General features: G+C 71.3%; 53 protein-coding genes, 1 pseudogene and 1 riboswitch (1 of these 55 only partly in view). Of the genes and pseudogenes, 36 read left to right on the forward strand and 18 right to left on the reverse strand.

Going from position 1 to position 57051, the window contains the following annotated elements; all coding sequences use genetic code 11:
• Positions 1 to 73: 73 nt before the first annotated feature.
• Positions 74 to 697 (reverse strand): hypothetical protein, encoded by a 624-nt coding sequence (locus AC5P09_RS33010; RefSeq protein ID WP_493877391.1) that lies wholly within the window; start codon positions 695 to 697, stop codon positions 74 to 76.
• Positions 690 to 1469 carry an alpha/beta hydrolase gene (locus AC5P09_RS33015; protein WP_493877445.1) on the reverse strand — a complete coding sequence of 260 codons (780 nt, stop codon included), beginning with the start codon at positions 1467 to 1469 and terminating at the stop codon, positions 690 to 692. The genes AC5P09_RS33010 and AC5P09_RS33015 overlap by 8 nt, the downstream gene beginning before the upstream one ends.
• A 160-nt stretch (positions 1470 to 1629) precedes the next feature.
• Between AC5P09_RS33015 and AC5P09_RS33020 the strand changes: the two genes are divergently transcribed.
• From AC5P09_RS33020 to AC5P09_RS33040, 5 genes and pseudogenes are all read left to right on the forward strand, one after another.
• A complete protein-coding gene (locus tag AC5P09_RS33020; protein ID WP_493877446.1) occupies positions 1630 to 2436 on the forward strand; it encodes a lysophospholipid acyltransferase family protein in 807 nt (268 codons plus the stop codon).
• A 33-nt stretch (positions 2437 to 2469) separates the two neighbouring features.
• Entirely contained in the window at positions 2470 to 3696 is a 1227-nt protein-coding gene (gene macS / locus AC5P09_RS33025) for a MacS family sensor histidine kinase (protein WP_493877392.1), read from the forward strand.
• The gene (locus AC5P09_RS33030; protein WP_493877393.1) at positions 3693 to 4382 is read left to right on the forward strand and encodes a response regulator; all 690 of its coding nucleotides are present in this window, start codon (positions 3693 to 3695) and stop codon (positions 4380 to 4382) included. Before macS ends, AC5P09_RS33030 begins: the two co-directional genes overlap by 4 nt.
• 109 nt (positions 4383 to 4491) lie before the next feature.
• Positions 4492 to 5520 carry a 6-phosphofructokinase gene (locus AC5P09_RS33035; RefSeq protein WP_493877394.1) on the forward strand — a complete coding sequence of 343 codons (1029 nt, stop codon included), beginning with the start codon at positions 4492 to 4494 and terminating at the stop codon, positions 5518 to 5520.
• 46 nt (positions 5521 to 5566) lie between these two features.
• Positions 5567 to 5800, forward strand: a pseudogene (locus tag AC5P09_RS33040) (NAD(P)-dependent oxidoreductase); the annotation flags it as partial.
• 70 nt (positions 5801 to 5870) lie between these two features.
• Here the strand turns inward: AC5P09_RS33040 and AC5P09_RS33045 are convergent.
• Both AC5P09_RS33045 and AC5P09_RS33050 read right to left on the reverse strand, forming a co-directional pair.
• Positions 5871 to 7778: an anthranilate synthase family protein gene (locus AC5P09_RS33045; protein ID WP_493877395.1), complete on the reverse strand. Its 1908-nt coding sequence runs from the start codon at positions 7776 to 7778 to the stop codon at positions 5871 to 5873.
• A gap of 97 nt (positions 7779 to 7875) precedes the next feature.
• Positions 7876 to 7932, reverse strand: coding sequence for a trp operon leader peptide (locus AC5P09_RS33050; protein WP_073723848.1), 57 nt, complete (start codon positions 7930 to 7932; stop codon positions 7876 to 7878).
• A gap of 96 nt (positions 7933 to 8028) precedes the next feature.
• Here AC5P09_RS33050 and AC5P09_RS33055 point away from each other — a divergent pair, with 96 nt between their 5' ends.
• The gene (locus AC5P09_RS33055; protein ID WP_493877396.1) at positions 8029 to 9381 is read left to right on the forward strand and encodes a class II 3-deoxy-7-phosphoheptulonate synthase; all 1353 of its coding nucleotides are present in this window, start codon (positions 8029 to 8031) and stop codon (positions 9379 to 9381) included.
• A gap of 135 nt (positions 9382 to 9516) precedes the next feature.
• Positions 9517 to 9798, forward strand: a complete 282-nt coding sequence (locus AC5P09_RS33060) for a (2Fe-2S)-binding protein (protein ID WP_493877397.1) — start codon at positions 9517 to 9519, stop codon at positions 9796 to 9798.
• 31 nt (positions 9799 to 9829) lie between these two features.
• Here AC5P09_RS33060 and bfr read toward each other — a convergent pair whose 3' ends face one another.
• Entirely contained in the window at positions 9830 to 10309 is a 480-nt protein-coding gene (gene bfr / locus AC5P09_RS33065) for a bacterioferritin (protein WP_493877398.1), read from the reverse strand.
• A gap of 173 nt (positions 10310 to 10482) precedes the next feature.
• Between bfr and AC5P09_RS33070 the strand changes: the two genes are divergently transcribed.
• From AC5P09_RS33070 to AC5P09_RS33095, 6 genes are all read left to right on the forward strand, one after another.
• Complete coding sequence (locus AC5P09_RS33070) at positions 10483 to 11115, forward strand: sulfite oxidase-like oxidoreductase (RefSeq protein ID WP_493877399.1); 633 nt, start codon at positions 10483 to 10485, stop codon at positions 11113 to 11115.
• Between the two features lie 209 nt (positions 11116 to 11324).
• On the forward strand, positions 11325 to 12023 hold the full coding sequence (locus AC5P09_RS33075) for a Crp/Fnr family transcriptional regulator (protein ID WP_266440888.1): 699 nt from the start codon (positions 11325 to 11327) through the stop codon (positions 12021 to 12023).
• Positions 12024 to 12128: 105 nt separating this feature from the next.
• A complete protein-coding gene (locus AC5P09_RS33080; protein ID WP_493877400.1) occupies positions 12129 to 12866 on the forward strand; it encodes a nucleotidyl cyclase domain-containing protein in 738 nt (245 codons plus the stop codon).
• Positions 12863 to 15049 (forward strand): hypothetical protein, encoded by a 2187-nt coding sequence (locus tag AC5P09_RS33085; RefSeq protein ID WP_493877401.1) that lies wholly within the window; start codon positions 12863 to 12865, stop codon positions 15047 to 15049. Before AC5P09_RS33080 ends, AC5P09_RS33085 begins: the two co-directional genes overlap by 4 nt.
• Positions 15046 to 16128 carry a hypothetical protein gene (locus AC5P09_RS33090; RefSeq protein WP_493877402.1) on the forward strand — a complete coding sequence of 361 codons (1083 nt, stop codon included), beginning with the start codon at positions 15046 to 15048 and terminating at the stop codon, positions 16126 to 16128. The genes AC5P09_RS33085 and AC5P09_RS33090 overlap by 4 nt, the downstream gene beginning before the upstream one ends.
• Positions 16125 to 16619, forward strand: a complete 495-nt coding sequence (locus AC5P09_RS33095; RefSeq protein ID WP_493877403.1) for a Pycsar system effector family protein — start codon at positions 16125 to 16127, stop codon at positions 16617 to 16619. The genes AC5P09_RS33090 and AC5P09_RS33095 overlap by 4 nt, the downstream gene beginning before the upstream one ends.
• A 37-nt stretch (positions 16620 to 16656) precedes the next feature.
• On the opposite strand, the gene AC5P09_RS33100 is transcribed toward AC5P09_RS33095, so the two are convergent.
• From AC5P09_RS33100 to thiO, 5 genes are all read right to left on the reverse strand, one after another.
• Positions 16657 to 17511, reverse strand: coding sequence for a deoxyribonuclease IV (locus AC5P09_RS33100; protein WP_493877447.1), 855 nt, complete (start codon positions 17509 to 17511; stop codon positions 16657 to 16659).
• 70 nt (positions 17512 to 17581) lie between these two features.
• Positions 17582 to 19531: a Stk1 family PASTA domain-containing Ser/Thr kinase gene (gene pknB / locus AC5P09_RS33105; protein WP_493877404.1), complete on the reverse strand. Its 1950-nt coding sequence runs from the start codon at positions 19529 to 19531 to the stop codon at positions 17582 to 17584.
• Between the two features lie 118 nt (positions 19532 to 19649).
• A complete protein-coding gene (locus tag AC5P09_RS33110; protein ID WP_493877405.1) occupies positions 19650 to 20444 on the reverse strand; it encodes a thiazole synthase in 795 nt (264 codons plus the stop codon).
• A gap of 3 nt (positions 20445 to 20447) precedes the next feature.
• Positions 20448 to 20648 carry a sulfur carrier protein ThiS gene (thiS, locus tag AC5P09_RS33115; RefSeq protein ID WP_266440910.1) on the reverse strand — a complete coding sequence of 67 codons (201 nt, stop codon included), beginning with the start codon at positions 20646 to 20648 and terminating at the stop codon, positions 20448 to 20450.
• Complete coding sequence (gene thiO / locus AC5P09_RS33120; RefSeq protein ID WP_493877406.1) at positions 20645 to 21820, reverse strand: glycine oxidase ThiO; 1176 nt, start codon at positions 21818 to 21820, stop codon at positions 20645 to 20647. Before thiO ends, thiS begins: the two co-directional genes overlap by 4 nt.
• Positions 21818 to 21929, reverse strand: a riboswitch (TPP riboswitch). (Overlaps the previous gene by 3 nt.)
• Before the next feature lie 50 nt (positions 21930 to 21979).
• Here thiO and AC5P09_RS33125 point away from each other — a divergent pair.
• From AC5P09_RS33125 to AC5P09_RS33150, 6 genes are all read left to right on the forward strand, one after another.
• Entirely contained in the window at positions 21980 to 22330 is a 351-nt protein-coding gene (locus tag AC5P09_RS33125; RefSeq protein ID WP_493877407.1) for an avidin-fold protein, read from the forward strand.
• A 32-nt stretch (positions 22331 to 22362) separates the two neighbouring features.
• Positions 22363 to 23604 (forward strand): NAD(P)/FAD-dependent oxidoreductase, encoded by a 1242-nt coding sequence (locus tag AC5P09_RS33130; protein ID WP_493877408.1) that lies wholly within the window; start codon positions 22363 to 22365, stop codon positions 23602 to 23604.
• A gap of 64 nt (positions 23605 to 23668) precedes the next feature.
• Positions 23669 to 24040, forward strand: coding sequence for an Rv2175c family DNA-binding protein (locus tag AC5P09_RS33135; RefSeq protein ID WP_266440920.1), 372 nt, complete (start codon positions 23669 to 23671; stop codon positions 24038 to 24040).
• A 138-nt stretch (positions 24041 to 24178) separates the two neighbouring features.
• The gene (gene thiE, locus AC5P09_RS33140) at positions 24179 to 24829 is read left to right on the forward strand and encodes a thiamine phosphate synthase (RefSeq protein ID WP_493877409.1); all 651 of its coding nucleotides are present in this window, start codon (positions 24179 to 24181) and stop codon (positions 24827 to 24829) included.
• A gap of 106 nt (positions 24830 to 24935) precedes the next feature.
• Positions 24936 to 25859, forward strand: coding sequence for a methylenetetrahydrofolate reductase [NAD(P)H] (metF, locus tag AC5P09_RS33145; RefSeq protein WP_493877410.1), 924 nt, complete (start codon positions 24936 to 24938; stop codon positions 25857 to 25859).
• 56 nt (positions 25860 to 25915) lie between these two features.
• Complete coding sequence (locus AC5P09_RS33150; RefSeq protein ID WP_493877411.1) at positions 25916 to 26875, forward strand: SCO2102 family sporulation regulator; 960 nt, start codon at positions 25916 to 25918, stop codon at positions 26873 to 26875.
• A 43-nt stretch (positions 26876 to 26918) separates the two neighbouring features.
• On the opposite strand, the gene AC5P09_RS33155 is transcribed toward AC5P09_RS33150, so the two are convergent.
• The 4 genes from AC5P09_RS33155 to AC5P09_RS33170 all read right to left on the reverse strand — a co-directional run bounded on the left by AC5P09_RS33155 (position 26919) and on the right by AC5P09_RS33170 (position 32491).
• Positions 26919 to 28433, reverse strand: a complete 1515-nt coding sequence (locus tag AC5P09_RS33155) for a phytoene desaturase family protein (RefSeq protein WP_493877412.1) — start codon at positions 28431 to 28433, stop codon at positions 26919 to 26921.
• 545 nt (positions 28434 to 28978) lie between these two features.
• Positions 28979 to 29608, reverse strand: coding sequence for a TetR/AcrR family transcriptional regulator (locus AC5P09_RS33160; RefSeq protein WP_266440931.1), 630 nt, complete (start codon positions 29606 to 29608; stop codon positions 28979 to 28981).
• A gap of 71 nt (positions 29609 to 29679) precedes the next feature.
• Entirely contained in the window at positions 29680 to 31764 is a 2085-nt protein-coding gene (locus AC5P09_RS33165) for a YhgE/Pip family protein (RefSeq protein ID WP_493877413.1), read from the reverse strand.
• Positions 31736 to 32491: an ATP-binding cassette domain-containing protein gene (locus tag AC5P09_RS33170; protein ID WP_493877414.1), complete on the reverse strand. Its 756-nt coding sequence runs from the start codon at positions 32489 to 32491 to the stop codon at positions 31736 to 31738. The genes AC5P09_RS33165 and AC5P09_RS33170 overlap by 29 nt, the downstream gene beginning before the upstream one ends.
• A gap of 181 nt (positions 32492 to 32672) precedes the next feature.
• Between AC5P09_RS33170 and AC5P09_RS33175 the strand changes: the two genes are divergently transcribed.
• The 3 genes from AC5P09_RS33175 to AC5P09_RS33185 all read left to right on the forward strand — a co-directional run bounded on the left by AC5P09_RS33175 (position 32673) and on the right by AC5P09_RS33185 (position 34946).
• On the forward strand, positions 32673 to 33239 hold the full coding sequence (locus AC5P09_RS33175) for an SAV_6107 family HEPN domain-containing protein (protein WP_493877415.1): 567 nt from the start codon (positions 32673 to 32675) through the stop codon (positions 33237 to 33239).
• 269 nt (positions 33240 to 33508) lie between these two features.
• Positions 33509 to 34279, forward strand: coding sequence for a methyltransferase (locus AC5P09_RS33180; RefSeq protein ID WP_493877416.1), 771 nt, complete (start codon positions 33509 to 33511; stop codon positions 34277 to 34279).
• Between the two features lie 274 nt (positions 34280 to 34553).
• Positions 34554 to 34946 (forward strand): SCO2097 family morphological protein, encoded by a 393-nt coding sequence (locus AC5P09_RS33185; protein WP_266440945.1) that lies wholly within the window; start codon positions 34554 to 34556, stop codon positions 34944 to 34946.
• Positions 34947 to 35201: 255 nt separating this feature from the next.
• Here the strand turns inward: AC5P09_RS33185 and AC5P09_RS33190 are convergent, their stop codons facing one another.
• The 4 genes from AC5P09_RS33190 to AC5P09_RS33205 all read right to left on the reverse strand — a co-directional run bounded on the left by AC5P09_RS33190 (position 35202) and on the right by AC5P09_RS33205 (position 40790).
• Positions 35202 to 37598: a transglutaminase TgpA family protein gene (locus AC5P09_RS33190; RefSeq protein WP_493877417.1), complete on the reverse strand. Its 2397-nt coding sequence runs from the start codon at positions 37596 to 37598 to the stop codon at positions 35202 to 35204.
• Positions 37595 to 38959 carry a DUF58 domain-containing protein gene (locus AC5P09_RS33195; protein WP_493877418.1) on the reverse strand — a complete coding sequence of 455 codons (1365 nt, stop codon included), beginning with the start codon at positions 38957 to 38959 and terminating at the stop codon, positions 37595 to 37597. Before AC5P09_RS33195 ends, AC5P09_RS33190 begins: the two co-directional genes overlap by 4 nt.
• Positions 38959 to 39993: an AAA family ATPase gene (locus tag AC5P09_RS33200; protein ID WP_493877419.1), complete on the reverse strand. Its 1035-nt coding sequence runs from the start codon at positions 39991 to 39993 to the stop codon at positions 38959 to 38961. Before AC5P09_RS33200 ends, AC5P09_RS33195 begins: the two co-directional genes overlap by 1 nt.
• A 248-nt stretch (positions 39994 to 40241) precedes the next feature.
• Positions 40242 to 40790, reverse strand: coding sequence for a beta-class carbonic anhydrase (locus tag AC5P09_RS33205; protein WP_493877420.1), 549 nt, complete (start codon positions 40788 to 40790; stop codon positions 40242 to 40244).
• A 445-nt stretch (positions 40791 to 41235) separates the two neighbouring features.
• Between AC5P09_RS33205 and rsmH the strand changes: the two genes are divergently transcribed.
• From rsmH to AC5P09_RS33275, 14 genes are all read left to right on the forward strand, one after another.
• Positions 41236 to 42195, forward strand: a complete 960-nt coding sequence (gene rsmH, locus AC5P09_RS33210; protein ID WP_493877421.1) for a 16S rRNA (cytosine(1402)-N(4))-methyltransferase RsmH — start codon at positions 41236 to 41238, stop codon at positions 42193 to 42195.
• A 79-nt stretch (positions 42196 to 42274) separates the two neighbouring features.
• Positions 42275 to 42814: a cell division protein FtsL gene (gene ftsL, locus AC5P09_RS33215; protein WP_493877422.1), complete on the forward strand. Its 540-nt coding sequence runs from the start codon at positions 42275 to 42277 to the stop codon at positions 42812 to 42814.
• A gap of 5 nt (positions 42815 to 42819) precedes the next feature.
• On the forward strand, positions 42820 to 44787 hold the full coding sequence (locus tag AC5P09_RS33220; RefSeq protein WP_493877423.1) for a peptidoglycan D,D-transpeptidase FtsI family protein: 1968 nt from the start codon (positions 42820 to 42822) through the stop codon (positions 44785 to 44787).
• A gap of 173 nt (positions 44788 to 44960) precedes the next feature.
• Positions 44961 to 46481 (forward strand): UDP-N-acetylmuramoyl-L-alanyl-D-glutamate--2,6-diaminopimelate ligase, encoded by a 1521-nt coding sequence (locus AC5P09_RS33225; RefSeq protein WP_493877448.1) that lies wholly within the window; start codon positions 44961 to 44963, stop codon positions 46479 to 46481.
• A gap of 4 nt (positions 46482 to 46485) precedes the next feature.
• Entirely contained in the window at positions 46486 to 47916 is a 1431-nt protein-coding gene (locus AC5P09_RS33230; protein ID WP_493877424.1) for a UDP-N-acetylmuramoyl-tripeptide--D-alanyl-D-alanine ligase, read from the forward strand.
• Positions 47916 to 48986 carry a phospho-N-acetylmuramoyl-pentapeptide-transferase gene (mraY, locus tag AC5P09_RS33235; protein ID WP_493877449.1) on the forward strand — a complete coding sequence of 357 codons (1071 nt, stop codon included), beginning with the start codon at positions 47916 to 47918 and terminating at the stop codon, positions 48984 to 48986. The genes AC5P09_RS33230 and mraY overlap by 1 nt, the downstream gene beginning before the upstream one ends.
• The gene (gene murD / locus AC5P09_RS33240) at positions 48968 to 50386 is read left to right on the forward strand and encodes a UDP-N-acetylmuramoyl-L-alanine--D-glutamate ligase (RefSeq protein WP_493877425.1); all 1419 of its coding nucleotides are present in this window, start codon (positions 48968 to 48970) and stop codon (positions 50384 to 50386) included. The genes mraY and murD overlap by 19 nt, the downstream gene beginning before the upstream one ends.
• A 67-nt stretch (positions 50387 to 50453) precedes the next feature.
• Positions 50454 to 51806: a putative lipid II flippase FtsW gene (ftsW, locus tag AC5P09_RS33245; protein WP_493877426.1), complete on the forward strand. Its 1353-nt coding sequence runs from the start codon at positions 50454 to 50456 to the stop codon at positions 51804 to 51806.
• A gap of 6 nt (positions 51807 to 51812) precedes the next feature.
• Positions 51813 to 52910, forward strand: coding sequence for an undecaprenyldiphospho-muramoylpentapeptide beta-N-acetylglucosaminyltransferase (gene murG, locus AC5P09_RS33250; protein WP_493877427.1), 1098 nt, complete (start codon positions 51813 to 51815; stop codon positions 52908 to 52910).
• 38 nt (positions 52911 to 52948) lie between these two features.
• Positions 52949 to 53743 (forward strand): cell division protein FtsQ, encoded by a 795-nt coding sequence (gene ftsQ, locus AC5P09_RS33255; RefSeq protein ID WP_493877428.1) that lies wholly within the window; start codon positions 52949 to 52951, stop codon positions 53741 to 53743.
• A 279-nt stretch (positions 53744 to 54022) separates the two neighbouring features.
• Complete coding sequence (gene ftsZ / locus AC5P09_RS33260; protein ID WP_266440986.1) at positions 54023 to 55225, forward strand: cell division protein FtsZ; 1203 nt, start codon at positions 54023 to 54025, stop codon at positions 55223 to 55225.
• Positions 55222 to 55953 carry a peptidoglycan editing factor PgeF gene (gene pgeF, locus AC5P09_RS33265; protein WP_493877429.1) on the forward strand — a complete coding sequence of 244 codons (732 nt, stop codon included), beginning with the start codon at positions 55222 to 55224 and terminating at the stop codon, positions 55951 to 55953. Before ftsZ ends, pgeF begins: the two co-directional genes overlap by 4 nt.
• 6 nt (positions 55954 to 55959) lie before the next feature.
• Positions 55960 to 56688 carry a YggS family pyridoxal phosphate-dependent enzyme gene (locus AC5P09_RS33270; protein WP_493877430.1) on the forward strand — a complete coding sequence of 243 codons (729 nt, stop codon included), beginning with the start codon at positions 55960 to 55962 and terminating at the stop codon, positions 56686 to 56688.
• A gap of 129 nt (positions 56689 to 56817) precedes the next feature.
• On the forward strand, positions 56818 to 57051 hold the start of the coding sequence (locus AC5P09_RS33275; RefSeq protein WP_307674150.1) for a cell division protein SepF. The gene runs 426 nt beyond the window's last position; the window shows 234 of its 660 coding nt (coding positions 1-234); its start codon is at positions 56818 to 56820; its stop codon lies beyond the right edge, outside the window.

Raw genomic sequence — 57051 nt, forward strand, 5'->3', positions numbered from 1 at the left:
GGGCCTTTCGTCCGGCACGCCGAGAGCACGCACCGGACACCGCGGGCACCGCACAGGACTTTCGAAACACCCCCTAGACGACCGCTCCCCGACCGGGGTCGTCGTCGTCCTCGTCGTCCGACCGCATCCGCATCACCAGCGTGGCGAAGCCGCCCAGGAAGCCGCCGATGCCGAGGGTGGCGAGCCACCAGGTCATGTCCCAGCCGAGCAGCACGGCGAGCAGGAGCAGCACCGGCCCGCCGAGCAGCCCCAGCCAGGCGAACTTCGCGGTCGCGTCGGCGGCGGGCAGCGGCGGCGGCTCCGGCGGTACGAAGTGGCCCTCGTCGTCCTCCTCGGAGTCCTCTTTGGACCCCTCCTCGACCGGCTCGGGCATGCTGTAGTCCCGGGGGCCGCCGACCCCGGGGGCGAAGGCGACGGAGCCGCCCAGCGGCTTCGCGGGCTTGTCCTCCTGGGCCTCCGTGGTCCCCTTCGCGTCCTTGGGGCCCCCGTCGTTCGTCTCGTTCGTCTCGGACTCCAGCAGGGCCAGGTCCTCGACCGACTTGAAGGGCTTGGAGCCGGGCGGGTCGGACGGTTCCTCGCCGTACCCGGCGACGATGGCCGCCCAGGCGGCCTCCTCGTCGAACGGGACGTGCTGCTCGTCCGGCTCGCGGTCCTCGCGCTCCTCACGGTCCTCGCGATCGGAGTCGTGCTCAGCCACGTGCAGCCGTCCCTTCCTTGCCGATGCTGGGTGCCAGGCGGCCGATGAACGCGTAGCTCTCCTCGAAGATCCGGTCCGCCTCGTGGTCCAACGTCGCGACGTGGTAGCTCTGTTCCAGCACGATCTCCTGTACGTCCGTGGATGACACCCGGCTCAGCACGCGCGCGGAGTCGGCGGCCGGCACCACATGGTCCTGGGCGCTGCGCAGAACCAGCAGCGGCTGGGTGACCTGCGGAAGCTCCCCGTCGACCAGCCGGAAGAAGGTCCGCAGGGAGTGCGCGGAGCGCAGCGGCACCCGGTCGTACCCCAGCTCGACGCTGCCCTCCTTGGCGATGTCGTCGGCGATGCCCTTCGTCGTGCGGACGAGGTGACGGACCACCGGCAAGGTGTAGGCGGCCAGTCCGTGCATCCGGTTCGCCGGGTTGACGACCACCAGGCCGCTGACCTCGTCACCGTGCTTGGCCGCGAGCCGGAGCGCGAGTGTGGCACCCATCGACAGGCCCGCCACGAACACCCGCGTGCAGCGCTCGCGCAGGGCCCGCAGCTCGCGGTCCACCTCGGCGTACCAGTCCTGCCAGCCGGTGAGCTGCATGTCCTCCCAGCGGGTGCCGTGGCCGGGCAGCAACGGCAGCGAGACGGTCAGTCCGCGCGCGGCCAGATACTCCGCCCAGGGGCGCAGCGACTGGGGGGAACCGGTGAAGCCGTGACAGAGGAGGACCCCCGTGTCCCCGCCCTCGTGGCGGAACGGCTCGGCTCCAGGGAGGACCGGCACCTTCGGTCTCCTGTTCATGAGAAGGGCGTGAACGAGTCCAGGTGCGGTTAACCGTACGCGACCGCACTGACACCGACCAGGGCCGTCGGGCTGTTTGACAGTGCTCCGGGTTAAGGTCTGACCGACGCACACAGGAGGCACTCGGTTGTTGTACGGCACGATGAAGGTCGCCATCGGAGGGCCGCTGAAGGTCGCCTTCAGGCCCTGGGTGGACGGCTTGGAGAACATTCCCGCCGAGGGCCCCGCCATCCTGGCCAGCAATCACCTGTCGTTCTCCGACTCGTTCTTCCTGCCGGCGGTCCTCGACCGCAAGGTCACCTTCATCGCGAAGGCCGAGTACTTCACCACGCCCGGTGTGAAGGGCCGTCTGACGGCCGCCTTCTTCAAGGGCGTCGGCCAGCTCCCGGTGGACCGTTCGGGCGCGCGCGGCGCGGGCGAGGCGGCCGTCAAGAGCGGCATCGAGGTGCTGGAGCGCGGTGAGCTGTTCGGGATCTACCCGGAGGGCACCCGCTCGCCCGACGGCCGTCTCTACCGGGGCAAGCCCGGCGGCCTCGCGCGCGTGGCGCTCGCCACCGGTGCGCCGGTCATCCCGGTCGCCATGATCGACACGGAGAAGATCCAGCCGCCCGGAAAGGTGATGCCCAAGCTGATGCGGCCGGGCATCCGCATCGGCGAGCCGCTGGACTTCAGCCGCTACCAGGGCATGGAGCACGACCGTTTCGTGCTCCGCGCGCTGACCGACGAGGTCATGTACGAGATCATGAAGCTCTCCGGCCAGGAGTACGTCGACATCTACGCGACCGCCGCCAAGCGGCAGATCGCGGACGCGGCGAAGGCCGAGAGGGAAGCCGAGAAGGCGGCCAAGGCCGCGCTCGCGCAGGCGGCGAAGGAACAGGCTGCGGCGGACCAGGCGGCGAAGGATCAGGCGGCGAAGGATCAGGCCGAGAAGGAGAAGACCGAGTCCTAGGCGACAGCCGGGGGTCGGTCGGGGGTGGGGGACATGGCCAGTCGCGAGAGAGTCATGCGGATGTCGGTCGAGCAGCCGCTGTGGCGTGCGCTCGCCGGCTACCGCGTGCTCACCATGCTGTACGCGGTCGGGTTCTTCGCCACCGCCTACGACGGGTTCGACCGCCCCTGGGTCGCCGTCGTGTACTACTGCGTCCTGTTCGTCTGGACCGTGGCCACCCTGCCCAAGGTCGCGAACGCGGCCAGCTGCACCAAGCGCTTCCTGGCCGCCGACCTCACCGTCGCGCTCACCGGCATCCTGCTCACGCCCTTCGCCGACGCCCACGAACGCATCCAGTCGGGCGGCCCTACGCTGCCGTCGATATGGACCGCGGGTTCCGTGCTGGCCTTCGCCATCAAGGGCGGCTGGCGCTGGGCGGCCGCCGCCTCCACCGCGGTCGCCGTCGCCAATCTCGTCGAGCGGGGCAGCCCCGCCCGGGACACCGTCCACAACGTGATCCTGGTCTGGGTCGCCTCCATTGCCATCGGCTACGTCGTCGAGGTCGCCCGCGCCTCCGAGCGCACCCTCGCCCGCGCCCTGGAGATCGAGGCCGCGACCAGGGAGCGGGAGCGGCTGGCCCGGGACATCCACGACGGCGTGCTCCAGGTGCTGGCGATGGTGCAGCGGCGCGGCGCGGTGATCGGCGGCGAGGCGGCCGCGTTGGGCCGGATGGCGGGTGAGCAGGAGGTCGCGCTGCGGATGCTGGTCTCCGGCGGTCTGGTGCCCGTCTCCCGGGCGTCGGAGGACGCGGCCGAGGGGGCGGTCGTACGGGCCGTCGAGGAGCCGGACGACTCCACCGGCCCTGTCGACCTGCGCGCACTGCTGGCCCCGTACGCCTCCGCCAAGGTCAATCTCGCCGAGCCGGGCGCCGCGGTGCCGCTGCCGCCGGCGGCGGCGAGGGAACTGGCCGCGGCCGTCGGCGCCGCCCTGGACAATGTCCGCAAGCACGCGGGCGAGCACGCGCGCGCGTGGATCCTCGTCGAGGACGAGCCGGGCGAGGTGATCGTGACCGTCCGGGACGACGGCCCCGGCATCCCCGAAGGCCGCCTCGCACAGGCCGAAGGGGAGGGGAGGCTCGGCGTGGCCCTCTCGATCCGGGGCCGGCTGCGCGAACTCGGCGGCAGCGCCGAACTGATCTCGGTGCCCGGCCAGGGCACGGAGGTCGAACTGAAGGTACCGAAGGAGACGAAGTCTTCACGGGGGAAGGCGGAGCAGCGATGACGGACAGCAGCGAGGGCCGGCCGGGGCCGATCAGGGTCATGGTGGTCGACGACCATCCCATGTGGCGCGACGCGGTCGCCCGTGACCTGGGCGAGTCGGGCTTCGAGGTGGTCGCCACCGCGGGCGACGGCGAGCAGGCCGTGCGCCGCGCCAAGGCCGCCGCGCCCGACGTACTGGTGCTGGACCTGAACCTGCCCGCCAAGCCCGGCGTCCAGGTCTGCAAGGAACTCGTCGGCGTCAACCCGGCGTTGCGCGTCCTGGTGCTGTCCGCGAGCGGTGAGCACGCCGACGTGCTGGAGGCGGTGAAGTCCGGCGCGACCGGCTATCTGCTGAAGTCGGCCTCGACGGACGAACTGCTGGACGCGGTCCGCCGTACGGCCGTCGGCGACCCGGTGTTCACGCCCGGCCTGGCCGGTCTGGTCCTCGGCGAGTACCGGCGTCTGGCCGCCGAGCCCGCGCCCGCCCAGGACACCGGCGCGCCCGGAGCCCCGCAGCTCACCGACCGGGAGACCGAGGTGCTGCGCCTGGTCGCCAAGGGCCTGAGCTACAAGCAGATCGCCGAACGCCTGGTCATCTCGCACCGCACGGTCCAGAACCACGTCCAGAACACCCTCGGCAAGCTCCAACTGCACAACCGGGTCGAACTGGTGAGGTACGCGATAGAACGCGGACTCGACGACGAGTAGATCAACTACCTGACATTCCAACGGAATTGTCGTTCCCGCCCATCCCCGTGTGACCTGGATCACTACTAGCGTGATCCCCATCAGGCAACCGCGGCGAAGGGACACTTCCATGCGCGTCGGAGTACTGACCGGAGGCGGCGACTGCCCCGGGCTCAACGCCGTCATCCGGGGCATCGTCCGCAAGGGCGTGCAGGAGTACGGATACGACTTCGTCGGCTTCCGGGACGGCTGGCGAGGACCCCTCGAGAACCGCACCGTGCGTCTGGACATCCCCGCGGTGCGCGGGATCCTGCCCCGCGGCGGCACCATCCTCGGCTCCTCGCGCACCAACCCCCTGAAGCAGGAGGACGGCATCCGCCGTATCAAGGAGAACCTCGCCGAGCAGGAGGTCGGGGCGCTCGTCGTGATCGGCGGCGAGGACACCCTCGGCGTCGCCGCCCGGCTGTCCGACGAGTACGACGTGCCCTGCGTCGGCGTGCCGAAGACGATCGACAACGACCTCTCCGGCACCGACTACACCTTCGGCTTCGACACGGCCGTCGGCATCGCCACGGAGGCGATCGACCGGCTGCACACCACCGCCGAGTCCCACATGCGCGTCCTGGTCTGCGAGGTCATGGGCCGGCACGCGGGCTGGATCGCCCTCCACTCCGGCCTGGCCGGCGGCGCCAACGTCATCCTCATCCCCGAACAGCGCTTCGACGTCGAGCAGGTGTGCGCCTGGGTGACCTCCCGCTTCAAGGCCTCGTACGCCCCCATCGTGGTCGTCGCCGAGGGCGCGATGCCCAAGGACGGCGACATGGTCCTCAAGGACGGGTCACTGGACTCCTTCGGGCATGTGAGGCTGTCCGGCGTCGGCGAGTGGCTGGCCAAGGAGATCGAGCGACGCACCGGCAAGGAGGCCCGCACCACGGTCCTCGGGCACATCCAGCGCGGCGGCACGCCCAGCGCCTTCGACCGCTGGCTCGCCACCCGCTTCGGCCTGCACGCCATCGAGGCCGTCCGCGACGGCGACTTCGGCAAGATGGTCGCCCTGCGCGGCACGGACATCGTGCGGGTCCCGATCGCGGAGGCGACGGCCCGGCTGAAGACGGTGGATCCGAAGCTGTACGAGGAGGTCGGGGTGTTCTTCGGCTGAACCCGTCCGGCGCTGTCGGCTTGTGGGTCGCATAGTCGGCCCACAAGCGCGCGTCCTGGAGATCCTCGCGGCCGGCGGCACGCGGATGGTGACGCAGCGCGGTCGCCGAACGCCTCGGCATGACGGTCGCCAGGGTCTCGTCCGCGCCTCCACCCGCACCCGCGACTTCGGCTTCCGTCTCGACCGCCTGACGGGCCGCGACCCGCACGGCCGCACCGCGGGCGTCCCCGGCACCGGCAAGATCGGCGAGGCCTTGGCCCGGATCGCCCACGGCTTCGGCAAGGAGCAGCACACCAGGCTGAGGGCGCCGTCGGCCGGTCGACGGCGCCCTCAATACACCGCGTGCTCGACTACACCGCCGGCCGCCGCTCCGAGAACGTGCTGGTGCCGCGCAGCTGGCCCACCAGCTCCCGTACGACGGCCGCGCCGTTCAGCGTGAGCACGGACTCCGGGTGGAACTGCACGCCCGCGACTGCACTCCTGGGCGCGCCTCCGGCACGACGTGGCCCGCGCAGCGCGTGCACCTCGCCGGTGTCGCTCCGGCTCACCTCGATGTCGTGCGCCGACAGTTCGACGAGCGCGTCGTCGTCGCAGCGCGCCACGAAGCTGTTGTAGAAGCCGACGGTCTCGCGCCGCCCGAACAGGTCGATCTCCGTCTGCGCCCCCTGGTACGGCACTTCCTTGCGTACGATCTCCAGCCCCAGCTCGGCCGCGATCAGCTCGTGCCCGAGGCAGACGCCGAGCACGCCGTGCCGGTTGTCCCGGATGGCCTCGGCGGTCAGCGCGCGCAGGAACCGCATCTTGGGGTCGGCGGTGTCGCAGGGGTCGCCCGGTCCGGGGCCGAGGACGACCGGCCCCTCGTGCGCGCGGACGGCCTCCGCCAGGCCGGGCTCGTCGTAGCGCCGGACGGTCACCTCCAGGCCGCTGGATCGCAGGACGTGCGCGAGCATCGCCGTGAAGGTGTCCTCCCCGTCGATGACGAGGGCATGCCCGGCCAGTTCCTCCGACCGCTCCTGCATCCGCAGCCAGAACGGCGCCAGCGAGGCCCGGCGCCCGTCCAGCGCGGCCCGCACCCGGGGGTCGTCGGCCAGCGGGGGGCGCGTGTGCTCCGTACGCGGCCTGGACGGCCGTACGCCCAACGCGGCCAGCACCCCCGCCGCCTTCGCGTGTGTCTCCGCGACCTCGCCCGCCGGGTCCGAGCCGCGCACCAGCGTGGCGCCGACCGGCACCCGCAGCCGCCCGGCCGCGTCGATGTCGGCGGTGCGGATGAGGATGGGGGAGTCCAGGGTCTGGGCGCCGCCCGAGTCCCTGCCGATGAGCGCCAGGGCACCGGCGTAGTAGCCCCGCCCGCCGACCTCGTGCCGCTCGATGACCCGGCAGGCGTTCTGCACCGGCGAGCCGGTGACGGTCGCTGCGAACATGGTCTCCTTCAGTACCTCGCGCACGTCCAGCGAGGACTTCCCGCGCAGCTCGTACTCGGTGTGTGCGAGGTGCGCCATCTCCTTCAAGCGGGGCCCGATCACGACCCCGCCCATGTCGCCGACGGTGCACATCATCTTGAGCTCCTCGTCGACGACCATCGACAGCTCCTCGATCTCCTTGCCGTCGGCGAGGAAGTCGAGCAGATGCTCGGGGGTGGGGCCTTCGGCCGGATAGCGGTACGTCCCGCTGATCGGGTTCATCACGACGGTCCCGCCGGACATCCGCACATGCACCTCGGGACTGGCCCCGACCAGCGTGCGGTCCCCGGTGTGCACGACGAACGTCCAGTACGCGCCCCGCTCACCCACGAGCAGCCGCCGGAACAGCGCCAGCGCGTCGGCCCTCGCGAACCCCGGGATCGAGCCCTCGTACGTCCGCCGGATCACGAAGTTCGCGCCCTCGCCGGCGCCGATCTCCTCCCGCAGCACCCGCCCGACGATCTGCGCGTACTCCTCGTCGGCCACGTCGAAGCCGCCGTCCTCGACCCGCACCTCGTGCGCCGGGAGCTGCGCGAGGGCTACGGCGAGCGGGATCTCGTACGTCTCCTCCGGCGTGAGCACCGACAGGGGCGTCCCGTCGTCGCGGACGTCGAAACCGCGCTCGCGGATCTGCCGGAAGGGGACGAGGGCCAGGCCGTGCTCGGGGAGGTCGGCGAGGCGGTCGTGCGTGCTGACCGGGCCGAGCAGGACCTCGACCGTGTCGTGGTCGTGGCCCGGGGTGCGGCGGCGCAGCAGGGCGAAGGGACGGGGATCGGCCAGCAGGTCGAGCAGGTTCATCGGTCGTGTTCCTTCTGGGAAGGAGAGACGACCTCAGCGCCGGAAACACCGAAGGCCGCCCCTCGGGCGGCCTTCGCGAAGTCTTGCGTACGCGCAGTCAGTGGGCCGCCGGATGAGCGGTCCACCACCAGGTCTGGGTCGAATGCGCGAACATGCGAGGCACCCTACCCCACGCGCACCTGGGCGTGCGGGTGTCTCACCTGTCGAGCCGCACGAAAATCACTCGACACGACCCCGTAATGTTGAGGACGTGACCGTGAACGCTAAGACCAGCGCCAGCGCTGGCAACACCTGGCGAGACCTGCCCGCGGCGCAGCAGCCCGAGTACCCCGACACCGAGGCTCTGCGCGCAGTGATCGCGGACCTCGAGTCGTATCCGCCACTCGTCTTCGCGGGCGAGTGCGACCAGCTGCGCGCCCGACTGGCGGCCGTCGCCAAGGGAGAGGCGTTCCTCCTCCAGGGCGGCGACTGCGCCGAGGCCTTCGACGCGGTGTCCGCCGACCACATCCGCAACAAGCTCAAGACGCTGCTCCAGATGGGCGCCGTGCTGACGTACGCCGGCTCCGTGCCGGTGGTGAAGGTGGGCCGGATCGCCGGCCAGTACTCCAAGCCGCGCTCCAAGGGCACCGAGACCCGTGACGGCGTGACCCTGCCGACGTACCGCGGCGACTCGGTCAACGGCTTCGACTTCAACGAGGCCGCCCGCATCCCGGACCCCGAGCGGCTGAAGCGGATGTACAACGCCTCCGCCTCCACGCTCAACCTGGTGCGCGCCTTCACCACCGGCGGCTACGCCGACCTGCGCCAGGTGCATGCCTGGAACCAGGACTTCGTGAAGTCGTCCCCCTCCGGCCAGCGCTACGAGCAGCTGGCCCGCGAGATCGACCAGGCGCTGAACTTCATGCACGCCTGCGGGGCCGACCCGGAGGAGTTCAAGACGGTCGAGTTCTACTCCTCGCACGAGGCGCTGCTGCTCGACTACGAGTCGGCGCTGACCAGGGTCGACTCCCGCACCGGGCACCTGTACGACGTGTCGGCGCACATGGTGTGGATCGGTGAGCGCACCCGGCAGCTGGACCACGCGCACATCGAGTTCGCCTCGCAGATCCGCAACCCGATCGGCATCAAGCTCGGCCCGACGACCACGGCCGAGGAGGCGCTGCAGTACATCGAGCGCCTGGACCCCGACCGCGAGCCGGGCCGGCTGACCTTCATCGTCCGCATGGGCGCCGACAAGGTCCGCGACAAGCTGCCCGAGCTGGTGGAGAAGGTCACCGCCTCGGGCGCGACGGTGGCCTGGATCACCGACCCGATGCACGGCAACACCTACGAGGCGGCCTCCGGCCACAAGACCCGCCGCTTCGACGACGTGCTCGACGAGGTCAAGGGCTTCTTCGAGGTCCACAAGTCCCTCGGCACCCACCCGGGCGGCATCCATGTCGAGCTCACCGGTGACGACGTCACCGAGTGCGTGGGCGGCGGCGACGAGATCTTCGTCGACGACCTGCACCAGCGCTACGAGACGGCCTGCGACCCGCGGCTGAACCGCAGCCAGTCCCTCGACCTGGCGTTCCTCGTCGCGGAGATGTACCGCGACCAGTAGCAGATCACCAGCGGGCGCACCTGTTACAGGAGCGTGGAGTGGGGCGTGGATCACATACGATCCGCGCCCCACTCCACTTTTGCGGGCCCCTCGTGACGGGTAAGGTTAGGTTAGCCTTATTGATCTCGGCGGGAGGTGAACCGCGTGTTCGTGTGCAACTGCTTCGGAGTGACCGAAGCGCAGGTCCAGCAGCACGCGGACAACGGCGCCTGCACGCCCCGCCAGATCGCCTCCGCCTGCAAGGCCGGCACGGACTGCGGATCCTGCGTCCGCCGGATCCAGGCGATCCTCGGCCGAGGCGCGTGCCCCCGGCCGGCCCACCAGAGCGGGCCGGTCCTCTCCGGGCTCGCGGACGTCGAGACGCTCGCCGACGTCGAAGCGCTCGGGGAAGCCGACGTGCTCGAGGAAGCCGCCTGAGTCTGGTCGGTGCCGCCTGAGTCTGGTCGGTTCAGCTCTCCGGCTGTTCGATCAGCTGGGCGAGGTAGAGCGCCTCACCGAGCTTCTCCAGCAGTTCCAGCTGGGTGTCGAGGTAATCGATGTGGTGCTCCTCGTCCTCGAGGATCGACTCGAAGATGTTCGCGGAGGTGATGTCGCCCTTGTTCCGCATCACCTCGACGCCGCGCTTGAGCCGGTCGATGGCCTCCACCTCGATCTGCCGGTCGGCCTCGAACATCTCCTTGACCGTCTGTCCCACGCGGACGTGGAAGAGGCGCTGGTAGTTCGGCAGCCCGTCCAGGAACAGGATCCGGTCGGTGAGCACCTCGGCGTGCTTCATCTCGTCGAAGGACTCGGCCCGCGTGTACTTCGCGAGCTTGGTCCAGCCGAAGTTCTCCTGCATCTTCGCGTGCAGAAAGTACTGGTTGATCGCGGTGAGCTCGGCGGTCAGCTGCTCGTTGAGAAACTCGATGACCTCGGGGTCGCCCTGCATCGCAGAGGCTCCTTCCACACGGTGAACTGGCAGGTGGCTCCGCATCCTTGCACCGGTGACGAAGATCGTCCAGTAAGTCTTCACTTAGTAAGTAAGGGCATGCTTAGTTCCATTTGCCCGATTTGGATGGGGGTTGGTCATGTGCACTGCCCCGGGTCTGTCAGGATGGAGTCATGGGTCAGCCGGTGGAACGCGAGTCGGGAGATGCGGCACACTCCGAGCTTCCGCCGGGGCAACGACTGCAGCGTGGCTGGCCGGTCACCCACTACGGCCCGGTCCCCAAGTTCCGCCCGGAACGCTGGGAGTTCCGGGTCTTCGGCGCCACCGCGGACGGCGAGAAGCACTGCTGGAACCACGAGGAGTTCACGGCCCTGCCGTACACCAGCGTCGTGGGCGATCTGCACTGCGTCACGAAGTTCAGCATGCTCGGCGCCGAGTGGGGCGGCATCCCCGCGCGGACCATCCTGGACATCGCCCCGCCCGCCCCGGCCGTCACCCATGTGATGGTGTGGGCGGAGTACGGATTCAGCTCGAACCTGCGGCTGTCCGACTTCGCGTCCGACCGCGCGATCTTCGCCACCCACAAGGACGGCGAACTGCTGACAGCGGAGCACGGCTTCCCGCTGCGACTGGTCGTTCCCCATCTGTACGCGTGGAAGGGCCCCAAGTGGGTCAGGGGCGTGGAGTACATGACAGCCGACCGCCGCGGCTTCTGGGAGGAGCGCGGCTACCACAACGTCGGCGACCCCTGGAGCGAGCAGCGCTACTCCTATCAGGAGGGGCCCGGGGAGGGTCCCGAGCTCTGACTCGCTGTCCTGACGCAAGGGCGCGATACCGGCGGGGGTATTCCAGTCGAGGGTCGGCGGCTTCATTCCGGTAACGAGGGCGATTCTCCGTGGCCGTAGCGCTACTCTGGGTCCCCTGCCAGGGCGGGTGCCGCCGGGCTGATGCGGAACCGCGGAGCTCTCCCGGTTCCGCTTGCGGGGCGGTCGGGGGAAACGGTCGGGGGACGACGGTGGGTCTGTTCGGAGAGCGGCATACCTTCATGGAGGGTCTCGGTCCGGCGGACCGCGAGGCCCTGACGGGCTTAGGCACCCGGCACGACTACCCGCCGCACGAGACGGTGCTCGCCGAGGGCGACCGCACCACGTTCGCGGTGGTCCTGCTGCGCGGCTGGTGCACGGTGTGGACACCGACCGAACGCGGCAGCCGGCTGATACTGGCGCTCCGAAGAGCCGGCGAGGTCGTCGGCGACATGGCGGCGCTCGACGGCCGCCCGCGCAGTGCCTCGGTCAGCGCGCTCGGCCCGGTGACCGGACTGGCCGTGGCCGGTGAACGCTTCCGCTGGTTCCTGGCCTCGCGGCCGCACGCGAACGCGCTGATGATGAGCCAGCTCACCGAGCGCCTGCGCAGCGCCGACCACGAGCGCCGGGCGCTGGCCTCCATGACCGTGCTGCAACGGCTCGCGCAGCGCCTGGTCGAACTCGCCGACCGTACCGGCCGAGTGGAGAACGAGGTCGTGACCCTCCGGCTGCCCCTGGCCCAGCACGAGCTGGCCGCGTCCGTGGGATCCACCCGCGAGGCCGTGGCCAAGGCCCTGCGCCTGCTGCGCGAACAGGGCCTGGTGCGGACCGGACCCGGCACGCTCGCCGTGGCCGACCTGGCCCCGCTCCGCCTGCTCGCCGCCGGGCACCACCACGGCACCGACACCTAGAAGCACCGGAGTCCCGCGCTGTGTAAACGGCTACAGCGGTGACGCGTCGACTCCGCGAGCATTCGGGGAGCCCGCGTCCGGCGGGACGGCAGGGAGGAGAAAGCCATGGAGCAGGAAGCCGCGTACGGCTTCGTCATCAATGTGGACGCGCAGGGCTCCGGCCTGCTGTCCGACACCGAGAAACCGGAGATGCGCAGCAGACTCTACGAGGTCACGGGCGCCGCCTTCGAACAGGCGGACATCCGAGCGCCCCGTCTCTACCAGGAGGACCGCGGCGACGGCATCCTCACCGTGCTCGCGCCCGACGTACCGCCGCGCCGGGTGGTGGGGGAGTGGCTGGAGTACCTCCACCAGAACCTGCGGGAGATCAACCGCGGACGTCAGACCCCGCTGCGGCTGCGCGCGGGACTGCACATCGGCCCGGTCACGGCCGACGCCCACGGCCGCTCCGGCCGTGCCGTCGACCTGGCCTGTCGGCTGGGCGACTGCGACACCGCGAAGGCGATCCTCGTGGCCGCGTCCGCCGCCCCCTTGGTCGTGGTCGCCTCCGACCGGCTGTTCGAGGACGTCATCCGGTCCGGTGGCCGCTGGGTGGAGCCCGAGCACTACCGCCGTCACGACGTCGACCTCAAGGAGGGCCGCCGTGCCGCATGGTTCATGGTTCCGGGCCTGCCCCGACCGCCCGAACCGGCGTCGCCGCAGGCGGGCAGCGGATCGCAGCCACAACCGGAGAGCACCGGCGCCGGCGTGGTCCAGTACAACCACCACCACGGCAGCGGCGAGTTCATCGTCGGCGGTCACATCGACACCATCAACATCGGCCGGTCCGGCGGCGACCGGTGAACGCGCAGAACCCGGCGCCCCCGGGACCGCAGCCGGGCGGCCCCAAGCCGCAGGCCCAGGCCGAGCCCCAGGCCGAGTCGGCCGCTCAGGGGTCCGAACCGGCCCAGCCGGACGTCATCGGCGGCCCCGCCGCCGACCCGCTCGGCGGAGAGACGCTGCCCGGAGCCGCGGCCGCCGCCTCCCGTGTCTACCGCTCCACCCTGTCCTCGCACGGGTCCGGCACCGTCATCAGCTCCGGGTCCGTCTCGGCCATCAACTTCTACGGCGAGCGGGCGGGGGAGCGCCTGCTCGCCGGACCGCTCCCCGACGACGAACTGCGCAGACTGCGCCGGGTCTTCCAGGAACCGGAGGAGTACGGCGCGTACCGGGACCGGTTACGGGCCGGGCGGCTCCTGGTGCTGTTCGGACAGCCCGGCACCGGCCGCGCCTACACCGCCCTGTCCCTGCTGGACGACCTGACCCGCGGTCATGTCTCCCGGCTCGACCCGCGCACCGATCTGGACACCCTGGACGACACCCAGATCGGCGAGGGCCACGGCTACGCGCTGGAACCCGCCGTCGCCGGACTGCCCGACGAGACCGGTCTCGACCGGCTCTGCGAACTGCTCGGCAAGAAGGAGGCGTACGCGGTCCTGCTGGCCGCCCCCGAACCGGGTGACGTGCTCGCCCGGGCCGGCCGCTACCACCGCGCCCACCTCCCGGCGCCCGCCGACGCCGTACTGGAGAAACACCTTGCCGCCGAACTCGACGGCGCGCCCGAGGAGTCCCACGACCGCGTCCGCGCGATGGCACTGGACCCCGCGGTGGAGGAGGCGAGAGGGCTCGACGAACTGCTGCCCGCCGAGGCGGCCCGGTTCGCGAAGCTGCTCGCCCAGCACGCCCGGGACGAGCTGTCGTACGACCAACTCCTCGCCGAATGCCGCAAGTTCGCCGAGGACCAGGCCGCCGAGTGGTTCGCCGGGGGCGTCCGCTCCGAGACCCCGGAGCGGCTGCGGGACGCCGCCTACCGCATCGCCCTCGCCGTGCTCGACGGTGCCTCGCTGAGCGCCGTGGCCGAGGCCGCCGAGATCCTGGCCTGGGAACTCGCCGTGACCGTCGATCCGGAGGCCACCCCGGGCCGTCCGCTGTTCAGCGACGGGGTCGACGCCCGGCTGGTCTCCGCCCGCGCGACGGCCGAACTCGGCGTGGAGCAGATCGGCGACGAGGACGTGCCGGTGCGCACGGTGCGGTTCAGGGGCGAGGCCCTCGCGCCCGCCGTCCTCGGCCACCTGTGGCAGCACCGGCACAACGTACGCGGGCCCGTGCTGCGCTGGCTGGCCGGACTGTGTGAGGACCCCCGACCCGAGGTCTGGGTGCGCGCCGCCGTGGCGGCCGGCCAGTTGTGCCGGCTGGACTGCGTGCACACGGTGCACGAACTCGTCCAGCCCATGGGCCAGGCCGACCAGGCCCGCCGCCGGCTCTTCGCCGCCACCGTGCTCGACGTGGCCCTCGCCTCCCCGGAGGTCGGCACCGCGATCCGGGCCCTGGTCGGCCACTGGGCACGTCAGGGCGACGAGCGGCTGCGCTGGACGGCGGGCGCCGTGCTCGGCCGGGGCCGTGCGACCGCCACGGTCCGCGAGGCGCTGGACCTGCTCGGCGCGATCGGCGTCTGGGACGAGGGCAAACTGCGGGCCGACGCGGCCGTCCAGGTGGCCCACCTGGCCGGTGTCCACGCCGACGCGCTCACCTGCCGCCGGATCCGCGCCTGGCTGTCCGACGAACGACGGCACCAGCAGGACCTCGGTCTGCAGACCACGGTCCTGCTCGCCGCCGTCACCGTGGTCGACCTGTGGAACCAGCACCCCGACCTGGAGGGCTACGGCGACTGGCCGCTGATGCTGGCCCTCGCCACCGCCCGGCCCGCCCTGGCCCCGGAACTCGCCGGACTGCTGTGGACGGCGCTGCAGACCGGGCGGTCCTACGACGCGGCCATCGAGGCCCTGGCCGACTGGGTGCGGGGATCGGCCGACAAGCCGTGGGCCGACGCGCTGGAGCGGTTCCTGCCGCTGCTCGTGCACAGCCACGACGACCGGCGCCGGCTGCTGTCACTGATCAAGGAACTGTCCGAAGACCCCGACCAACCACTGAACGAACAGCAGGTCCGCCGTCTGTGGGGGGCGGTCCAGGGAGCGAGTACGCCATGACGCACAACCAGTGGGGCCGGCCGTGGCCGCCCCAGGACGAGGAGTTCGTCCTCCCGCACGACCTCAGAGGGCCCTTCATCCGGGAGTTCGCCCCGCAGGCGGCCTACCGGCACCGCAACAGCCAGGTCGCCTCGGTGCTCTACTACAAGAACGGCGGGCACAGCATCATCACCGTCCGGGGCGCCGAGCACAACAACAAGCCGATGATGGGCAAGCCCACCTCGGTGTGCTGGATCGCCCGCGGACAGCACCAGGCCTCCTTCCAGCTGGAACTGCCCACCTACGGCGACCGGTCCAGGTTCAAGGCCGGTGCCGACGTCAACTGGGAGGTCAGTGACTTCTACCTGGCCGCCGAGAAGCGGGTCGTCGACGTGGAGCGGATGCTCCGCCCGCCGCTGGAGGCCCGGCTGCGCGGCGTCAGCCGTCGCTACGGCCTGGACTCGGCGCAGCAGGTCGACGAGGCGATCCAGGACGAGCTGGCCAGCGGCCGGTGGAGCGGCTTCGGCGCCGACCTCGGCCTGGCCACCCAGGTCTTCATCCGGATCGATCTGGGCCAGGCGGCCGCCGACCACCAGGCGCAGATGGTCGCGGTGGAGAAGGGCAGCAAGGTCCAGGAGGCCATCGACTCCGCCAACAAGGCGCGCATCGCGGCGAACATCGACGACGCGCAGAAGCTGATCGCGGCGGGCGAGACCTTCCAGTACGCCACGATGCTGGCGCAGGACCCGGGCCGGGCGAACGAGATCCTGGGCGAACTCCAGCGCCAGGCCCGTGAACAGCGCCACGGTGCCCTGGACTACCTGACGAACCTGATCAACCAGGGCGTGGTCCAGCGCCACCAGATCGACGACCAGGTGCAGGCTCTCATCGAGTACAGCCGTTCGGTCTCCACCACGGTCTTTCCGAACGGGCTGCCGCAGGCTCCGACCTCGTTGCCGATACCGCCGATGCCGGCCGTTCCGCCGGCGCCCGCGGACGACGCTCCGGCCATCCCGCCCGCCCCGCCGAACGACACGGTCCCGGGGCAGAGTCAGAGTCAGGGCGTGCAGGACGCCGCGGGTCCGGGAGCGCGTGAGTGAGTCCGACGACCGAAACGGACGCCGCCGCGCAGTACGTTGCCGAGCGGCTGCTGCTGACCGTGCGCGAGGACCTGGGCAGGGCGGACGTGAAGGCGTCCGTCCTGCTCTCCGGAGCCGTGGCGGTGCCCGCGCTGATCATCGGCAAGGGGGCGCCGACCGACGTCTCCGGCGTGGCCGCGGTGTTCCTCGCGGCCGGCGGAGCGCTGTGGGCGGCCGGCACGCTGCTGCTGCTCGCGGTGATCGTGCCCCGCACCGGCACGGTCCGTGCGATGGCGGGCCCGACCTTCTACGCCGACGGGCTGGGCAGCCCGGATCTCGAGGTGCTGGGCCGCGCCGCCGCCGAGGCGGGCGCCGACCGGGTGCGCTGGCTGCTGACCCAGTTCCAGGACGTCAGCGTCATCCTCTCGGCGAAGTACCGCTGGCTGCGGTGGTCGATGACGCTGCTCGGCGTCGGACTGGCGCTGGCCGCCGCACCGTTGGCGGCGGGCTGAGACAGGGACGTGGCGGACGGCGGCCGATCGCTCGCCGTCAGCCGTCCCGCAGCTTCTTGAGCCGCTCCACGTCCGCCGCGTGCCCCTCCTTGCCGCCGGGCGTCTCGATGATCAGCGGTACGCCCGCGGTCGCGGGGTGGGTCATCAGCGCCCGGAACGGGTCCTCGCCGATGTGACCGGCGCCGATGTTCTCGTGCCGGTCCTTGTGGGCGCCGACCACGTCCTTGGAGTCGTTGGCGTGGATCAGCTTCAGTCGGCCCTCGCCGACCGTGTCCACCAGCAGGTCCAGCGTCTGGTGCATGCCGGCCGGCCCGGTCAGGTCGTGCCCGGCCGCGAAGATGTGGCAGGTGTCCAGGCACACGCCCAGCTTCGGATGGGCGTCCAGCGCCTCGAAGTACGGCCCGAAGTCCCAGGTCCGCGAGCACAGCGAGGCACCCTGCCCGGCGGTCGACTCCAGGAGCAGGAACGGATCGTCGTCGTGGGTGAGCTCGTCGAGCAGCGGCAACAGGTACTCCCGCACCTGCTTCAGCGCCACCGACCGGTCCCGCCCGCCGGTCGCGCTGCCGGTGTGCACGACCAAGCCCAGCGCCCCGATGTCCCGCCCGCGCCGCAGTGAATGCCGCAGCGAATCGACCGACTTCTCCGCGGTCGCCTCGGTGTGCGAACCGAAGTTGATCAGGTACGGGGCATGCACGTACGCCGGGATCGACTCGGCCGCGCACACCTGGCGGAACTCCTCGTCCTGCCGCGGATTTCCGGCGGGGGTGGCCCAGCCGCGCGGGTTGGCGACGAAGACCTGCACGGTCTCGGCCTTCAGGTCATGGGCGTACGACAGGCCTACGGAGTGGAGACCGCCGGCCACGGGGACGTGGCCGCCGACGGGGTTGCGCATCGTGCCGGAGGTGGTGCCGGGCTGTTGACTCTTCACCTTTCCAGGGTGTCATGCGGCCCGGCCCCTCCCGTCAGCGGATCGTGATGGTGATCGTCGATCCCTTGGGGGCCGTCTCCCCGCCCTGCACGGACTGGCTCTTGACAGTGTCGCCGAAGAGCCCGAGCAGTCCGCGGTCCTCGTCGACCTCGAAGCCGGCCCCCTCCAGCGCCGCCTTGGCGTCGTCGACGCTGTCACCGACCACGTCCGGTACCTCGATCATCTCGGGGCCCTTGGACAGCGTCAGCGTCACGGTGTCGCCCTCGGCGGCGGTGCTGCCGTTCTGCGGGGTCTGCCGGGCGACCTGGCCCTTGTCGTACTCGGAGGAGTTGACCTCCTGGGAGGCGATCTTCACCTTCAGGCCGGCCTCCTCCAGCTCCGCCCGGGCGTCCTCCGGAGTCTCGCCGGTGACGTCCGGGACATCGATCGGGCTGCCCTTGCTGACGGTGAGCGCGATCGCCGAGCCCGCGCGCCGCTCGGTGCCCTTCTCCGGGTCCGTGGAGATCACGAAGCCCCTGCGGACGTCCTCGCTGAACGACCGGGTGACCATGCCCGGCTCCAGCCCGCCGTCCTTCAGCAGGGACCTCGCCTTGTCCAGCCGATAGCCCTCCACGTCGGGCACCCGGACCGTCTCCGGGCCGTCGGAGATGGTGAGGGCCACCGAGTCGTTGTCCCGGATCCGGGTGCCCTGCTTCGGGTCGGTGCTGATGACGGTGCCGCGCTTCACGGTGTCGCTGTAGGCGTGCTCGACCTTGCCGACCTCGAGGCCGGACTGCTCCAGCCGGTCCCGGGCCTGTGCCTCGGTCTTCGCCAGCAGCGGCGGGACCTGGGTGAACTGGCCGGAGTTGATGTACCAGACGCCCGCCCCGAGGCCGAGCGCCAGCAGCACGGCGGCCACGATCGTGACGAGCCGGCGCCGGGACCGCTCGGTACGGCGGCGCGGGGGAAGGGGCGGCGGGCTCTCCAGCCGGCTCGTGCGGTGGAACACGGCCCCTTCCGCTTCCTCGTCCTCGTTCACCGGCAGCGGGCGCGGCACAGTCAGCGAGCGCGGGATCACGCTCGTGAGGTCGGCACCGATGTCACGCTGCTCGTCGTCCGAGGAGAGCGCCTGCGGCGGCACCGCGTCCAGCTGGTCCACGCTGAGCGCGGCACGCGCCTCGCGCGCCTGGGCGAGCAGCGCGACCGCGTCGTAGGGGCGGATCGCAGGGGTGCGGGCGGTCGCCGAGGCGACCAGCTCGTCGAGCTCGTACGCCAGTCCGGGCACGACGGCCGAGGGCGGCGGGACGTCCTCGTGCAGGTGCTTGTACAGCACCACGGCAGGGGAGTCCCCGTCGTGCGGCCTCTCGCCGGTGAGCATCTCGTAGAGGACGACACCGCACGCGTACACGTCGACGCGGGGGTCGGCGGCGCCCGGCTGCTCGATCTGCTCGGGCGCGAGGTACGAGACGGTGCCGAGGACCGCCCCCGTGGTGCTGGTGACGGTGTCCACGGAGCGAACGAGCCCGAAGTCGGCGACCTTGACCCGGCCGTCGTCCCCTATCAGCACGTTCTCCGGCTTCATGTCCCGGTGCACGAACCCGGCGCGGTGTGCGGCGCCGAGCGCGGCGAGCACCGGCTCCAGGATGTCCAGGGCGGCACGCGGCTGCAGGGCCCCGCGGTCGCGCAGCACGTCGCGCAGGGTGCACCCGGCGACGTACTCCATGGCGAGGTAGACGTACGACCCGTCGGTGCCCTGGTCGAAGACCTGCACGACGTTCGGGTGCGCCAGCCGGGCGACCGACTTCGCCTCCCGGATGAACCGCTCGACGAAGGTCCCGTCGGCCGCGAGCGCCGGGTGCATCACCTTGAGTGCGAGCACGCGGTCCAGACGGGTGTCCACGGCCCGGTAGACCGTGGCCATCCCGCCGACCGCGATCCGCGCGTCCACGCGGTATCGCCCGTCGAGCACCTGCCCGACCAACGGGTCCTGAAGGGTCGTATCCACGCAGGTGAGTGTACGAGCCGCGACTGACACGGCCGCCGGTTCGCTCCGGATCGGGGCGGGACTGAAGCGGACCTGTGACGGAGGTCGCACCGGCTCTCCGCTCCAGTCGAACGTACGTTCAGAACGCCGGTCGTTCGGGATCCAGCCTTGCCAGCCCCTCTGCCGGGGACGACGCCTGGGCGAAGTGCCTGCGCGGGATCCTTCCCGCCCGGTACGCCAGTCGCCCCGCCTCCACCGCGTGCTTCATGGCCTCGGCCATCAGCTGAGGCTCCTGCGCCCGCGTCACCGCCGAGGCGAGCATCACACCGGCACACCCCAGCTCCATCGCCAAGGCCGCGTCCGACGCCGTACCGGCCCCCGCGTCCAGAATCACCGGCACGCGCGCGTGCTCCACGATCAGCTGGAAGTTGTGCGGGTTGCGAATGCCCAGTCCCGACCCGATCGGCGACCCGAGCGGCATGATGGCCGCGCACCCGACGTCCTCCAGCTTCCGCGCCAGCACGGGATCGTCGTTCGTGTACGGCAGCACCGTGAACCCGTCGTCCACCAGCGTCTCCGCCGCGTCCAGCAGCTCGATCGGATCCGGCAGCAGGGTCCGCTCGTCGGCGATGACCTCCAGCTTGACCAGGTTGGTCCCGAGCGCCTCACGTGCGAGGCGGGCGGTGAGGACGGCCTCGCCGGCGGTGAAACAGCCCGCGGTGTTCGGCAGCACCCGGATCCCGAGCTTCTCCAGCACCGAGAGCACCGAGCCGTGCACGTCCGGATCGACGCGCCGCATCGCGACCGTCGTCAGCTCCGTGCCGGAGGTGACCAGGGCCCGCTCCAGCACCTCCAGGCTGGGTGCCCCGCCGGTGCCCATGATCAGGCGGGACGTGAAGGACGTGTCTGCGATGACAAAGGGATCGTCGGCCATGGGTCAGCCTCCTTGGACGGCGGTGAGGACTTCGACGCGGTCTCCCTCGGAGAGGGACGTGGCGGACCACTGCGCGCGCGGGACGACGGTTTCGTTGAGGGCGGCGGCGACTCCGGAGGGCGCCGCGGTGAGGGACCGTACGAGCGTGTCGAGGGCGGTGCCGGGAGCGACGTCCTGCCACTCGCCGTTGACCTGGATCTTCATGCGGGCTGCTCCGTGCGGACGGTGCTGAAGCGCTTGGGCGTGAAGGGGCGGGCCACGTCCGGGAGTTCACCGGTGGTCAAAACGTGTGCCATGGCGTCGCCGGTGACCGGCGTGAGCAGCACGCCGTTGCGGTAGTGCCCGGTGGCCAGCAGCAGCCCGTCCAGGCCGCTCGGTCCGAGCAGCGGCGCGTTGTCGGGGGAGCCCGGCCGCAGACCGGCCCGCGTCTCCGTCAGCGGCAGCTCCGTGATCCCGGGCACCAGCTCGTGCGCGTCGCGCAGCAGCTCGTACACCCCGCCCGCGGTCACCGTCGTGTCCCAGCCCAGTTCCTCGCTGGTCGCGCCGACGACCAGTTCGCCGTTCTCGCGCGGCACCAGGTAGACCTGGCTGCCGCGCACCACGGCCCGCACGGTCCGGCTCAGGAAGGGCGCGTACCGCTCGGGCACGGTCAGCCGCAGCACCTGCCCCTTCACGGGCCGTACGGGCGGCAGCAGGTCGTCCGGGACGCCCGCGAGCCGCCCGCTGAGGCTGCCCGCGGCCAGCACCACCTGCCCGGCGCCCAGGACGACGCCCTCGCGCGTGACGACACCGGCCGCCCGCTCCCGTACGACCGACAGTCGCTCCGCCCAGGTGCGGTGGAGGACGACCCCGGCCCGCTCGCACGCGGCCACCAGCGCCGCCGCGAGCCGCCGCGGGTCGATCTGGTGGTCCCCGTCGACCCGCAGACCGCCGCGCACGCCCGGCGCGAGCATGGGTTCCAGGCGCCGGCACTCTCGCCCGGACAACCACTCGGAGTCCAGGCCCGACTGCTGCTGCAGCGCGTGCAGTTCCCGCAGATGGGCGCGGTCGTCGGCGTCCAGCGCGACGGCGAGCGTGCCGCACCTGCGGTAGCCGAGGTCGTGTCCGGTGAGGTCGGTGAGCTCGGCCGCGAAGTCCGGATAGCGGCGGGCCGACTCCAGGTTCAGGCCGAGCAGGGTCTGCTCGCCGTAGTGCAGTTCCGTGACGGCGGCCAGCATCCCGGCCGCGACCTGGGCGGCCCCGCCACCCGGTTCGGGGTCCACGACGGCCACGGCGAACCCGCGCTGCGCGGCCCGCCAGGCCGTGACCAGGCCGATGATCCCGCCCCCCACGATCAGGACGTCCGAGGTGTGTGAGGTGTCCGACGTACGCGACATGGGCGTCCAGCCCCTCCCTTCGCCGGCATGACCCGGATCAGGTTCGTACGGTCGGAGGCCGCCAGCCTCCCTCTCAGCCCGGTGCGTCCGGGCTCCCGCGTGTGCTTTCGTGGGCCACCCTAGCCAATGCCGTATGTCTCAGTAAGGGAGCCTCCTCCTGTGACTCGTTCGCTCGACGGACTCGTCCTCGCCCCCGTCGCCGACCAGGCCCCAGGTCAGGTGGGTACCCGCACCCGGTTCGCGTACCACGAGAAGGACGGCGAGATCTGGGCCGAGTACGCCGGCGGGGACGTCGTACGCGGGCACCTGGTGGGGACGCGGGAGGGCGACCGCCTGGACTTCCGGTACGTACAGCTCAAGGAGGACGGAACGACGTCCTCGGGGCACTGTGTGTCCACGGTCGTCGAGCTGCCCGACGGCCGGGTGCGGCTGGAGGAGACCTGGGAGTGGGAGTCGCAGCCGGGCAGCGGGACGAGCGTTGTGGAGCAGGTCACCGAGCACGCCCCCTGACTGACGATTTGTCAGTTGTCTATGGTGATCAGGTGAGCGAGCAGACGCAGGAACGGGGAACCTCCACACCACGGCGTGTTGTCGTCGTCGGGGCGGGCATGGCCGGGGTGCAGACCGCGGTCGCCCTGCGGGAACAGGGCTTCACCGGCAGCGTGACGCTGATCGGCGCGGAGCCCCACCAGCCGTACGACCGGCCGCCGCTGTCGAAGGCCGTGCTGCTCGGCACGGCCGAGGGCTCCGCCTTCGACGTGGACTTCGAGGCACTCGCCATCGAACTGCGGCTCGGGCGCGAGGTCCTGGGCGTCCGCCCCGCCGAGCACGAGCTGGACACCGCCGAGGGGCCGGTGCCGTACGACGTCCTGGTCCTCGCCACTGGCGCCGAACCGATCCGGCTGCCGGGCGCGGAGGGCGTGCCCGGCGTGCATCTGCTGCGCACCCTGGACGACGCCGAGCGGCTGCGCCCGGTGCTCGCCCGGCAGCACGACATCGTGGTCGTCGGCGCGGGCTGGATCGGTGCCGAGTTCGCCACGGCGGCCCGCGAGGCGGGCTGCGCGGTGACGGTCGTGGAAGCGGCCGACCGGCCGCTCGCGGGCGCGCTGCCCGCCGAGGTGGCCGCGCCCATGGCCGCCTGGTACGACGACGCCGGCGCCACGTTGCGCACCCACGCGCGCGTGCACCGCGTCGAGCCCGGCGCGGTGCTGCTCGACGACGGCTCCCGGCTGCCCGCGGACGCCGTGGTCGTCGGCATCGGCGCCCGCCCCGCCACGGCCTGGCTCGCCGGCTCCGGCATCGAGCTCGGCAGCCACGGCGAGGTCGTCGCCGACGACCGGCTGCGCACCTCGGCGCCCGACGTCTACGCGGTCGGCGACTGCGCCTCCTTCCCTTCGGGAAGGTATGGCGAGCGCCTGTTGGTCCACCACTGGGACAACGCCCTCCAAGGCCCGCGCACGGTGGCCGCGAACATCCTCGGCGGGGCCACCGGCGAGCCCCCGGCCGTCTACGACCCGGTCCCGTACTTCTGGTCCGAGCAGTTCGGGCGTTTCGTCCAGTACGCCGGCCACCACGCGTCCGCCGACACCACCCTGTGGCGCGGCGACCCGACCGGCCCGTCCTGGACGGTCTGCTGGCTGCGGGAGGGCCGCCTGGTCGCCCTGCTGGCCGTGGGCCGCCCCCGGGACCTGGCGCAGGGACGGCGGCTGATCGAGGCGGGGACGCCCATGGACCCCACGGTGCTGGCCGACCCGGCGCGGCCCTTGAAGGCGGCCACGGCGTAGTGCGAAACCCCAGGTCGGGCGCTCCTGGCTTCCGACTGTCAGTGCGGGATGGCAGGCTTGTCCCGTGACCGAGATTGACGCAAAGATCGATGCTCTCGTCCCCGCCTGGCTCACCCTCCCCGACATCGCGGAAATGCTCGATGTCGAGGTGACGCGTGTGCGGCAGCTGGTCAAGGACGGCCAGCTCATCGCCGTACGCCGTGGTGAGAACCGCGCGCTGCACGTCCCCGCCGCCTTCATCGACGGGGCCGAGCAGAAGGTCGTCAAGGGCCTCACCGGCACTTTGACGCTCCTGCGGGACGACGGCTTCACCGACGAAGAGATGCTCGAGTGGCTCTTCACCCCCGACCCGAGCCTGCCCGGCACCCCCGCGCAGGCACTGAGTGAGAATCGCGGCACGGAGGTGAAGCGCCGGGCCCAGGCGCTCGCCGTCTGATCTGAGCACGCTGATCTGAACATCGCCCGACGTACGGGCCGCGGCCGCAAGCCGCGGTCGCGGTTCACTGCGGCCCGCAGCGGCCGACCGCACCGGCCGGCCACGGCCCGTACGTCATCGACCTCGGGGGACCCACGCATGCCCGACACCACCGCCCGCGCCCAGCTCGCCGACGCCAGGGTCTACCTCTGCACGGACGCCCGCAGGCGGCAGGGTGACCTCGCCGAGTTCCTGGACGCCGTCCTGGCCGGCGGGGTCGACATCGTGCAGCTGCGGGACAAGGGCATGGAGGCGGCTCAGGAGCTGGACCACCTGAAGGTGTTCGCCGAGGCCTGCGCCCGGCACGGCAGGCTCCTCGCGGTCAACGACCGGGCCGACGTCGCTCACGCCGCCGGCGCCGCCGTCCTGCATCTCGGCCAGGGCGACCTCCCGGTCCCCGCGGCCCGCGCGATCCTGGGCGAGGACGTGCTCATAGGCCGCTCCACGCATGAGGAGGCCGAGGCCGCCGCGGCCGCCGTCCAGGAGGGCGCGGATTACTTCTGCACCGGCCCGTGCTGGCCGACCCCCACCAAGCCCGGCCGCCACGCCCCCGGTCTCGACCTGGTCCGGTACACCGCGTCCCTCGGCACCGACCGCCCCTGGTTCGCCATCGGCGGCATCGACCTCGGCAACCTCGACGAGGTGCTGGAGGCGGGTGCCCGCCGGGTCGTGGTCGTGCGCGCCATCACCGAGGCGGACGACCCGGGCGCGGCGGCGGCGGAGTTCGCCAAGCGGCTGCGGCAGGCATGACTCCGGTCACGGCCGGGGTGTCCGAAAGGTGGACAACAAATAGACAAATCGGGCAAAATCCCTGGTTCTGGTTGGGGGACCGCTTCGCCCTGACTAACCTGCGGGTATGGCCCTCGGCACCGCATCCACCAGGTCGGACCACGCCCGCACCGTGCGTGACATGCTCGCGACCGGCAAGACGACGTACTCCTTCGAGTTCTACGCCCCGAAGACCCCGAAGGGCGAGCGGAACCTGTGGAACGCGCTGCGCCGGGTCGAGGCCGTGGCGCCCGACTTCGTCTCCGTGACCTACGGCGCGGGCGGTTCCACCCGCGCGGGCACGGTCAAGGCGACCGAGGCGATCGCCTCCAACACCACGCTCACCCCGATCGCCCACCTCACCGCGGTCGACCACTCGGTGGCCGACCTGCGCAACATCATCGGGCAGTACGCCGACGCCGGGATCCGCAACATGCTGGCCCTGCGCGGCGACCCGCCCGGCGACCCCATGGGCGACTGGGTGCCGCACCCCCGCGGCCTCACCTACGCCGCCGAACTCGTCGAACTCATCAAGGCGTCCGGCGATTTCTGTGTGGGCGTCGCGGCCTTCCCCGCCATGCACCCGCGCTCCGCCGACTGGGACACCGACGTCCGCCACTTCGTCGACAAGTGCCGCGCGGGCGCGGACTACGCGATCACGCAGATGTTCTTCCACCCGGAGGACTATCTGCGGCTGCGCGACAAGGTCGCGGCCGCCGGCTGTGAGACCCCGATCATTCCCGAGGTCATGCCGATCGCGAGTGTGAAGAGCCTGGACCGGGTGCCGTCCCTCACCAACGCGGCCTTCCCGCCCGCTTTGAAAGAGCGAATCCTCACAGCACAAGACGATCCGGCCGCTGTACGCTCCATTGGCATCGAGTACGCCACGGAGTTCTGCGCCCGGCTGTTGGCCGAGGGAGTGCCCGGACTGCACTTCATCACGCTCAACAACTCCACGGCGACGCTGGAAATCTACGAGAACCTGGGCCTGCACCACCCACCGCAGGCCTAGACCGGTCGCACCGACATACGACACACTGCGTAGCGGCCACTGGGAGAGGGGCGTACATGGGCTGGACGGTCCTCTACATCGCGTTCGGCATCGTCGCGCTGTGGCTGCTCGGCGAGGTGCTGCTGCAGTACAAGGCGCGCCTGCGCTGGCGGTTGCTGGCCTTCGGCGGCTTCCTCGGCGTCGTGCTCGGCGTCCTGATCCCCTCTGTGATCGTCATCGGCCTGGGTGCCGCCGCCTTCGCGGTCGGCCAGACCTACGTCACACTCTCCTTCCGCAGCGGCTTCGCGTCCGGCTGGGCGGTCAGCCGCCCGGGTGCCGACGGCACCAAGCGGCGCCGCGGCAAGGGCGACCGCCAGGACCCGACCCTGGAGGTCACCGACCTCGCAGCGGCCGACGCCGGCTTCGGCGGCGACGCCGAGTACGGCCAGAACACCGGCGCCTACGGCCACGACGACTACGACTGGGACGACGTGTTCACGCCCGCGCGCCCCGTCGACCCCCCGGCCGCCGAGAGCACCGCGGTGTACGAGCCGCAGCCCCTGCCCGACGACACCGGTTCGTACGGCATATACGGCAACCCCGGGTACGCGGCGGCCGCCGACTCCTCGTACGCCGGCGCGGACCAGCCCCAGGACCAGTACGCGGCAGCCGCCCAGGGCGCCGACCAGACTTACGGGTACGACGGCTACTACCAGCAGCAGTACGGCTACGACACATCCGGACAGCAGCAGTACGCCGCCTACTCCGACCCCTACATCGGCACCCAGACCTACGGCGGCGGCTCGTACGACGCCTCCTACGGCGGCCAGCAGCAGTACGACCAGCAGGGCTACGGGCAGGACCAGTACGGCAACGCCACCTACGGCGGGGAGACGCCGGCCGGCGGGGTGTGGGTGCCGCAGCAGCGCAGCACCGACGACCCCTACGGCGGCGAACTCCCGCCGGAGCAGCCGTACCCCTACCAGGACAATGGCCAGGGGCAGGGCAACGGCTACGACGAGCAGTACCGGTTCTGAACCGCCCCTCGGCCCGGATGCAGGCGGCCCGGATCCCGGGCGTTCACTGAGAACCCCGGAACTCCGGCCCCTCCACGACCAGTCCGGCGACCAGCGCGCCCGACATACCGGCGTGCGGGAGACCGCCGCCCGGGTGCGACCAGCCGCCGACGGCGAACAGGCCAGGTATCGCCGTGCTGTTGGACGGGTGCAGCAGGGTCCCCGCGGCCGAGGCCAGGGCGGGTGCGGGCACGCCACCGCCCTCGGCGCCCGTCTCCTCACGGGTGTGCAGGGGCGTACGCACCTCCTGCCACAGTGTCCGCTCGCGCAGCCCCGGGATCGCCCGCTCCGCGGCGGCGACCATCCGGTCGGCGAAGGCGTCGGCAGCGCCGGCGGCCGTCCAGTCGTAGTGCGTCCGTGACGGCACCGTCGAGGTGAGCACCACGGCCTCGTGTCCGTCGTCGGGGCGCAGGGCCGGATCGTCCGGCCGGTCGATGCGCACGGTCGGCTGCTCGGGCGGCACGCCGTGCGACGCGAAGAACTCCAGTTCGCTCTCCGAGTCCGGGCTGTGCACGACGGTGCGGTGGGCGGCGTCCGCCACCCGGGCGCCGCGCAGCGCCAGGCAGACGACGACCCGGCCGGCGGCCATGCCCTCGGGACCGGGCTCGACCGCCTCCGCGTCGTACAGCGCACGGCCCCGCACCAGGTCACGCAGCCGCCAGGGCCCGGTGCCGACCACCGTGTCCGCCTCCGCGACCCCGCCGTCCGCGAGCTCCACGCCCGCCGCCCGGCCGTCCTGCTCCAGCACCCCGGTGACCTCGGCGCCGAAGACGAACTCGACCTTCCTGGCCAGGCACCGCTCGTACACCGCGCGCGCCAACTCCCGCATCCCGCCGCGCACGTACCAGGTGCCGAAGGCGTGCTCCATGTACGGCAGCACGGACGCGCTCGCGGGTGCGTCGCCCGGGTCCAGGCCGTACGTGAGGGCGTAGTTGTCCAGCAGGGCGGCGAGCCGGGGGTCGCGCAGCTCCCAGGCGCCGATCTCGGCGAGGGTGCCGGCCCGGCGGGTGCGCAGCAGGCGCTTGTGGGGGACCGCCGGATAGGGCTCGCGTCCGGCCAGCACCGACCAGTTCGGCCACAGGGGCTCCTCAAGGAGGGGCCTGCGTGTCCGGTCCCAGGCCTCCCGGGCCCGGACCAGGAAGTCGCCCCAGCGCTGCCCCGCGCCCGACCCGAGCGCCTCGTCCAGAGCCGCGACGGCGCCCGCGCGCGAGGCGTTCGGCAGCGACACCTGGGTGCCGTCCGCGAAGAGGTGGTGCGAGGACGGGTCGACCTGGATCAGCTCGACGCAGGACTCCAGCGGCTCCTTGCCGGTCTTGACGAACAGGTCGCGGTAGACCGCGGGCAGGGACAGGAGTCCCGGGCCCGTGTCGAAGGAGAAGCCGTCACGCTCGAAGCGGCGCACCGCTCCGCCGTACGTCTCCGTACGCTCGTACACCGCCACCCGGTGGCCCGCGACGGCCAGCCGGGCAGCGGCCGCCATCGCGCCCATCCCGGCGCCGATCACCGCAATCCGTGCCATGCCTGCGACTTTATCGGCCGCCACTGACAACCCGGCCACGGCCACCGGTCGTCGGTCCGGGGCCGCGTCCCGTCCGCGCAGCCGCTGGTGAACCCAAGGCCCAAGGGGAGTACGGACGCGGACGCGATCGTGACCAGTCGGCGACCCGGCGTCCTGGGGCTGAGTGCGCAGTGCTGAGTATCCGTACCTAGCCGGTGAGTTGAGTACGCGTGCGGATGGGCCGCGACCTGCATCAACGAGAGAGTGGGGGCACGGAGAAGGGGCAAGGCTCCGGCACCGGCGACACGGGGCGCCGGAACGGAGCCGCCCCCGATCCGCTCCTTCCGCCGGCCGATGCCGGCGGGAGCGAGGCACGGGGGGATCCGGGGGACGACCGTACGGGGCCCGACGGGGGAGTACGGGGAAGCGGGGGAGTACGGGGGAAACGGGGGAGCAGGAGGAGGCGCCGGTTCGAGGTGGCCCGCGGGGGACGCGGCCACATCGGACCGGCGCTTTCGCGTGTCTGCGGTAGCCGTGTCGCGGTAACGATGTCGCGCCGGCCGTGTTCAGCCGCGCCCGCTGACCCGACCCTGGAGCAGCCGGGACAGCGCCGCGTGCACGTCGTCCAGGGAGCGCTCCGGCTGGAAGGCCTGCCAGTCCAGGGCGGCCACCAGGACCATGCCGACCAGCGCGGCCGAGGTCAGCTGGATGTCGATCTCTTCGCTGAACTCGCCGTTGTCCACGCCCTCGCGGAGCACGCCCTCCACGACCGCGACGGCCTCCTGCCGGACCACCATCAGCGTGGACTGCCAGGCCCGGTTGGTACGCCACAGTTCCGCCACGTACAGCTGCGTGAAGGACGGGTAGGCCTGGATGAAGACGAGCCCCGCGCGGATCATCGCGTCCAGGGCGTCGACCTTGCTGCCGCCCTGCCGTGCCGTCCGCTCGGCCGCCTCCCGAAGGGAGGCGGCGAGGAGCCGCACGCCGTGCCGCAACAGTTCCTCGAAGAGGACGGACTTGCTCGCGAAGTTGTAGTAGACGGTGCCCTTGGCGACCCCGGCCCGCTCGGCGATCTCGTCCACCGTGGTGGCGGAGAAGCCCTGCTCGGCGATGAGCGTGACGGCTGCCTCGTAGAGCTTCTGCCGGGTGGCCTCGCGGCGCGTGCTGACACCCTGCGGGGCGCTGCTGCTTTCCATGGTCCTGATTGTCACAGGAGCGCTGCCTCCAGGAGTCACCGGAGGAGGCACCGCCGGGCTCACCGCGGGGCTCACAGGGTCAGCTCCGGGTGCAGCCGGTCGAGCGTCCAGACCTGCCGACGGCGGGCCGACACGGCGGTCAGCGCCAGGGCGCCCGCGGTGAAGGCCGCCAGCACGGCACACGCCTGCCACACCGGACCCAGGCCGCCGCCGGTGATGAGCCTTCTGAGGGCCTCGACGACGTAACTCATCGGCAGGAAGGGGTGCAGCGCGTTGAAGAAGTCCGGACTGGTCTGCACGGGGTACGTCCCGCCCGCGGAGGTCAGCTGGAGCATCAGCAGGGCCAGGACGAGGATCCGGCCCGCCGCCCCGAAGCGCGCGTTCAGCCACTGCACGATCGCCGCGAAGCACGCCGTCACCAGGAACAGGAAGCCCACCGTCCCGGCCGCCCGCGCCATCTCCAGGCCGACCGCCCAGTGCAGCACCGACATCAGGGCAACCGTCTGCAACACCCCGATCGCCACCACCGGGAGCCAGCCCGCCAGCGCGATCCGCCAGGCGGAGGCGCCCGCGGCGAGGGCACGCCGGTTCATCGGGGTGATAAGCATGTAGGCCACCATCGCGCCCACCCACAGGGACAGCGGGATGAAGTACGGGGCGAATCCGGTGCCGTAGTTGGGCGCCTTGTGCAGGTCCCTGGAGACGAGCTGGACCGGGTCCGCCATCACCTCGGTGCGCCGGTCGCGGTCCCGCTTGTCGTAGTCGGGGATCTGCTCGGCGCCGTCGTGCAGTCCGTCGGAGAGCTCGCCCGAGCCGTCGACGAGCTTGTACATGCCGCCGCTCAGGTCCTCGGCGCCCGTCTTGAGGTCGCCGACGCCTTTGTCCAGGTCGATGGCGCCGGCCTTGGCCGTGCCGAGCCCCGAGTGCAGCTTTTCGGCGCCCGCGGCGACCTTCCCGGCGCCCGTGTTCAGCTCGTTGACCTTCTTCGCGGCGTAGGCAAGGTCCTCGGAGAGGTGCGGGGCGTGGTCGGCGAGCGCCTGGGCCTGCTTCTGGAGCGTGCCGAGGTGCCCGTCGAGCTTCTCCAGGTCGCCGTCCTGGTCGGCGATGAGCCTGTTGACGTCGTCGGCGACCTTCGCCACGTCGGCCGCGGCCTGCCCGGCCTTCTTCAGGTCGGCGCAGGCGGCGTCCGGCAGCACAGGGTCCTCGCAGCGCGCCTTGTAGACGGCGTCCAGCGTGTCGGAGGCCGCGTGGGCCCCCGCGGCGGCCGTCGGGGCCGTCTTCACCAGCGTGTCGAGGTTGTGGCGGATCGCCGCCGCCGAGTCGGCGACCAGCCGGGCGGTGTCGCCGATGGTCTTCTCGTTGTCCTCGAGGAAGGGCCCCACCGTGTCCGCGACCCCGTTGACCTTGTCGGCGAGGGCCTGCGTGCCCTCCGCGACCTGCTTCGAACCGTCCTCCAGGTCGCCCGCTCCGCTGTCGAGCTTCGTCAGCCCCTCGGACAGCTCGCCGCTGCCCTTCTTGGCGTCCTTCAGACCGTCGGCGAGGTCCTGCGAACCCTTCTCCGCCTTGCCGATGCCACCCTCCAGGTCATCGGCCCCCTCGGCGGCCTTCACCGTCTCGCCGTGGATGTCCGAGAACGAGACGAAGATCCGGTCCAGGAACGACCGCGACGCCTTGGTGGACGCGGCCGTGCGCACCTCGCTGAACACCGTCCGCGAGATCTGCCCGACGATGTAGTTGTTCGCGTCGTTCGTACGGACCTGGAGCGCGCCGGTCTCCGGAGAGTCGCCCGAGCTGGAGGCGATCCGCCGGCTGAAGTCGGCGGGCATGGTCAGCGACAGGTAGTACCTGCCGTCCTCCACGCCCGCGCGTGCCTCGGTGGCGCTCACCTCGTGCCAGTCGAAGACCTCGCTCTCACGCAGCCCCTCGGTGATGTCGTCGCCCGCCGCGAGCTTCTTCCCGTCGGCGCGCGCCCCCTTGTCGTCGTTCACGAGCGCCACGGGAATGCGGTCCAGGCGGCCGTACGGGTCCCAGAACGACCACAGGTACAGGGCGCCGTACAGCAGCGGCAGCACCAGCAGCGCGACCAGGGCGGCGCGCGGCAGCTTCCCCCTCCCGAAGCGGCGCAGCTCAAGCGCGGCCAGTTTCGGCGAGCGCATCGGCCTTCTCCTCCCCTTGGATCTCCCCTTGGGTCTCCTGCGACTGCCGGGTGGAGACCTTCACCGTGTCGTCGGGCGCCTCGCTGCACACCGCCACGACCGTCGTCCCGGCGTCGGCGAGGGACCTGAACAGCGCCCAGACTTCGGCCCGTTCGGCCTCGGCCAGCTTCAGATCGATGTCGTCGACCCCCAGCAGGCCCGGGCGCCCGATCAGCGCCAGCGCGACGGACAGCCGCAGCGCCTCCAGCCGTTCCAGATCGCGTACGGCGGTCCGCGAGCCCTTCGGCAGCGCCTCCCGGTCGAGACCGGCGGCCGCCAGCGCGGTGTCGATCCGCAGCCGCGCCTCGGTCGCCCGCTCGGACCGCGGCCGCAGCAGCCCGCGCAGGGAGTCGCCGAAGTGCCGCTGCAGCAGCCCCCGTTCGTGCAGGTGCTCCCCGACGGTCAGCGCCGGGTCGAGGTCGGTGAGCCCGGCGACGTTGGCCAGAGCGCTGACGCGGCGCACCGCCGCCAGCTGCTTCGGCAGCCGCGCCCCGCCCACGGCCGCCGTGCCCTCCGTCGCCTTCATCCGCCCGGTGAGCGCGAGCAGCAGGCACGTACGCCCGGACCCGGACGGCCCCTCGACGGCGATCAGCGAGCCGGGCTCCGCGTCGGCACAGATCCCGCGGAACGCCCAGCCGCGTGGGCCCTTGAGCCCGAAGCCCTCGGCTGTGACACCGACTGCGCCCACAGCTCCCCCTGTTGATGAACCGTAGTTTTTGAACTGACTGGTCAGTGCAAAAACTAACCCGAACTTCAGATCGAAGCAAAAGCCCAGGTCAGAACGGATTGTCAGTGGCATACCTCACGATGGGCACATACGGCACCCCGTTTCGGGGCGAAGCCGTCACACAGACGACAGGAGGTTCGTCATGGCCACCTACAACGCAGCCGCCGCCCGCCGGCGCCGCGCCACCGGCCCTGCCCCCTCACTGACCGGCCCGGCGAGTGACGTGCACCCCGTGCTCCGCCGGACAACCGCCCCACCGGCCGCCCTCGATCTGCTCGCCCAGGCCCGCGCCGGTCTCGACGAGGCGGCGACCCTGGAGACGTCGAACGAGCGCTATGCGACGGCCCACCTGGCCGCCCTGCGCACCGCCGCCGCCGTGCTCGCCGCGCGGGGGCGCCCCGAGCCCACATCCCGACGCCGGGCCCGCATCCGGAGTGCCTGGGAAGTGCTCCCCGAGATAGCGCCCGAACTCGCCGAGTGGAGCGCGCTCTTCGCCTCCGGAGCCCGGCGCCGCGCCCGGGCGGAGGCGGGCATCCAGGGCGCGGCCAGCCGTCGGGACGCCGACGACCTGATACGCGACGTGGCGATGTTCCTGCGCCTCGTCGAGCGCATGCTGGTGCTCCAGCCCGTCCTGCCCCAGCCACGCCAGGACGCGGAGCAGCCGGAGGACCAGGACACCACCGACCGCGACTTCCCGGACGCAGGCTGAGAGCCCGGTCGGCCGCCTCCGATGGAGGTGTCCCCGTGTCATCGTCCCGCCGTCGGCGGTCGCGCGGACCACCGCTGCGGCACAGCGGAAAGGCCCCGAGTCCGCCGTGTGAGACGGCCCGGAGGCGCGAGACCGCGGTGACCGGCCAGGGCACCGGAGGCAATAGGGTGGGAAGCGCCTGAAGCTTCCCTTTCCCGCAGCCGGGGCAGGGAGGCGCCCCGTTCGCGCCGCCGTGCCAGAGGCGGTGCCGCGCCGAGGAGTCAACTGCCGTGCCGGACCCGATGCGCCCCCGCGCCTCTCTCCGTACCGCCGTGGTCTGGGAGGTCCTCCAGGACGCCCTCGACCGCCGGGTCAAGGCCACGGGTCGCCAGGCGCTGGACGTCCTCGACACCGGAGGCGGCAGCGGCAACTTCGCCGTGCCGGTGGCCCGCCTCGGCCACCGGGTCACCGTCGTCGACCCCAGCCCGAACGCGCTGTTCGCGCTGGAGCGCCGCGCCGCCGAAGCCGGCGTCGCCGACCGTGTGCAGGGCGTCCAGGGCGACGCCCACGGCCTCTTCGACGTGGTCGAGCGCGGCGGCTACGACGTGGTGCTGTGCCACGGCGTGCTGGAGTACGTGGACGACCCCGCCGAGGGCGTCCGCAACGCGGTGGCCGCGCTGCGGTCCGAGGGTGTCCTCAGCCTGCTCGCCGCCGGCCTCGGCGGCGCCGTACTCGCGCGGGCCCTCGCCGGCCACTTCAAGGAGGCCAAGCAGGCCCTCGACGACCCGAATGGCCGCTGGGGCGCGGGCGACCCCGTACCGCACCGCTTCACCGCCGAGCAGCTCACCGAGCTGGTCCAGGGCGCGGGCCTCACGGTCGGCGCCGTGCACGGCGTACGGATCTTCGCCGACCTGGTTCCCGGGGTGCTGGTCGACACCGAGCCCGGCGCGGTGGAGGCGCTGCTGAAGCTGGAGGAGGCGGCCGCCGAGCTGCCCGCCTTCCACTCCGTGGCCACGCAGCTTCATGTGCTCGGCGTGACGTCGGGGGCCACCGAGGGCTGAGCCCCACTTGTGCTGTGCTGCTGATCAGGGACTTGGGCGCACATGGAGTACGCCACAGGCCCCCCGATCTGACGCTCTGCGCCGTATGATCGAGGGAGACCGCCCGGCATGACGGGTCGGCTCCTGGGGAATGGAAGCCTCAGCGGGCCGAGACGCTCATGGCGGATTCGGTTGGCTAATTGGCGTAGAGGGGCGGGTTTCACGGGGGCGATTCCCTGCCTATCCTGAAGGGACCCCCGGGTCGCCCCGGCGACTGCACGATGAGGAGGACTCCGTGCCGCTCTCGGAGCACGAGCAGCGAATGCTCGAGCAGATGGAGCGAGCGCTGTACGCCGAAGATCCCAAGTTCGCGACAGCGCTCGAGGGAAGCGGGCTGCGTACGTACACCCGGCGACGGGTCTACCAAGCGGTCGCTGGCTTCCTCGTGGGTATCGCGCTCCTCATGGCCGGTATGGTCGCCAAGCAGGTCTGGCTCAGCGTGGTGGGCTTCCTGGTCATGCTGGGCTGTGCAGTGCTCGCGGTAACCGGCTGGCGCAAGGCCCCCAAGCCGGGCGAACAGCCCGCCGGTGGCCCGCAGCCCCGTGATCAGGGACGGCAGCGGCGCTCCATGATGGACCGGATCGAGCAGCGCTGGCAGCGGCGCCGCGACGAACAACAGGGCCAGTAGCTCGACGAACAGCTCTCGCCTGTTGCGTGAGGGGGTGACCACCACTTGGGTGGTCACCCCCTCACGCATGCCCTCGTTCGGGCGACTGGAAGTCGGCCGGCAGTCGGCTGGTCGCCACGGCTGACAAGCGGCTGCCGCATACCGACGCGCGGTGGTCGGAGCAGAGCACTGCGGGCCCCGAGTCGTGTCACGACTCGGGGCCCGCAGTCTGCTGAACCGTATTCCGGCGGACCCGCCGGACCCGCCGGCCCGGCCTCAGCCCTGTTGACCCGACGGCCTGCGCAGGTTCGGACGGGCCGCCGCCGCGCGGGACCTCACGTCCGTCCACCAGTCCGACAGCGCCCACACCACCCGTGCGGTGGAACGCGGGGCGACGACCGCGCGCAGCTTGGTGCCCCGGCCGACCGTGCTCCGCAGTCCGTCGATCGCCAGGCGGACGTCCTGCGCGAGCCCCGCCGTCGGGCGTGGCCGTGGCGCGTAGAGGACCTGCTCCACGGCGTCCGCCACCCGGTGCACCGCGGCCGCCGCCGTGGGGTCGAGATGCCCGAGCCGGACGATTCTGGCGGCCGCCTTGCGCGGGGTCTGCGACTCGTCCGGCAGGATCCCGTGGTCCCACGCCGTGTCGGTCAGCTCCAGCCAGACCGCCAGGGTGTGCCGTGCCGCGTCCGCCTCCGTACGGCCGTGCGCGCCCAGCCGTACGGACCGGTTGCGCAGTCGCCACAGCATCGGCGCCGAGGGGATCGACAGGGCCAAGGTGAGGCCTCCGAGGGCCAGCAGCAACGCCCAGTACCACTTCAGGCCGTCGTCGCCACCGCCCAGCGCGGCCGCCGGGGTCTCGCTCTCGCAGGCCTCCAGCTTCTTCTGCTCCGCCGTGCAGCTTTCGCTCGTCGAGGGCGCCGCGGAGGGCGCCGTGGACGTCTCGAGGGACGGCTGGGTCACGTCCGGGAGCGTGCTTCCGGTCGCGTCCGGCACGGTGTACGAGGGCACCGAGCCGCGGTTCGGAGTCGGCTCGAAGCGGGTCCAGCCCACGCCCTCGAAGTACAGCTCGGGCCAGGCGTGGGCGTCCTTCAGCCCCACCGACACCGAACCGTCCGTCTGCGGGGACCCCGGCGCGAAGCCCACCGCGACCCGGGCCGGTATGCCCAGGGACCGGGCCATCGCCGCCATCGCGAAGGAGAAGTGGACGCAGAAGCCCTGCTTGTCCCTCAGGAAGCGGGCGATCGCCTGCGAGCCACTGCCGACGTCCACCTTGGTGTCGTACTCGAAGCCGCCGGTGACGGCGAAGTAGTCCTGGAGCGCGACCGCCTGCTCATAGGGGTTCTTGGCGTCCGCCGTGATCTCGCGGGCGGTGCGGGCCACCACGCCCGGCAGGGAGTCCGGCAGCTCGGTGTAATCGCGTTCCAGGGCCGGGGGCGGCGGCGGTGCGGCGGCGAGCTGCTCCGCGGTCGGGCGCACGTCCAGGCTCTTCACCTCGTACTTCGCACCGCGCGTGGTCTGGCCCTTGTCGCCGACCAGCGTCATGCCCTCGGGTTCGTAGCGCCAGTTGCCGTTGATCTGCACGCCGCTGGGCGGGTACGGCATCGGCAGCCACGTCTGCGCGTATGTGCCGGACGCCGAGATGGTGGTCTCGATCTCCGCGCGCTTGACGTCCGCGCCCAGGCCGCGGGGCGTCGGGAACTCGCCGTCCGGAACGGCGGTGATGGACCGCTTGGACGGCTTCCAGCTGGTGCCGTCGAAGTTGTCCAGCGACACGATGCGCAGGTAGAGGTTCGAGAGGTCCGTGTTGTCGCCGGTCTTCAGGGACAGGACCTGGCGGTCCTCGTCCACGTTCAGATCGTCCCGTAGGGTCACCAGCGGGTTCACCGCGGAGATCGTGCCCCCACCGCCGCTGCCGGAGCCCACGCCCGTCCCGGTGGCGTCCAGCAGGCCGCCGTTCATCGCGGGCAGGGCGAGCGGGACCACGAGGGCGACGCCCAGCGCGACCACGCCGATACGGCGGCCGGTGCGGACGGGGGCCACCGGGCCGCCGGACTCAGCGCCCGGAGTGCGCGGTGCCCCGCCGAAGACCCGGCCCCACTGCGAGAGCCGCTCCCGTCCCTCGGCCAGGAGCAGCAGCAGATAACCGGCCGCCGCGACCAGGAACCACAGCCAGTCGGCGCCGCCGTCGGACAGCCCCGCGGCGACGGAGTACAGCGCGAGCAGCGGCAGGCCGGCCGGGGCCGCGCTGCGGAAGGTCACCGCGAGCGTGTCCACCGCGAGTCCGATCACCAGCACCCCGCCGATGATCATCAGCCGGATGCCGTCGGACGTCAGCGGCGCCGGAATCGCGTACCGAGCGATGTCGTCGCTGCCCTGTTGCAGCAGGTCGGAGAAGCGCACGAAGGCTTCGGGCCCCGGGAACAGCCCCAGGAAGGCCTGCTGCCGGGCGAAGACGAGACTCAGCAGCATCAGCGTGACCAGGGCCTGCGCCGCCACGGTCAGCGGCCGGGCCAGCGGCACCCGCCGGGTCGCCGCACCCACGCCCGTCTGTATCCCGAGCAGCAGCGCGGCCTGCAGGATCCAGGTGGCCGGCTCGACCAGCGGCAGCAGGGCGCACGCGGCCATCAGCGTGGCCGCCCAGGCGCACAGCGCCAGTCGTGCCCGCCCGCTCATGCCGACCCCTCCCCGCCGCCGACCGCACCGACACCCGTACGGTCCCGGTCCGCCTGACGCCACAGTTCGTTCAGGGACGTGCCCCGCGGCACGCTCAGCGCCGTCCAGCCCGCCTCGCGCAGCATCCGCAGCCGCTCCCCGCTCCTGTCCAACGGGCCGGGCACGTCGCTCGGTTCCCGCACCCAGGTTTCGCTGTCCAGCAGGAACGCGACCGCTCCGCCGCTGCGCTGCCGCATCTTGGCGGCCACCGCGGCCTGTTCCTCGTCGAGGGCGCCGAAGAAGGCCACCAGCAGCCCCTCGTTCCCGCCGCGCAGCACGTCGTACGCCCGCGACAGGCCCGTGCCGTCCGAATGGTCGATCACCGCGAGGGTGTCCATCATCAGCCCGGCGGCGTCCGCCGACTCCTGGCTCGCGCCCGCGAAGCCGTCGGCGCCCTCGCTGGGCACCGAGTTGCCGGTGTCCGTCAACAGTCGTACGGAAAAGCCCCGTTCGAGCATGTGGACCAGGGTGGACGCGGTGCCCGACACGGCCCACTCGAAGGCCGATTCGGGGCCCGCGCCCTGGAAGGCGAGGCCCCGGGTGTCGAGGAGCACCGTGCAGCGGGAGCGCTGGGGCTGCTCCTCGCGGCGCACCATCAGCTCGCCGTAGCGCGCGGTGGAGCGCCAGTGCACCCGGCGCAGGTCGTCGCCGTAGCGGTACCCGCGCGGGATGACGTCGTCCTCGCCGGCCAGGGCGAGCGAGCGCAGCCGTCCGTCGCCGTAGCCCTTCGCCTCGCCGGTCAGCCGTACCGGCGGCAGCGGCTCCACGCGCGGGATCACCGTCAGGTTGTCGTACGTCGAGAAGGACCGGGTCAGCTCGCACATGCCGAACGGGTCGGTCAGGCGCAGCTGCAGCGGGCCCAGCGGGTAGCGGCCGCGCAGGTCCGAGCGGACGCGGTAGGACACCTCGCGGCGGCCGCCCGGCTCCACCCGGTCCAGCACGAAGCGGGGACGGGGGCCGAGGACGTAGGGCACCCGGTCCTGGAGCATCAGCAGGCCCGTGGGCAGCCGCGAGACGTTGTCCATCCGCAGATGGACGCGGGCCTCGCTGCCGGCCGGCACGCGCGCGGGGGAGAGCCGGCGGCTGCCGGCCACCCGGTAACGCGTGCGGTAGAGCACGGTGGCGCAGATCAGGGGCAGCACGGCCAGCAGCAGTCCGACCCGCAGCAGGTCGCTCTGCCCGAGGACGTACGCGCAGATGGCCGCGGCTATCCCGGCCGCGAAGAAGGAGCGGCCACGGGTGGTCAGACCCGCCAGGGCCGTGCGCACACCGCCCTGGTCGCCCCGGTCGGGCTCCGCGTGCCCGGTCGCCCCGGTGCTCATCACAGCCTCCGTGGCGGCTGCTGGCCGTAAGGCGTAGCGGGGCGGCCCACGCCGATGCCGCCCTGCTGGGGTGCCGCGGGCACCGGGGTGTGCTGGAGGATCTCCTGCACGACCTGCTCCGCCGTACGCCGGTTCAGCTGGGCCTGGGCGGTGGGCAGCAGCCGGTGGGCCAGCACCGCGACGGCGAGTGCCTGCACGTCGTCCGGCAGCGCGTACTCCCGGCCGCTGAGGGCGGCGGACGCCTTCGCCGCGCGCAGCAGGTGCAGCGTCGCGCGCGGGGAGGCGCCGAGTCTCAGGTCGGGGTGCGTGCGGGTGGCGGCGACCAGGTCCACCGCGTACCGCCGGACCGTGTCGGCGACGTGGACGCCGCGGACGGCGTCGATCAGCTTCACCACGTCGTGTGCGTGCGCGACCGGCTGGAGGTCGTCCAGAGGGCTCGCCCCGCCGTGGATGTCGAGCATCTGCAGCTCGGCCTCCGCGCTCGGGTAGCCGATGGAGACGCGGGCCATGAAGCGGTCGCGCTGGGCCTCCGGCAGCGGGTAGGTGCCCTCCATCTCGACCGGGTTCTGGGTCGCCACCACCATGAAGGGGCTGGGCAGCTCGTAGGTCTGCCCGTCGATGGTGACCTGCCGCTCCTCCATGGACTCCAGAAGGGCGGACTGGGTCTTCGGCGAGGCACGGTTGATCTCGTCGCCGATCACGATCTGCGCGAAGATCGCCCCCGGCTTGAACTCGAAGTCCCGGCGCTGCTGGTCCCAGATGGACACACCCGTGATGTCCGAGGGCAGCAGGTCGGGCGTGAACTGGATACGCCGCACCGAACAGTCGATGGAGCGCGCCAACGCTTTGGCGAGCATGGTCTTGCCCACGCCCGGGACGTCTTCGATCAGAAGATGCCCCTCGGCGAGCAGTACGGTCAGCGAAAGCCGTACGACCTCGGGCTTGCCCTCGATCACACCCTCCACGGAACTGCGGACACGCTCCACAGTGGCGGTCAGATCAGTGAGGCTCGCTCGATCGTCATAGGTCGTCACCCGGCCCTCCTCGGCCCGTTCTTTCCGGGCCGACGCGCTCGATGCGTGACCGGCCCACCCCGAAACACGGACACCACGCGTGAATAGTTCCGCGTGACGCCACACCCGCATTCTTGCTGCCGTTACCGATTCGTGTCACTCGCCTGTGGACAACTGCCCGCACTATGTCGGGTCTTACGCCGTTTTGGGCGCCCTGTGGCTCGAAATCAACAGCGAAACGACAGCTGCGGCGGACGGTTACGGGTGTTTTACGCGGGGTCGATCTCGCGCAGCAGGCCGGTCTTCACGTCGAAAACGAAGCCGCGGACGTCGTCGGTGTGCAGGAGAAAGGGCGAGGTGCGCACCCGCTGCATCGACTGCCGCACGTCCTGTTCGACGTCCCGGAAGGCCTCCACCGCCCAGGCGGGACGCTGGCCGACCTCCATCTCCAGGTCGGTGCGGAAGTCCTCGGTGATCGACTCCAGGCCGCAGCCGGTGTGGTGGATGAGGACCACGCTGCGCGTGCCGAGCTTGCGCTGGCTGATGGTGAGCGAGCGGATCACGTCGTCGGTGACGACACCGCCGGCGTTGCGGATGGTGTGGCAGTCGCCGAGTTCCAGACCGAGGGCCTCGTGCAGGTCGAGACGTGCGTCCATGCAGGCCACGACGGCGACGCCCAGCACGGGACGGGCGTCCATCCCGGGGTCGGCGAACGCGGCCGCGTACCGTTCGTTGGCCTCCACGAGACGGTCGGTGACAGTGCCGCGGCGAGCTATGGCGCCTTCGGGGCTTGTGGGAACCGATGCAGAAGTCGTCATACCCATGACGGTACTGGTCACGCTGTTTCCGGTCCTGTCGTGAGAAAGGAAAAAGAGCGTTATCACGTGCTCACTGTGAGGTAACCCACAGGAGTGAGACGGATACGTCCGTGCGAGGGATTTTTCCCGGTTTGCCGCATCGCCCCCACGCCGGACCGCGACGCGCAGGCCGGTTGATTGACCGCGCGACACCGTGGACTAAAGTGACGCGAAGCGGGAGGCGAGGTCTCCCTGCGGACTGTTTTCCCCGGAGACCCCGGCGATTTTCCGGAGATCTTCCCACGTGCGCGGCGCGTACGTACGGCTCGGCCTCCTCCCGCTCCCGGTCGGCTGACGCTTTCGGCGCCGGCAGGCCTCCCCGTCACTGGGGGTCCCCCCAGCTTGCTGGGGGAGGGCGGGGACCCGGCGGTGCGTACGGCGCCCGCGTCGGACCTGAGAGGCCCAGTTGAGCCAGAGTCGACACGTCCCGGTGATGCTCCAGCGGTGCCTGGACCTGTTGGCCCCCGCCCTTCAGGAGCGGCCGGGAGCAGTCGTCGTCGACTGCACCCTCGGTCTCGGCGGCCACAGCGAGGCCCTGCTGGCGCGGTTCCCCGAGGCCCGGCTCGTCGCCCTCGACCGCGACAAGGAGGCGCTGCGCCTGTCCGGCGAGCGCCTCGCCCCGTACGGGGAGCGTGCCACCCTCGTGCACGCCGTGTACGACGAGCTGCCCGAGGTACTGGACAGGCTCGGCATCGCGCGCGTGCAGGGCGTTCTGTTCGACCTCGGTGTGTCCTCCATGCAGCTCGACGAGGCCGACCGCGGCTTCGCCTACGCGCAGGACGCCCCGCTCGACATGCGCATGGACCAGACGACCGGCATGAGCGCCGCCGAGGTCCTGAACACCTACCCGCCCGGCGAGCTCGTCCGGATCCTCAGGGCGTACGGCGAGGAGAAGCAGGCCAAGCGGATCGTGTCGGCGATCGTGCGCGAGCGGGACAAGGAGCCGTTCTCCAACAGCGCGCGGCTGGTGGAGCTGATCCGGGACAGCCTGCCGCAGGCCGCCAAGCGGACCGGCGGCAACCCCGCCAAGCGCACCTTCCAGGCCCTGCGCATCGAGGTCAACGGCGAACTCTCCGTCCTGGAGCGGGCGATCCCGGCCGCCGTGGAGGCCATCGACGTCGGCGGACGCATCGCCGTCCTGTCGTACCACTCGCTGGAGGACCGGCTGGTCAAGCAGGTGTTCGCGGCGGGCGCCGCCACCACCGCGCCGCCCGGCCTGCCCGTGGTCCCGGAGCGCTACCAGCCCCGGCTCAAGCTGCTCACGCGCGGTGCCGAACTTCCCACCGAGGAAGAGGTCGCCGAGAACCGGCGGGCGGCACCGGCGCGACTGCGCGGGGCCGAGCGCATCAGGGAGTCCATCGAGTGAGGGGCGTGAGGGGCGTGAGGGGCGTGAGTGGCGTGAGGGGTGTGAGCGAGATGGGGAACCGGACTCCGGGGGAGGGCGCATGGGCAGGAAACCCCAGCTGAGGGGCAGGGCCGCCCGTCTCGCGCGGCTCTTCCCGGTATCGGCGGGCTCCGGACAGGCGGCCCGCACCCCCTTCGTCCTCCTCGTCGTCCTGCTCCTCGGCGGCGGTCTCATCGGGCTGCTGGTGCTGAACTCGGCGCTCAGCGAAGGGTCGTTCAAGCTGGACGACCTCCAGAAGGAGACCAAGAGCCTCACCGACGAGGAACAGTCGCTCCAGCGGGACATCGACGCCTACTCCGCTCCCGAGGCCCTCCAGCGCCGCGCCCGCGAGCTCGGCATGGTGCCCGGCGGCGACCCGGCCTTCCTGAACCCCGACGGCACCGTCAAGGGCGTACCGAGCCCCGCCTCCGGCGCCGAGCCGGCCTCGATGGGCGTCCCCCTCGTCCTCGCCCCCGAGGCGATGGACACCGCGCTCCCGACGGCTCCCACGGCCGCCCTCACCGCACCGGACCCCGCCCAGCCCGCTGAGGCGTTCCCGTCCGTCACGACCCCGACCCCGACCTCGACCCCCGGCAGGTGACGGAAGTGTCCGACAGGGAACCACCGCGCCGCCGCGTGCCCGGGCCCACCCGCCCCGAGCGCCGCGCCCGCCCCGTCGGCCAGCGCCGCCCGGGCCCCGGCGCCCGCCCGGCCCGCCGCCCCGCGGCGCCCCGCCCCGCGGCCCCCCGTGTCATCCGGCTGGGCAGCCCTCGCCCTCGGCTGCGCATGGTCGGCCTCGCGCTGACCCTCGTACTGATCGCTTTCGTCGTACGACTGCTCCAGGTGCAGGCCGTCGACGCGAGCACGTACGCCGCCAAGGCCGAGCAGAACCGGTACGTCGGCTACACCCTGGCCGCCGAGCGCGGCGGGATCACCGACCGCGACGGTGTGGCCCTGGCGACCAGCGTGGACGCGTACAACATCACCGCGGACCCCACGCTGTTCAACCGGAAGCAGCTGAAGATCGACGACGGACCCGAGCAGGCGGCCGCGCTGCTCGCCCCGATCCTCGGCCAGGAGCAGGACGCGATCGTCAAGAAGCTCAGGCCGGCCGACAGGAACAGCCGCTACGCCGTGCTCGCCAACCGCCAGACCCCGCAGGTCTGGAAGCAGATCAAGGACCTGAAGACCGCGCTGGCCACCAAGGCCGAGACCGACCCGAGCACGGTCAACGTCCTCGCGGGCGTCCTCGCCGTCCCCACCAGCAAGCGCGTGTACCCGAACGGCGACCTCGCCGCCGGGATACTGGGCTGGGTCAACGCCGAGGGCAAGGGCGGCGGCGGGGTCGAGCAGCAGCTGAACGGCCTGCTCGCCGGCAAGGACGGCAAGATCCGCTACGCCCAGTCCGGAGGCCGCCAGGTGCCGACCGCGGGCTCCACCGAGACCCCCGCGGTGCCCGGCAGCGATGTCGAGCTCACCATCGACCGGGACATCCAGTGGGCCGCGCAGAACGCGATCACCCAGCAGGTCGAGGCGTCCAAGGCGGACCGCGGCTATGTGATCGTGCAGGACACGCAGACCGGCCAGGTCCTCGCCATGGCCAACTCGCCCGGCTTCGACCCGAACGACCTGTCCACGGCCAGTTCGGTGAACATGGGCAACGCGGCACTCCAGGACGCGTACGAGCCCGGCTCCACCGCGAAGGTCATGTCGATGGCCGCCGTACTGCAGGAGAACGTCGCCACGCCCGACACGCAGGTCGTCGTGCCCAACCGGCTGCACCGCGGTGACCGGCTCTTCAAGGACGACATCAACCACCCCACCTGGTACCTCACCCTCAACGGCGTGCTCGCCAAGTCCAGCAACATCGGCACGATCCTCGCGACCGGCCAGCTCGGCAAGACCCAGCCCGAGGCCAACCAGGTCCTGTACTCCTACCTGCGCAAGTTCGGCCTCGGCAGCTACACCGGGCTCGGCTTCCCGGGCGAGACGCCGGGCATCCTCGCCGCGCCCGACAAGTGGTCGACCTCGCAGCAGTACACGATTCCTTTCGGCCAGGGCGTGTCCATCAACGCGATGCAGGCGGCGTCCGTCTACTCGACCATCGCCAACGGCGGCGTACGCGTCGAACCCACGCTCGTACGCGGCACGAAGGGGCCCGACGGGCGCTTCACCCCGGCAGCGCAGCCAAAGGAGACAAGGGTCGTCAGCGCCAAGACGGCCAAGACCCTCGCCCGGATGCTGGAGTCCGTCGTGGACGACGTGGAGGGCACCGGCACCAAGGCCCGCATCCCCGGCTACCGGGTGGCGGGCAAGACGGGCACGGCCAACCGTGTGGATCCGGCCACCGGCAAGTACAAGGGCTACACCTCGTCGTTCGCCGGATTCGCCCCCGCCGACAAGCCCCGCATCACCGTCTACTGCGCGATCCAGAACGCCACCGAGGGCAGCTACTTCGGCGGCCAGATCTGCGGTCCGGTCTACAAGCAGGTGATGGAGTTCGCCCTGAAGACCCTCCAGGTACCGCCCACCGGGGCCAAGGCCGCGAACCTTCCGGTCACCTTCAAACCCTGACCAGCCCTGTTCAGCACGGAACCCCCAGGAACCAGCTCGTGACGACGATCACCCCCGATTCCGGCAACCAGGGCGCCCCCGGCCCCTCACTTCGCCCCGAGGCGGGTGAGCCCGGTACGCTCACCGCCGTGCCACACGCTGATCAGTCCCAAACCACCCAGAAGGGCGCACCCGTGACATATCCGGGGCCGCCCAGGCCGGTCCAGGTCTCCGCCACACCCCTCGCGGAACTCGCCGATCAGCTGGGTGTCACCGCACCGGAAAGCGCCGCCGAGGTCACGGGCATCACCCACGACTCCCGCGCGGTCCGCCCCGGCGACCTGTACGCCGCCCTGCCGGGCGCCCGCCTGCACGGCGCCGACTTCGTCACCCAGGCCGCGGGCCTCGGCGCGGTCGCCGTGCTGACCGACCCGACGGGCGCCGAGCGTGCCGCGGCGACCGGGCTTCCGGTCCTGGTCGTCGACGACCCGCGCGCGGAGATGGGCGAACTGGCGGCCACGATCTACGGCCATCCGGGCCCCGATCTGCTCCAGATCGGCATCACCGGTACCTCCGGCAAGACCACCACCGCCTATCTCGTCGAGGGCGGCCTCAAGACGGCCAGGTCCACCGGACTGATCGGCACGGTGGAGACGCGCATCGGCGACGAGCGCATCAAGTCCGAGCGCACCACCCCCGAAGCCACCGACCTCCAGGCGCTGTTCGCCGTCATGCGCGAGCGCGGCGTCGAGGCGGTCGCCATGGAGGTCTCCAGCCACGCCCTGGTCCTCGGCCGGGTCGACGGCTGCATCTTCGACATCGGCGTCTTCACCAACCTCAGCCCGGAACACATGGAGTTCCACTCCGACATGGAGGACTACTTCCGGGCCAAGGCACAGCTGTTCACGCCGAAACGCAGCAGGCTCGGCGTGGTCAACTTCGACGACGAGTACGGGCGCAGGCTGGCCAAGGAGGCCACCGTCCCGGTCGTCACCTTCTCCGCCGAGGGCCACCCGGACGCCGACTGGCGCGCCGAGGAGGTCCAAGTCGGCCCCATGGACTCGACGTTCACGGTGATCGGCCCCAAGGGGGAGCGGATCACCGCCAGGGCGCCGCTCCCCGGGACCTTCAACGTGGCCAACACCCTCACCGCGATCGTCGCCCTCGCCGCCGCCGGCCTCGACCCGCAGACGGCCGCCGACGGCATCGCCGCCGTGCCGGGCGTGCCGGGGCGCCTGGAGCGGGTGGACGCGGGACAGCCGTACCTCGCGGTCGTGGACTACGCCCACAAGACGGACGCCGTCGAATCGGTGCTGCGTGCGCTGCGCAAGGTCACCGAGGGCCGGCTGCACCTCGTGCTCGGCTGCGGCGGCGACCGCGACAGGACCAAGCGCGGGCCGATGGGCGCCGCCGCGGCCCGGCTCGCCGACACGGCCGTACTGACCTCCGACAACCCCCGCTCCGAGGACCCCCTCGCGATCCTCGCAACCATGCTCGAGGGCGCGGCGTCCGTACCAGCACACGAGCGCGGCGAGGTCCAGGTCTTCGAGGACCGGGCCGCCGCGATCGCCGCCGCCGTGTCCCGCGCACGGCCCGGAGACACCGTGCTGGTCGCGGGCAAGGGCCACGAGCAGGGCCAGGACATCGCCGGGGTGGTACGTCCGTTCGACGACCGCCAGGTGCTTCGCGAAGCTATCCAGAAGACCCAGGGATGAACTTGTGATCGCCCTCTCTCTCGCCGAGATCGCCTCAGTCGTCGGCGGGCAGACGCACGACATACCGGATCCGTCCGTCCAGGTCACCGGACCGGTCGTCCGGGACTCCCGCGAGGCCGGGCCCGGCACCCTCTTCGTCGCCTTCGTCGGCGAGCGCGTGGACGGCCACGACTTCGCCCAGGCGGTCGTACAGGCGGGCGCGGTCGCCGTACTGGCGTCCCGCCCCGTCGGCGTGCCCGCGATCGTCGTCGAGGACGTCCAGACGGCTCTGGGCGCCCTCGCACGTCATGTCGTACGACGGCTCGGCGCGACCCTCGTCGCCCTCACCGGCTCCGCCGGGAAGACCAGCACCAAGGACCTGATCGCCCAGGTGCTCCGGCACAAGGCGCCGACGGTGTTCACGCCCGGCTCGCTCAACAACGAGATCGGGCTGCCGCTCACCGCGCTCAGCGCCACCGAGGAGACGAAGTTCCTCGTCCTGGAGATGGGCGCCCGCGGCATCGGCCACATCCGCTACCTCGCCGACCTGACCCCGCCGAAGATCGGCCTCGTACTCAACGTCGGGACCGCCCACATCGGCGAGTTCGGCGGCCGCGAGCAGATCGCGCAGGCCAAGGGCGAGCTCGTGGAGGCCCTCCCTTCGGCGAGCGAGGGCGGCGCGGCGGTCCTCAACGCCGACGATCCCCTCGTACGGGCCATGGCATCCCGTACGAAGGCGAAGGTGATCCTTTTCGGAGAGTCCGGCGAAGCGGACGTACGCGCCGAGAACGTGAGACTCACGGACAGCGGACAGCCCGCCTTCCTGCTTCGAACACCCTCCGGTGCAAGCGAAGTGACCATGCGCCTGTACGGTGAGCACCACGTGTCGAACGCGCTCGCCGCGGCCGCCGTCGCCCATGAGCTGGGCATGTCCGCGGAAGAGATCGCCACCGCGCTCTCCGAGGCGGGCTCCCTCTCCCGCTGGCGTATGGAGGTCACCGAGCGCCCGGACGGCGTGACGGTCGTCAACGACGCCTACAACGCGAACCCCGAGTCCATGCGAGCCGCCCTGCGCGCGCTCGCGGCCATGGGCAAGGCCACACAGGCAAAGGGGGGCCGGACGTGGGCGGTGCTCGGCAAGATGGCCGAGCTCGGGGACGAGGCGCTCGCCGAGCACGACGCGGTCGGACGGCTCGCCGTCCGGCTCAATGTCGGCAAGCTCGTCGCGGTCGGGGGCAGGGAAGCGTCCTGGCTGCAACTGGGCGCATATAACGAGGGTTCGTGGGGTGAGGAGTCGGTGCACGTGTCCGACGCACAGGCGGCGGTCGACCTGTTGCGCAGCGAGTTGCGCCCGGGAGACGTCGTACTCGTGAAGGCGTCCCGTTCGGTCGGCCTGGAAAGCATCGCCGAGGCGTTGCTGGCAACCGGTGCCGAGGGTGAGGTTTCCGCCCGATGATGAAGCAGATCCTGTTCGCAGGAGTCATTGGCCTCTTTCTGACCCTGGTCGGCACCCCGCTGCTGATCAAACTCCTTGCCCGCAAGGGCTACGGCCAGTACATCCGCGACGACGGCCCGCGCTCGCACGGCAGCAAGCGCGGTACGCCGACCATGGGCGGTATCGCCTTCATCTTCGCGACGGTCGCCGCGTACTTCCTGTCGAAGGTCATCACCGGCTACACCCCGACCTACTCCGGCCTGCTGGTGCTCGGCCTGATGGTCGGCATGGGCCTGGTCGGTTTCCTCGACGACTACATCAAGATCGTCAAGCGGCGTTCGCTTGGTCTGAGGGCCAAGGCGAAGATGGCCGGCCAGCTGATCGTCGGCATCAGCTTCGCGGTGCTCTCGCTGCAGTTCGCGGACGTCCGCGGCAACACCCCGGCCTCCACGAAGCTGTCGTTCATCACGGACTTCGGCTGGACGATCGGCCCGGTGCTGTTCGTCGTCTGGGCGCTGTTCATGATCCTCGCGATGTCGAACGGCGTGAACCTGACGGACGGTCTGGACGGCCTCGCCACCGGCGCCTCCGTCCTCGTCTTCGGCGCCTACACCTTCATCGGCGTCTGGCAGTTCCAGGAGTCCTGCGCCAACGGCGAGAGCCTGACCAACCCGGGCGCCTGTTACGAGGTGCGCGATCCGCTCGACCTCGCGGTCATCGCCTCCGCGCTGATGGGCGCCTGTCTCGGCTTCCTGTGGTGGAACACCTCGCCCGCCAAGATCTTCATGGGGGACACCGGTTCGCTGGCGCTCGGCGGTGTGCTCGCCGGTCTCGCGATCTGCTCGCGCACCGAACTGCTGATCGCCCTCCTCGGCGGCCTGTTCGTCCTGATCACCATGTCGGTGGTCATCCAGGTCGGCTCCTTCCGCATGACCGGGAAGCGCGTCTTCCGAATGGCGCCGCTGCAGCACCACTTCGAACTCAAGGGCTGGTCCGAAGTCCTTGTGGTGGTCCGCTTCTGGATCATCCAGGGCATCTGTGTGATCGTCGGCCTGGGTATCTTCTACGCGGGATGGGCGGCGGAGAAGTGACCGACTGGCAGGGCAAGCGCGTCACCGTCGCCGGGCTCGGCGTCTCCGGCGTCCCGGCCGCCAAGGTGCTGCACGAACGCGGCGCTCTCGTCACGGTCGTCAACGACGGCGACGACGAGCGGGCCCGCGCCCAGGCGGCCGAACTGGAGGCGCTGGGCATCACCGTGCGCCTCGGCGACGGCGCGACCCTGCCACCGGGCACCGAACTCATCGTCACGGCCCCCGGCTGGAAGCCGGACAAGCCGCTGTTCGCGGCCGCTCACGAGGCCGGCGTGCCGGTCTGGGGCGACGTCGAACTCGCCTGGCGGCTGCGCGGCCCCGACGCCGCGCCCTGGCTCGCCGTCACCGGCACCAACGGCAAGACCACGACCGTCCAGATGCTCGCCTCCATCCTGAAGGCGGCGGGCCTGCGCACGGCCGCCGTGGGCAACATCGGCGTCTCGCTCCTCGACGCGGTCCTCGGCGAGGAGCACTACGACGTCCTCGCGGTGGAACTGTCGAGCTACCAGCTCCACTGGGCGCCCTCGCTGCGCGCCCACTCCGCCGCCGTACTGAACCTGGCGCCCGACCACCTCGACTGGCACGGCTCCATGGAGGCCTACGCCGCCGCCAAGGGCCGTGTCTACGAAGGCAATCGCGTCGCCTGCGTCTACAACGTCGCCGACAAGGCCACCGAGGACCTGGTGCGCGCGGCGGACGTCGAGGAGGGCTGCCGGGCCGTCGGCTTCACCCTCGGTGCGCCCGCACCCTCCCAACTCGGCGTGGTGGACGGCATCCTGGTCGACCGGGCCTTCGTGGAGGACCGGCAGAAGAACGCCCAGGAGCTCGCCGAGGTCTCCGACGTCAACCCGCCCGCCCCGCACAACATCGCCAACGCCCTTGCGGCGGCCGCCCTCGCGCGTGCCTTCGGCGTGCCCGCGGCGGCCGTACGGGACGGTCTGAGGGCCTTCACGCCGGACGCCCACCGCATCGCGCACGTGGCCGACGTCGACCAGGTCGCCTACATCGACGACTCCAAGGCGACCAACACCCATGCGGCACAAGCCTCGTTGGCGGCCTACGAGTCGATCGTGTGGATCGCCGGCGGCCTGGCGAAGGGCGCGACCTTCGACGAACTGGTGGCGGGGGCGGCGAAGCGGCTGCGCGGCGTCGTCCTCATCGGGGCGGACCGCGCCCTGATCCGCCAAGCGCTGGCACGACACGCCCCGGAAGTACCCGTCGTCGACCTCGACCGGACCGACACTGGGGCGATGCTCCAGGCAGTCCAGGAGGCGCAGCGCCTCGCTGGCGCAGGCGACACGGTCCTGCTGGCCCCGGCCTGTGCCTCCATGGACATGTTCACCAACTACAACCAGCGCGGTGACGCGTTCGCGGAGGCGGTTCGCGAACTCGGCGCCTGACCCGGCCGCCTGCCGGGCGGACCTTGGGAGGGACGCGTGGGACCGTCGACGTACAGCGAGGTCTGCGATGCCCGGTAACCGAACCGGGCGCCCGCCCGTGCGGCGGGCCGTCAGACGTCCCGCCGCCCCCCGGGCACCGCGCGAGAACCCGCTCCTCGGCCTGTACCTGCGCGCCCGCCGCGCCTGGGACCGGCCGCTGACCGCGTACTACCTGATCCTCGGCGGAAGCCTGCTGATCACCGTGCTCGGACTCGTGATGGTCTACTCGGCCTCCCAGATCACGGCCCTGCAGATGTCCCTGCCGGGCTCGTACTTCTTCCGCAAGCAGCTCCTCGCGGCCGTCATCGGCGGGGTGCTGCTGCTGATCGCCTCCCGGATGCCGGTGAAGCTGCACCGGGCGCTCGCCTACCCGATCCTGGCCGGTGCCGTCTTCCTGATGGCCCTGGTACAGATCCCGGGGATAGGGATGTCGGTCAACGGCAATCAGAACTGGATCTCCCTCGGCGGCTCCTTCCAGATCCAGCCCAGCGAGTTCGGCAAGCTCGCGCTCGTGCTCTGGGGCGCCGACCTGCTCGCCCGCAAGCAGGACAAGAAGCTGCTGACCCAGTGGAAGCACATGCTGGTGCCGCTCGTGCCGGTCGCCTTCATGCTGCTCGGGCTGATCATGCTCGGCGGCGACATGGGTACGGCGATCATCCTCACCGCGATCCTGTTCGGCCTGCTGTGGCTGGCGGGCGCACCGACCCGGCTGTTCGTCGGCGTGCTGTCGATCGCCGCCACGCTCGGTGTGATCCTCATCAAGACCAGCCCCAACCGCATGGCCAGGCTCCAGTGCATCGGCGCCACCGAGCCGAGGTCCGGGGGAGCCGACTGCTGGCAGGCCGTGCACGGCATCTACGCGCTCGCCTCCGGCGGACTCTTCGGATCCGGGCTCGGCGCGAGTGTGGAAAAATGGGGCCAACTCCCGGAAGCGCACACGGACTTCATCTTCGCCGTGACCGGCGAGGAACTGGGCCTGGCGGGGACGCTGTCCGTGCTCGCCCTCTTCGCGGCTCTAGGCTATGCGGGTATCCGCGTGGCCGGACGCACGGAGGACCCCTTCGTGAGGTATGCCGCGGGAGGTGTGACCACCTGGATCACCGCTCAGGCGGTGATCAACATGGGTGCGGTGCTCGGCCTGCTGCCGATCGCCGGTGTCCCCCTCCCGCTGTTCTCCTACGGGGGTTCCGCCCTGTTGCCGACCATGTTCGCCATCGGGTTGCTGATCGCGTTCGCGCGTGAGGATCCCGCTGCACGGATGGCGCTTTCGATGCGGCAACCCCGCTTTGGTAGAAAGCGGGCGGGAGGCCCTGTGCGGGGGCCTCGGAGATGGAACACGATGCGACGGCGTGCCTCGGCACGTACGTCCGGAGAGCGGTGAATTTCGGTGCATGTCGTACTCGCCGGTGGGGGGACCGCCGGCCACATCGAGCCCGCGCTCGCCCTCGCGGACGCCCTGCGCAGGCAGGACCCCACCGTGGGAATCACGGCCCTGGGCACGGAGCGGGGCCTTGAGACCCGGCTCGTACCGGAGCGGGGTTATGACCTCGCGCTGATCCCCGCGGTACCACTGCCACGCAGGCCCACTCCCGAGCTGATCACCGTCCCGGGCCGGCTGCGCGGCACGATCAAGGCCGCCGAGCAGATCCTGGAGCGCACCAAGGCGGACGCCGTCGTCGGCTTCGGCGGCTACGTGGCGCTGCCCGGCTACCTCGCCGCCAAGCGCCTCGGTGTGCCGATCATCATCCACGAGGCCAACGCCCGGCCCGGTCTGGCGAACAAGATCGGCTCGCGGTACGCCGCCAAGGTCGCCGTCTCCACCCCGGACAGCAAGCTGCGCGACGCCCGCTACATCGGCATCCCGCTGCGCCGCTCCATCGCAATCCTCGACCGGGCGGCCGTGCGCCCCGAGGCCCGCGCCGCCTTCGGGCTCGACCCGAACCTGCCGACGCTGCTGGTCTCCGGCGGCTCGCAGGGCGCACGCCGGCTCAACGAGGTGGTCCAGCAGGTCGCGCCGTACCTCCAGCAGGCCGGGATCCAGATCCTGCACGCGGTCGGCCCGAAGAACGAACTGCCGCAGGTGCACCAGATGCCGGGGATGCCCCCGTACATCCCGGTACCGTACGTGGACCGGATGGACCTCGCGTACGCCGCGGCCGACATGATGCTCTGCCGTGCGGGCGCGATGACCGTCGCCGAACTCTCCGCCGTCGGGCTCCCGGCCGCCTATGTCCCGCTGCCCATCGGCAACGGCGAACAGCGGCTGAACGCCCAGCCGGTGGTCAAGGCCGGCGGCGGACTCCTGGTCGACGACGCGGACCTGACGCCCGAGTGGGTGCAGCAGAACGTCCTGCCCGTGCTCGCCGACCCGCACCGGCTGTTCCAGATGTCCCGCGCCGCCGGTGAGTTCGGCCGCCGGGACGCCGACGAGCTGCTCGTCGGCATGGTGTACGAGGCGATCGCCGCCAGTCGTGCACACCGATAGGACTGTATACGGGCCCGTATGACCGGAAGGCAGGGAGCGTGGCCGGATCGACGACCGCCGAGCGCGGTGAACGCCAGCAGGAGTCGTCCGGCCCGCCGCCCGCCCGAAGGCTCATCCCACCGCGACTTCGTACGATCATCATCCTCGCTGTCGCGTTGGTACTCGTCGGCGCCGGTTCCGTCTGGGTGCTGTACGGCTCGAACTGGCTGCGCGTGGAGCGCGTATCGGTCTCCGGAACCAGGATTCTGACGCCCGCTGAGGTGCGCGAGGCCGCCGACGTCCCGGTCGGTGCTCCGCTGATTTCCGTCGACACCGATGCGATTGAGGCACGTCTGCGGCGGAAATTGCCCCGAATTGACGTGGTTGACGTAGTGCGTTCCTGGCCCCGTGGAATCGGACTGAAAGTGACTGAGCGCACTCCGGTTCTGCTTGTCCCAAAGGGAGGAAACTTTGTCGAAGTGGACGATGAAGGTGTCCGATTCGCCACGGTTTCCGAAGCCCCGAAAGGTGTCCCCGCGCTCGAATTGACGCTGTCCCAGCCGGGCTCCCGCGCCGCGAGCCTGCGCCGTTTCGGCGAGGACCGATTGGTGCGGGAGGCGGTCCGTGTCGCCGGTGCCATTCCGGCCGCCGTCGCGCAGCGGACCCAGGCCCTCAAGGTGCGTTCGTACGACGACATCTCGCTGGAGTTGAGCGACGGCCGGACCGTCTCCTGGGGAAGTGGTGAGAAGGGTGCCGCGAAGGCCCGTACGCTCACGGCTCTGATGAAAGCCTCTCCCGATGCCCGGTACTTCGACGTCAGCGTTCCCACCGCGCCCGCGTCATCAGGGAGTTGACGCACATCCGCGCAGGCCAGCACCCTGGTTGGGCAGCGCTACGCCTGATCACATAGGGTGAAAAGAAAAACGGGAGGTACGGCGTGTTCGTTGAACGTGCGCCACTTGTCGACTTAGTGTCCTGTTCAGAAGACTCCAGGGAACAGACACACTGGTAACCCTAAACTTCAACGTTAGGGTTCGGGTCGGCGATACGGACCGTCCCAATCGGCATCAGTCGTCGGACCGCGGCAAGGCCGCGAGGCGGCGACACGTAACTCGAGGCGAGAGGCCTTCGACGTGGCAGCACCGCAGAACTACCTCGCAGTCATCAAAGTCATCGGTGTCGGCGGCGGTGGTGTCAATGCCATCAACCGGATGATCGAGGTCGGTCTCAAGGGCGTCGAGTTCATCGCCATCAACACCGACGCGCAGGCGCTGTTGATGAGCGACGCCGACGTCAAACTCGACGTCGGCCGCGAACTCACCCGCGGACTCGGCGCCGGAGCCAACCCGGCTGTCGGCCGCAAGGCCGCCGAGGACCACCGCGAGGAGATCGAGGAGGTCCTCAAGGGGGCCGACATGGTCTTCGTGACGGCCGGTGAAGGCGGCGGCACCGGTACCGGCGGCGCGCCCGTCGTGGCCAACATCGCACGCACGCTCGGCGCCCTCACCATCGGCGTGGTCACGCGACCGTTCACCTTCGAAGGGCGGCGCCGCGCGAACCAGGCCGAGGACGGCATCGCCGAACTCCGCGAAGAGGTCGACACCCTCATCGTCATCCCGAACGACCGGCTGCTGTCCATCTCGGACCGCCAGGTCTCGGTCCTCGACGCCTTCAAGTCGGCGGACCAGGTCCTGCTCTCCGGTGTTCAGGGCATCACCGACCTCATCACCACGCCCGGCCTGATCAACCTCGACTTCGCCGACGTCAAGTCGGTCATGTCCGAGGCCGGTTCGGCCCTCATGGGCATCGGCTCGGCCCGCGGCGACGACCGCGCGGTGGCCGCCGCCGAGATGGCGATCTCCTCGCCGCTGCTGGAGGCGTCCATCGACGGCGCCCGGGGCGTCCTGCTCTCCATCTCCGGCGGCTCCGACCTCGGCCTGTTCGAGATCAACGAGGCCGCCCAGCTGGTGAGCGAGGCCGCCCACCCCGAGGCCAACATCATCTTCGGCGCGGTCATCGACGACGCCCTCGGCGACGAGGTCCGGGTCACCGTGATCGCGGCCGGCTTCGACGGCGGCCAGCCGCCGGCCCGCCGGGACACCGTCCTCGGTTCGTCCTCGTCGTCCTCGTCCTCGGGCCGCCGCGAGGAGCCCACCCCGGTACGGCAGACCGAGAGCCGCCCGTCCTTCGGCTCGCTCGGCAGTGTCACGCCGAAGGAGGAGGAGTCGGCGCCCGAGCCGGTGGCCGACCTTCCGGTCTCCCCGCCGGTCCCGCCGTCGCGCTCCTACTCGGACAGCGCGGCCGAGGAACTGGACGTGCCGGACTTCCTGAAGTGATAGGGCAGCGCGAGAGCGTGAGCGGCGCGCACTTCGCCTTCACCGACCGGTGGGGCGGGGTGGGCGCCGCTCCGTATGAGGAGCTCAACCTCGGCGGTGCGGTCGGCGACGACCCCGAGGTCGTAGGGACCAACCGCGAACTGGCCGCCAAGTCCCTGGGGCTCGACCCCGCTCAGGTGGTCTGGATGAACCAGGTGCACGGGGCCGACGTGGCGGTGGTGGACGGACCCTGGGGTTCCGCTTCGGAGATCCCCTCGGTCGACGCGGTCGTCACCGCCCGGCGCGGACTCGCCCTCGCCGTTCTGACCGCCGACTGCACGCCCGTCCTGCTGGCCGACCCGGTCGCGGGGATCGCCGCCGCGGCCCACGCGGGCCGGCCCGGCATGATCGCCGGGGTCGTCTCCGCCGCCGTACGGGCCATGGCGCGGCTCGGCGCCGAGCCGTCCCGGATCGTCGCCCGCACCGGACCCGCCGTCTGCGGCCGGTGCTACGAAGTGCCGGACGCCATGCGCGCCGAGGTCGTGGCCGTCGAACCGGCGGCACACGCCGAGACGAGCTGGGGTACCCCCGCGGTCGACGTGACCGCCGGGGTGCACGCTCAGCTCGAGCGGCTCGGGGTGCGCGACCGGGAGCAGTCGCCGGTGTGCACGCTGGAGTCGGGCGATCACTTCTCATACCGCCGCGAGCGCACCACGGGGCGACTCGCGGGATATGTCTGGCTGGACTGATGGGGCATGACGGACCGTAAGGGCGAACTCGCCGGAAACCTGGCGAAAGTGGAGGAGCGCATCGCCGCCGCGTGTGCGGCCGCGGGGCGCAAGCGTGAGGAAGTCACGCTGATCGTTGTCACCAAGACCTATCCCGCGAGCGATGTGCGCATGCTGGCGGAGCTCGGTGTGCGTCACGTCGCCGAGAACCGCGACCAGGACGCGGCGCCCAAGGCCGCGGAATGTGCGGATCTGCCCCTTACTTGGCACTTCGTCGGTCAGTTGCAGACCAACAAGGTGCGATCCGTGGTCGGTTATGCGGATCTCGTGCAGTCCGTCGATCGTTCCAAGCTCGTCACGGCTCTGTCCAAAGAGGCCGTGCGGGTCGGGCGTGAGGTGGGATGTCTCCTGCAGGTCGCACTCGACGCGGACGAGAGCGGCAGGAGCGGCAGGGGGGAGCGGGGTGGTGTAGGACCTGGTGGAATCGAGGAGTTGGCCGACCTCGTCGCCGACGCTCCGGGGCTGCGACTCGACGGGCTGATGACCGTCGCTCCGCTCACCGGGGAGTACGCGGGGCGCCAACAGGCGGCGTTCGAGCGGTTGATGGATTTGTCGACCGACCTGCGCCGAGCGCATCCGGCTGCGAACATGGTCTCGGCAGGGATGAGTGCGGACCTCGAACAGGCCGTGGCGGCCGGAGCGACACATGTACGCGTCGGCACCGCGGTACTCGGAGTACGCCCCAGGCTCGGGTAACGTCGCCAGGAAGTCGGACCACAGCAGAAAATATGGTCATTACCGCAGTACAGCGGGCATAACGACCTAGTGGATCGCGGGCACTTGGCAGTCGTCAGCCGATCCACCACAGAGCGGAGGACTCAGAGAATGGCCGGCGCGATGCGCAAGATGGCGGTCTACCTCGGCCTCGTGGAGGACGATGGGTACGACGGCCGCGGTTTCGACCCCGACGACGACTTCGAACCCGAACTGGACCCGGAGCCCGAGCGGGACCGTCGACGGCATGAGCTGTCGCACCAGTCGCATGGTTCGCACCAGTCCCACCAGGCACATCAGCCTGAAAGGGACGAATCGGTAAGAGTGGTGCAGGCTCCGGCGCCG

This window comes from Streptomyces sp. a15 (assembly GCF_059026085.1).

Excerpts from the sequence above, each read along its gene's own strand:
- AC5P09_RS33020 (WP_493877446.1), top strand. The coding sequence starts at position 1,630 with ATGAAGGTCGCCATCGGAGGGCCGCTGAAGGTCGCCTTCAGGCCCTGG.
- AC5P09_RS33190 (WP_493877417.1), bottom strand. The coding sequence starts at position 37,598 with ATGAGCGGGCGGGCACGACTGGCGCTGTGCGCCTGGGCGGCCACGCTG.
- thiS (WP_266440910.1), bottom strand. The coding sequence starts at position 20,648 with ATGAAGATCCAGGTCAACGGCGAGTGGCAGGACGTCGCTCCCGGCACC.
- AC5P09_RS33110 (WP_493877405.1), bottom strand. The coding sequence starts at position 20,444 with ATGGCCGACGATCCCTTTGTCATCGCAGACACGTCCTTCACGTCCCGC.
- AC5P09_RS33155 (WP_493877412.1), bottom strand. The coding sequence starts at position 28,433 with ATGGCACGGATTGCGGTGATCGGCGCCGGGATGGGCGCGATGGCGGCC.
- AC5P09_RS33205 (WP_493877420.1), bottom strand. The coding sequence starts at position 40,790 with ATGACGACTTCTGCATCGGTTCCCACAAGCCCCGAAGGCGCCATAGCT.
- bfr (WP_493877398.1), bottom strand. The coding sequence starts at position 10,309 with ATGCAGGGCGACCCCGAGGTCATCGAGTTTCTCAACGAGCAGCTGACC.
- ftsL (WP_493877422.1), top strand. The coding sequence starts at position 42,275 with ATGGGCAGGAAACCCCAGCTGAGGGGCAGGGCCGCCCGTCTCGCGCGG.
- metF (WP_493877410.1), top strand. The coding sequence starts at position 24,936 with ATGGCCCTCGGCACCGCATCCACCAGGTCGGACCACGCCCGCACCGTG.
- AC5P09_RS33045 (WP_493877395.1), bottom strand. The coding sequence starts at position 7,778 with ATGAACCTGCTCGACCTGCTGGCCGATCCCCGTCCCTTCGCCCTGCTG.
- thiO (WP_493877406.1), bottom strand. The coding sequence starts at position 21,820 with ATGTCGCGTACGTCGGACACCTCACACACCTCGGACGTCCTGATCGTG.
- ftsW (WP_493877426.1), top strand. The coding sequence starts at position 50,454 with ATGCCCGGTAACCGAACCGGGCGCCCGCCCGTGCGGCGGGCCGTCAGA.
- AC5P09_RS33270 (WP_493877430.1), top strand. The coding sequence starts at position 55,960 with ATGACGGACCGTAAGGGCGAACTCGCCGGAAACCTGGCGAAAGTGGAG.
- AC5P09_RS33160 (WP_266440931.1), bottom strand. The coding sequence starts at position 29,608 with ATGGAAAGCAGCAGCGCCCCGCAGGGTGTCAGCACGCGCCGCGAGGCC.
- AC5P09_RS33090 (WP_493877402.1), top strand. The coding sequence starts at position 15,046 with ATGACGCACAACCAGTGGGGCCGGCCGTGGCCGCCCCAGGACGAGGAG.
- AC5P09_RS33195 (WP_493877418.1), bottom strand. The coding sequence starts at position 38,959 with ATGAGCACCGGGGCGACCGGGCACGCGGAGCCCGACCGGGGCGACCAG.
- macS (WP_493877392.1), top strand. The coding sequence starts at position 2,470 with ATGGCCAGTCGCGAGAGAGTCATGCGGATGTCGGTCGAGCAGCCGCTG.
- AC5P09_RS33080 (WP_493877400.1), top strand. The coding sequence starts at position 12,129 with ATGGAGCAGGAAGCCGCGTACGGCTTCGTCATCAATGTGGACGCGCAG.
- murD (WP_493877425.1), top strand. The coding sequence starts at position 48,968 with ATGGGCGGCGGAGAAGTGACCGACTGGCAGGGCAAGCGCGTCACCGTC.
- thiE (WP_493877409.1), top strand. The coding sequence starts at position 24,179 with ATGCCCGACACCACCGCCCGCGCCCAGCTCGCCGACGCCAGGGTCTAC.
- AC5P09_RS33035 (WP_493877394.1), top strand. The coding sequence starts at position 4,492 with ATGCGCGTCGGAGTACTGACCGGAGGCGGCGACTGCCCCGGGCTCAAC.
- AC5P09_RS33175 (WP_493877415.1), top strand. The coding sequence starts at position 32,673 with ATGGCCACCTACAACGCAGCCGCCGCCCGCCGGCGCCGCGCCACCGGC.
- AC5P09_RS33030 (WP_493877393.1), top strand. The coding sequence starts at position 3,693 with ATGACGGACAGCAGCGAGGGCCGGCCGGGGCCGATCAGGGTCATGGTG.
- AC5P09_RS33165 (WP_493877413.1), bottom strand. The coding sequence starts at position 31,764 with ATGCGCTCGCCGAAACTGGCCGCGCTTGAGCTGCGCCGCTTCGGGAGG.
- mraY (WP_493877449.1), top strand. The coding sequence starts at position 47,916 with ATGAAGCAGATCCTGTTCGCAGGAGTCATTGGCCTCTTTCTGACCCTG.
- AC5P09_RS33150 (WP_493877411.1), top strand. The coding sequence starts at position 25,916 with ATGGGCTGGACGGTCCTCTACATCGCGTTCGGCATCGTCGCGCTGTGG.
- AC5P09_RS33100 (WP_493877447.1), bottom strand. The coding sequence starts at position 17,511 with ATGCGCAACCCCGTCGGCGGCCACGTCCCCGTGGCCGGCGGTCTCCAC.
- AC5P09_RS33070 (WP_493877399.1), top strand. The coding sequence starts at position 10,483 with ATGGGTCAGCCGGTGGAACGCGAGTCGGGAGATGCGGCACACTCCGAG.